The organism is Cryptosporangium aurantiacum (assembly GCF_900143005.1).
Taxonomy (GTDB): domain Bacteria; phylum Actinomycetota; class Actinomycetes; order Mycobacteriales; family Cryptosporangiaceae; genus Cryptosporangium; species Cryptosporangium aurantiacum.
Map to the genome: position 1 here is coordinate 115,343 of NZ_FRCS01000015.1, position 53,749 is coordinate 169,091.

55 protein-coding genes and 2 tRNA genes are annotated in these 53,749 nt (G+C 71.0%); 18 read left to right on the plus strand and 39 right to left on the minus strand.

The window, feature by feature from the left end; translation table 11 throughout:
- Positions 1–188: 188 nt before the first annotated feature.
- Complete coding sequence (locus BUB75_RS34810; RefSeq protein WP_073263474.1) at positions 189–737, plus strand: P-loop NTPase family protein; 549 nt, start codon at positions 189–191, stop codon at positions 735–737.
- Between the two features lie 12 nt (positions 738–749).
- On the opposite strand, the gene BUB75_RS34815 is transcribed toward BUB75_RS34810, so the two are convergent.
- The 6 genes from BUB75_RS34815 to BUB75_RS34840 form a co-directional block, all read right to left on the minus strand.
- A tRNA-Ala gene (locus tag BUB75_RS34815) sits at positions 750–826 on the minus strand.
- 88 nt (positions 827–914) lie between these two features.
- Positions 915–2,087 carry a hypothetical protein gene (locus BUB75_RS34820; RefSeq protein WP_073263369.1) on the minus strand — a complete coding sequence of 391 codons (1,173 nt, stop codon included), beginning with the start codon at positions 2,085–2,087 and terminating at the stop codon, positions 915–917.
- A 252-nt stretch (positions 2,088–2,339) separates the two neighbouring features.
- Complete coding sequence (locus BUB75_RS34825) at positions 2,340–2,972, minus strand: GNAT family N-acetyltransferase (protein WP_073263371.1); 633 nt, start codon at positions 2,970–2,972, stop codon at positions 2,340–2,342.
- Positions 2,973–3,041: 69 nt separating this feature from the next.
- A complete protein-coding gene (locus tag BUB75_RS34830; RefSeq protein ID WP_073263476.1) occupies positions 3,042–4,319 on the minus strand; it encodes a molybdopterin molybdotransferase MoeA in 1,278 nt (425 codons plus the stop codon).
- A gap of 14 nt (positions 4,320–4,333) precedes the next feature.
- A complete protein-coding gene (locus BUB75_RS34835; protein ID WP_073263373.1) occupies positions 4,334–5,266 on the minus strand; it encodes a UTP--glucose-1-phosphate uridylyltransferase in 933 nt (310 codons plus the stop codon).
- 60 nt (positions 5,267–5,326) lie between these two features.
- A complete protein-coding gene (locus tag BUB75_RS34840) occupies positions 5,327–6,859 on the minus strand; it encodes a HAMP domain-containing protein (protein ID WP_073263375.1) in 1,533 nt (510 codons plus the stop codon).
- Between the two features lie 60 nt (positions 6,860–6,919).
- Between BUB75_RS34840 and BUB75_RS34845 the strand changes: the two genes are divergently transcribed.
- The 4 genes from BUB75_RS34845 (at position 6,920) to mscL (ending at position 9,424) form a co-directional block, all read left to right on the plus strand.
- A complete protein-coding gene (locus tag BUB75_RS34845; RefSeq protein ID WP_073263377.1) occupies positions 6,920–7,603 on the plus strand; it encodes a 5-formyltetrahydrofolate cyclo-ligase in 684 nt (227 codons plus the stop codon).
- A 104-nt stretch (positions 7,604–7,707) separates the two neighbouring features.
- Positions 7,708–8,019, plus strand: coding sequence for an FmdB family zinc ribbon protein (locus BUB75_RS34850; protein ID WP_073263379.1), 312 nt, complete (start codon positions 7,708–7,710; stop codon positions 8,017–8,019).
- 162 nt (positions 8,020–8,181) lie between these two features.
- On the plus strand, positions 8,182–8,913 hold the full coding sequence (locus tag BUB75_RS45735; protein WP_143175612.1) for a hypothetical protein: 732 nt from the start codon (positions 8,182–8,184) through the stop codon (positions 8,911–8,913).
- Positions 8,914–9,028: 115 nt separating this feature from the next.
- Complete coding sequence (gene mscL, locus BUB75_RS34860; RefSeq protein ID WP_073263383.1) at positions 9,029–9,424, plus strand: large conductance mechanosensitive channel protein MscL; 396 nt, start codon at positions 9,029–9,031, stop codon at positions 9,422–9,424.
- Between the two features lie 98 nt (positions 9,425–9,522).
- On the opposite strand, the gene BUB75_RS46685 is transcribed toward mscL, so the two are convergent.
- Both BUB75_RS46685 and BUB75_RS34865 read right to left on the minus strand, forming a co-directional pair.
- Positions 9,523–9,687 carry a hypothetical protein gene (locus BUB75_RS46685; RefSeq protein ID WP_178380060.1) on the minus strand — a complete coding sequence of 55 codons (165 nt, stop codon included), beginning with the start codon at positions 9,685–9,687 and terminating at the stop codon, positions 9,523–9,525.
- A gap of 105 nt (positions 9,688–9,792) precedes the next feature.
- The gene (locus BUB75_RS34865; RefSeq protein ID WP_073263385.1) at positions 9,793–12,444 is read right to left on the minus strand and encodes a penicillin acylase family protein; all 2,652 of its coding nucleotides are present in this window, start codon (positions 12,442–12,444) and stop codon (positions 9,793–9,795) included.
- A gap of 198 nt (positions 12,445–12,642) precedes the next feature.
- Here BUB75_RS34865 and BUB75_RS34870 point away from each other — a divergent pair, with 198 nt between their 5' ends.
- Entirely contained in the window at positions 12,643–13,644 is a 1,002-nt protein-coding gene (locus tag BUB75_RS34870; protein ID WP_084742091.1) for an MBL fold metallo-hydrolase, read from the plus strand.
- 30 nt (positions 13,645–13,674) lie between these two features.
- Here BUB75_RS34870 and BUB75_RS34875 read toward each other — a convergent pair whose 3' ends face one another.
- Positions 13,675–14,481, minus strand: coding sequence for a TetR/AcrR family transcriptional regulator (locus BUB75_RS34875; RefSeq protein WP_218617959.1), 807 nt, complete (start codon positions 14,479–14,481; stop codon positions 13,675–13,677).
- A 1,017-nt stretch (positions 14,482–15,498) separates the two neighbouring features.
- Here BUB75_RS34875 and BUB75_RS34880 point away from each other — a divergent pair.
- The 5 genes from BUB75_RS34880 (at position 15,499) to BUB75_RS34900 (ending at position 20,767) form a co-directional block, all read left to right on the plus strand.
- Positions 15,499–16,698, plus strand: a complete 1,200-nt coding sequence (locus BUB75_RS34880; RefSeq protein WP_073263482.1) for an alanine racemase — start codon at positions 15,499–15,501, stop codon at positions 16,696–16,698.
- A gap of 45 nt (positions 16,699–16,743) precedes the next feature.
- Positions 16,744–18,069, plus strand: a complete 1,326-nt coding sequence (locus tag BUB75_RS34885; protein ID WP_073263387.1) for a D-arabinono-1,4-lactone oxidase — start codon at positions 16,744–16,746, stop codon at positions 18,067–18,069.
- Positions 18,070–18,131: 62 nt separating this feature from the next.
- On the plus strand, positions 18,132–18,407 hold the full coding sequence (locus BUB75_RS34890; protein WP_073263389.1) for a hypothetical protein: 276 nt from the start codon (positions 18,132–18,134) through the stop codon (positions 18,405–18,407).
- 195 nt (positions 18,408–18,602) lie between these two features.
- Complete coding sequence (locus BUB75_RS34895; RefSeq protein WP_084742093.1) at positions 18,603–19,613, plus strand: glycosyltransferase family 2 protein; 1,011 nt, start codon at positions 18,603–18,605, stop codon at positions 19,611–19,613.
- A gap of 89 nt (positions 19,614–19,702) precedes the next feature.
- Positions 19,703–20,767 (plus strand): lysylphosphatidylglycerol synthase domain-containing protein, encoded by a 1,065-nt coding sequence (locus BUB75_RS34900; protein WP_084742094.1) that lies wholly within the window; start codon positions 19,703–19,705, stop codon positions 20,765–20,767.
- A gap of 57 nt (positions 20,768–20,824) precedes the next feature.
- On the opposite strand, the gene BUB75_RS34905 is transcribed toward BUB75_RS34900, so the two are convergent.
- Genes BUB75_RS34905 through BUB75_RS34920 form a run of 4 tightly spaced genes read right to left on the minus strand, consistent with a single transcriptional unit; the run spans position 20,825 to position 24,882 of the window.
- Positions 20,825–21,577, minus strand: coding sequence for a class I SAM-dependent methyltransferase (locus BUB75_RS34905; RefSeq protein WP_073263391.1), 753 nt, complete (start codon positions 21,575–21,577; stop codon positions 20,825–20,827).
- A 5-nt stretch (positions 21,578–21,582) separates the two neighbouring features.
- Complete coding sequence (locus BUB75_RS34910) at positions 21,583–22,713, minus strand: glycosyltransferase (protein ID WP_143175613.1); 1,131 nt, start codon at positions 22,711–22,713, stop codon at positions 21,583–21,585.
- A 45-nt stretch (positions 22,714–22,758) separates the two neighbouring features.
- The gene (locus tag BUB75_RS34915) at positions 22,759–24,360 is read right to left on the minus strand and encodes a phospholipase D family protein (RefSeq protein WP_073263393.1); all 1,602 of its coding nucleotides are present in this window, start codon (positions 24,358–24,360) and stop codon (positions 22,759–22,761) included.
- Between the two features lie 45 nt (positions 24,361–24,405).
- Complete coding sequence (locus BUB75_RS34920; RefSeq protein WP_073263396.1) at positions 24,406–24,882, minus strand: MarR family winged helix-turn-helix transcriptional regulator; 477 nt, start codon at positions 24,880–24,882, stop codon at positions 24,406–24,408.
- 259 nt (positions 24,883–25,141) lie between these two features.
- Between BUB75_RS34920 and BUB75_RS34925 the strand changes: the two genes are divergently transcribed.
- Complete coding sequence (locus BUB75_RS34925) at positions 25,142–25,798, plus strand: hypothetical protein (RefSeq protein ID WP_073263398.1); 657 nt, start codon at positions 25,142–25,144, stop codon at positions 25,796–25,798.
- A gap of 119 nt (positions 25,799–25,917) precedes the next feature.
- Here the strand turns inward: BUB75_RS34925 and BUB75_RS34930 are convergent, their stop codons facing one another.
- The gene (locus BUB75_RS34930; RefSeq protein WP_178380061.1) at positions 25,918–26,385 is read right to left on the minus strand and encodes a MarR family winged helix-turn-helix transcriptional regulator; all 468 of its coding nucleotides are present in this window, start codon (positions 26,383–26,385) and stop codon (positions 25,918–25,920) included.
- Between the two features lie 50 nt (positions 26,386–26,435).
- On the opposite strand from BUB75_RS34930, the gene BUB75_RS34935 reads away from it, so the two are divergent.
- Both BUB75_RS34935 and BUB75_RS34940 read left to right on the plus strand, forming a co-directional pair.
- Complete coding sequence (locus BUB75_RS34935) at positions 26,436–27,668, plus strand: multidrug effflux MFS transporter (RefSeq protein ID WP_084742096.1); 1,233 nt, start codon at positions 26,436–26,438, stop codon at positions 27,666–27,668.
- Positions 27,669–27,771: 103 nt separating this feature from the next.
- Positions 27,772–27,844 (plus strand) — tRNA-Arg (locus tag BUB75_RS34940).
- A gap of 129 nt (positions 27,845–27,973) precedes the next feature.
- Here the strand turns inward: BUB75_RS34940 and BUB75_RS34945 are convergent.
- The 21 genes from BUB75_RS34945 to BUB75_RS46705 form a co-directional block, all read right to left on the minus strand.
- Positions 27,974–29,359 carry a tyrosine-type recombinase/integrase gene (locus BUB75_RS34945; protein WP_073263402.1) on the minus strand — a complete coding sequence of 462 codons (1,386 nt, stop codon included), beginning with the start codon at positions 29,357–29,359 and terminating at the stop codon, positions 27,974–27,976.
- Positions 29,360–29,566 (minus strand): helix-turn-helix transcriptional regulator, encoded by a 207-nt coding sequence (locus tag BUB75_RS47340; RefSeq protein WP_073263404.1) that lies wholly within the window; start codon positions 29,564–29,566, stop codon positions 29,360–29,362.
- A gap of 197 nt (positions 29,567–29,763) precedes the next feature.
- Positions 29,764–31,116, minus strand: coding sequence for a DUF3631 domain-containing protein (locus tag BUB75_RS34955; RefSeq protein ID WP_073263406.1), 1,353 nt, complete (start codon positions 31,114–31,116; stop codon positions 29,764–29,766).
- Complete coding sequence (locus BUB75_RS34960) at positions 31,113–31,967, minus strand: deazapurine DNA modification protein DpdA family protein (RefSeq protein ID WP_073263408.1); 855 nt, start codon at positions 31,965–31,967, stop codon at positions 31,113–31,115. The genes BUB75_RS34955 and BUB75_RS34960 overlap by 4 nt, the downstream gene beginning before the upstream one ends.
- Positions 31,964–32,827 carry a bifunctional DNA primase/polymerase gene (locus BUB75_RS34965; protein WP_073263409.1) on the minus strand — a complete coding sequence of 288 codons (864 nt, stop codon included), beginning with the start codon at positions 32,825–32,827 and terminating at the stop codon, positions 31,964–31,966. Before BUB75_RS34965 ends, BUB75_RS34960 begins: the two co-directional genes overlap by 4 nt.
- Positions 32,827–33,252 (minus strand): AAA family ATPase, encoded by a 426-nt coding sequence (locus tag BUB75_RS34970; protein WP_073263411.1) that lies wholly within the window; start codon positions 33,250–33,252, stop codon positions 32,827–32,829. The genes BUB75_RS34965 and BUB75_RS34970 overlap by 1 nt, the downstream gene beginning before the upstream one ends.
- On the minus strand, positions 33,249–35,093 hold the full coding sequence (locus BUB75_RS34975) for a DNA polymerase (protein WP_073263413.1): 1,845 nt from the start codon (positions 35,091–35,093) through the stop codon (positions 33,249–33,251). Before BUB75_RS34975 ends, BUB75_RS34970 begins: the two co-directional genes overlap by 4 nt.
- Complete coding sequence (locus tag BUB75_RS46690) at positions 35,090–35,503, minus strand: SLOG family protein (protein ID WP_073263414.1); 414 nt, start codon at positions 35,501–35,503, stop codon at positions 35,090–35,092. The genes BUB75_RS34975 and BUB75_RS46690 overlap by 4 nt, the downstream gene beginning before the upstream one ends.
- Positions 35,500–35,886: a hypothetical protein gene (locus tag BUB75_RS46695; RefSeq protein WP_073263416.1), complete on the minus strand. Its 387-nt coding sequence runs from the start codon at positions 35,884–35,886 to the stop codon at positions 35,500–35,502. The genes BUB75_RS46690 and BUB75_RS46695 overlap by 4 nt, the downstream gene beginning before the upstream one ends.
- Before the next feature lie 99 nt (positions 35,887–35,985).
- A complete protein-coding gene (locus BUB75_RS34990; protein ID WP_073263418.1) occupies positions 35,986–36,447 on the minus strand; it encodes a single-stranded DNA-binding protein in 462 nt (153 codons plus the stop codon).
- Between the two features lie 50 nt (positions 36,448–36,497).
- Entirely contained in the window at positions 36,498–37,166 is a 669-nt protein-coding gene (locus tag BUB75_RS45745) for a MazG-like family protein (RefSeq protein ID WP_143175615.1), read from the minus strand.
- A gap of 45 nt (positions 37,167–37,211) precedes the next feature.
- Positions 37,212–37,430 (minus strand): hypothetical protein, encoded by a 219-nt coding sequence (locus tag BUB75_RS46700; RefSeq protein ID WP_073263422.1) that lies wholly within the window; start codon positions 37,428–37,430, stop codon positions 37,212–37,214.
- 67 nt (positions 37,431–37,497) lie between these two features.
- Positions 37,498–37,779: a hypothetical protein gene (locus tag BUB75_RS35005; RefSeq protein ID WP_073263424.1), complete on the minus strand. Its 282-nt coding sequence runs from the start codon at positions 37,777–37,779 to the stop codon at positions 37,498–37,500.
- 265 nt (positions 37,780–38,044) lie between these two features.
- A complete protein-coding gene (locus tag BUB75_RS35010; RefSeq protein ID WP_073263426.1) occupies positions 38,045–40,048 on the minus strand; it encodes a hypothetical protein in 2,004 nt (667 codons plus the stop codon).
- Positions 40,049–40,135: 87 nt separating this feature from the next.
- The gene (locus BUB75_RS35015; protein ID WP_073263428.1) at positions 40,136–40,927 is read right to left on the minus strand and encodes a hypothetical protein; all 792 of its coding nucleotides are present in this window, start codon (positions 40,925–40,927) and stop codon (positions 40,136–40,138) included.
- A 21-nt stretch (positions 40,928–40,948) separates the two neighbouring features.
- A complete protein-coding gene (locus BUB75_RS35020) occupies positions 40,949–42,688 on the minus strand; it encodes a hypothetical protein (protein WP_073263430.1) in 1,740 nt (579 codons plus the stop codon).
- Positions 42,689–42,774: 86 nt separating this feature from the next.
- Entirely contained in the window at positions 42,775–43,500 is a 726-nt protein-coding gene (locus BUB75_RS35025) for a hypothetical protein (protein ID WP_073263432.1), read from the minus strand.
- 96 nt (positions 43,501–43,596) lie between these two features.
- Positions 43,597–43,818, minus strand: coding sequence for a hypothetical protein (locus BUB75_RS35030; RefSeq protein ID WP_073263434.1), 222 nt, complete (start codon positions 43,816–43,818; stop codon positions 43,597–43,599).
- A 96-nt stretch (positions 43,819–43,914) separates the two neighbouring features.
- On the minus strand, positions 43,915–45,273 hold the full coding sequence (locus BUB75_RS35035) for a hypothetical protein (RefSeq protein WP_073263436.1): 1,359 nt from the start codon (positions 45,271–45,273) through the stop codon (positions 43,915–43,917).
- Complete coding sequence (locus BUB75_RS35040) at positions 45,273–45,470, minus strand: hypothetical protein (RefSeq protein ID WP_143175616.1); 198 nt, start codon at positions 45,468–45,470, stop codon at positions 45,273–45,275. Before BUB75_RS35040 ends, BUB75_RS35035 begins: the two co-directional genes overlap by 1 nt.
- Positions 45,470–45,637: a hypothetical protein gene (locus tag BUB75_RS46705; RefSeq protein WP_178380062.1), complete on the minus strand. Its 168-nt coding sequence runs from the start codon at positions 45,635–45,637 to the stop codon at positions 45,470–45,472. Before BUB75_RS46705 ends, BUB75_RS35040 begins: the two co-directional genes overlap by 1 nt.
- A 177-nt stretch (positions 45,638–45,814) precedes the next feature.
- Here BUB75_RS46705 and BUB75_RS35045 point away from each other — a divergent pair, with 177 nt between their 5' ends.
- From BUB75_RS35045 to BUB75_RS35055, 3 genes are read left to right on the plus strand one after another with little or no spacing between them, the layout of a single operon-like run.
- Entirely contained in the window at positions 45,815–46,609 is a 795-nt protein-coding gene (locus tag BUB75_RS35045; protein WP_073263438.1) for a GntR family transcriptional regulator, read from the plus strand.
- Between the two features lie 2 nt (positions 46,610–46,611).
- Positions 46,612–47,463: a hypothetical protein gene (locus BUB75_RS35050; RefSeq protein ID WP_073263439.1), complete on the plus strand. Its 852-nt coding sequence runs from the start codon at positions 46,612–46,614 to the stop codon at positions 47,461–47,463.
- Positions 47,460–47,891 carry an NUDIX hydrolase gene (locus BUB75_RS35055; protein WP_084742099.1) on the plus strand — a complete coding sequence of 144 codons (432 nt, stop codon included), beginning with the start codon at positions 47,460–47,462 and terminating at the stop codon, positions 47,889–47,891. Before BUB75_RS35050 ends, BUB75_RS35055 begins: the two co-directional genes overlap by 4 nt.
- 93 nt (positions 47,892–47,984) lie before the next feature.
- Here the strand turns inward: BUB75_RS35055 and BUB75_RS45750 are convergent, their stop codons facing one another.
- The 4 genes from BUB75_RS45750 to BUB75_RS45755 all read right to left on the minus strand — a co-directional run bounded on the left by BUB75_RS45750 (position 47,985) and on the right by BUB75_RS45755 (position 52,250).
- Entirely contained in the window at positions 47,985–48,806 is an 822-nt protein-coding gene (locus tag BUB75_RS45750; RefSeq protein WP_143175617.1) for a hypothetical protein, read from the minus strand.
- Positions 48,807–49,351: 545 nt separating this feature from the next.
- Positions 49,352–50,404 carry a DNA cytosine methyltransferase gene (locus tag BUB75_RS48635; protein ID WP_073263442.1) on the minus strand — a complete coding sequence of 351 codons (1,053 nt, stop codon included), beginning with the start codon at positions 50,402–50,404 and terminating at the stop codon, positions 49,352–49,354.
- 20 nt (positions 50,405–50,424) lie between these two features.
- Positions 50,425–51,921 carry an HNH endonuclease gene (locus tag BUB75_RS35065; RefSeq protein ID WP_084742100.1) on the minus strand — a complete coding sequence of 499 codons (1,497 nt, stop codon included), beginning with the start codon at positions 51,919–51,921 and terminating at the stop codon, positions 50,425–50,427.
- Positions 51,922–52,052: 131 nt separating this feature from the next.
- Positions 52,053–52,250, minus strand: coding sequence for a hypothetical protein (locus BUB75_RS45755; RefSeq protein WP_143175618.1), 198 nt, complete (start codon positions 52,248–52,250; stop codon positions 52,053–52,055).
- A gap of 269 nt (positions 52,251–52,519) precedes the next feature.
- On the opposite strand from BUB75_RS45755, the gene BUB75_RS35075 reads away from it, so the two are divergent.
- Entirely contained in the window at positions 52,520–53,650 is a 1,131-nt protein-coding gene (locus BUB75_RS35075; protein ID WP_143175619.1) for a hypothetical protein, read from the plus strand.
- Positions 53,651–53,749: the final 99 nt, after the last annotated feature.

A 53,749-nucleotide genomic window follows, 5' to 3' on the forward strand; every position in this document is an offset into this window, starting at 1 on the left:
GTAGCTTGTCCTCCGGTCAACGGCACGCTCAGCGCGGTGGTGATGATGCTGACGGTCGTGCGGACGTAGCGCTCGTTGTCCACCATGGCCAGCATGCTCACGGCCGGGTCCACCCGCGCGGTGAACCTGCCGTCGGCGTGGCCATCGACGACGGTGCCGGTCGGCGGCGTTCGCTAGCGTCCGAGGGCATGGACAGGATCGCCGTCATCGGCTGCGGTGGCGCCGGCAAAACCGTCCTCGCCCGCCGGCTCGGTGAAGCCCTCGGGCTCGAGGTCGCCCACCTCGACGCGCTCTACTACGACGACGGCTGGAACCCCACCCCGATGGAGAAGTTCGCCGACGTCCAGCGCGAACTCGTCGCCGCCGACCGCTGGCTCATCGAGGGCAACTACGCCTCCACCCTGCCGATCCGGCTCGAACGCGCCGACACCGTCGTCTTCCTCGACCTACCGGCCTGGACCTGCCTCTGGGGCGTCGCTCAGCGCCGCTGGCGCTACCGTGGCGGCCAGCACACCGACGGCGTCCACGACCGGGTCAGCTGGTCGTTCCTCAAGTACGTCCTCGGGTATCGGCGCAGCATGCGGCCCCGGGTCGCCGCTCTCCTGGCCGAGCACGGCGCGCACGCCACCTACCTGCAGCTCACGAGCCGACGCCGCGCCAACCAGTTCCTGGCCTCCCCCGTGCACGGTCGAATAGCAAGAAGGCCGGTTGCCTCCGAGGAGGAAACCGGCCTCTGACCTGCACTGGCTTGGTGGAGCTGAGGGGATTCGAACCCCTGACCCCCTCGATGCGAACGAGGTGCGCTACCGGACTGCGCTACAGCCCCGAGCCGGGATTTACCTTACCAGGCTCCCGGAGGTGGTTTCGCATGCCCACCTCCGGGCGCCCGCCGACTGGCGGCTGGCCGACGGGCGTTAGCCGTTGACGACGCGCGGGAGGGACGTGTCGGCGGTCCGCGTGCGGCGCCGGGCGACGGCGTCCCGGCGGACGGCGTCGCGTCGCGCCGCCGGCGAGGAACCGGCACCCGGCCGCGCGACCGGACGGACCGCCCAGGAGCCGTCGGCGGCCAAGTAGACCTCGCGTCCGGCAGCGGCCAGCACCCGAATCACGTCCCGTGCGGGCCGTTCACGCTCGGCACGCGGCAGCGCGAGCCAGCCTGCGGCCTGACGCACCGCCTCCGGCCCCAGCCACGCCTCGCGCTCGACCCCGGCCGGAGCCTGGCGCAGCGCACGCCGGACGAACGCCTCGGCCCGGTGCTGCCGGGCGCGGGCGACCAGCACCTGCGCGTGCCGCTCCTGGGCCTCCCGGCGCTGACGCTGGGCGGCGATCCGCCGCAGCCGCGCGAGCAGACCCACGGCCGCCAGCCCGGAGATCGCCGCACCGGCCCAGAACGCCGGCCCGGCGAAGAACCCGACGATCGCCTGGCCGGCCACCAGCAGCGCCAGCAGCAGGACGAGACGACGCCGACGAGCCCGCTGGAGTTCCGCGGCACGCCGCACCGCCGCCGCAGGCACCACGGTCGGCGACGACTGCGGAACCGGAGCGACGCTCACCGGCCGAGCAGCCGCCGACCGGTCAGCCGCCCGGTCAGCCGCCGACCGGTCAGCCACTGACCCGCCGGCCTGCCGGACGCCTGCCGACCCGCTCACCTGCCGAGCGGCCCCCGGCCCCCCGGCCTGCCGAGCAGCCACCGGCGAACTGACCGGCGCCGCGCTCACCGGGATCGCGCTGGCCGGCCGGTCGCCCACCGACGGACGACGAACCCGCACCCGGGCGCGCGGCCCGGCCGCGCCGTCCCGGATCACCTCACGGACCAGCGACGCGCGCACCGCGGTCAGGTCCCGGCCATCAGCAGAGATCCCCTGAACCGTCCGCACGGCGGCCGGAACGATCAGCGACGTCGGTGGCCGCACCGGCCCTCCGGACGGCACGGTCCGGCGCCGCCGCTCACGAGGGAGCACCCGCATCGACGAAGCACGAAGCTCCGCCTGACCCCGCAGTGCGGTGTCGTAGCGGTGGGCCAGGGCCGGCATCAGGATCAATACCCCGGCAGCAACGACCAGCGCGAGCAGGACAGACGACGGCATAGCCCCTCCCTCCCCAGTTCCGACTGAATTACACGCTCGTAGTTCGAGGCTACGAGGGGTAGTCCAGGACATTGCGGAACTCAATGGGCGTGTCTGCTTACCGACCTGAGCAACGTCGTAGGCGCTCGGCGGTCACGCCCCCTCACCGAACAGCCTTCAGGAGGAGGTCACCATCCCCATTTCAGGCTCCCGATCGGGACATTTGTCCCTCCAGACCGGGCCGCCACAGGGGTCTCAGAGGCCTTCGGAGCCTTAGCCGTGTGGCGCAGGATCCGAGGAGCGGGCCGCCCGCCACCGGGCAAGCAACCCGGCGGGCGCGACGTCCTCGACGGTCAGCGCGTATCCGACGTGGTCCCGCCAGCCACCGTCGATGTGCAGGTACCGGGGGTGGAAACCTTCCTGCCGGAAACCGAGCTTCTCCACCACCCGCCGGCTCGACGTGTTCTCCGGCCGGATGTTGACCTCGATCCGGTGCAGCGCGGCGTGCGCGAACGAGAAGTCGACCGCCATCGCCAGCGCGGTCGGGATGATGCCCCGCCCGGCGAGCCGACCGTCCACCCAGTAACCGGCGTACGCCGAGCAGAACGCACCCCGGACGATGTTGCCGAGCGTCAGCTGGCCGACCAACTGGTCCTCGTACGTGACCACGAACGGCATGATCTGGCCGAGCCGCACCCCGCGTCGCAGCGAGCGGTACAGCTCGTAGTAGTCGCTCACCCGGTGCCGGTCGGCCCAGGGACGCATCGACGTCGGCTCCCACTGGGCCAGCCATTCCTCGTTCGCCAGTCTGACGTCGGACCAGGCGCGGGCATCACGGATCCGGTGGGGGCGGAGGCCGACCGGGCCTTCCGCCAGGGTGGCCGGCCAGCCGGGCAATGCGGTCATCGGCGTCCTCGCGGCGGTAACTGGTGCCGGAAGCTTAATCCCTGTCTCGCCGATCCGTTCGTGCGAAGTTCACTCCGGACCTCCGTCCAGGAGGAGCGCCGGAAGCTCCGTCCCGGCCGGGACGTCGGACGCTGCCTCGGGCACCGCCAGCAACGCGTTGGCCGTCGCGTACCCGGTGAGAAATGCCTCACCGCCCGCCTGTGGCGTGGCACGGTACCCACCCTCCGCCGAACGATGCACCCGCGCCGGGCAGAACTCCCGCACGTCGGCCCGGGAACGGACCGGTGACGTCAGCGCGGCGCGCACCGCGGGCCGGTACACCGACGGGGCGCCGGCCAGCCGCCGCAGCATCGGGCGCAGCACCAGCTCGAAGCCGAGCAGCGCGCCCGCCGGATCGCCGGGCAGGCACAGCACCGGCATCCGGGACGGCCCCACCCGCCCGTAGCCGACGACGAGCCGCGGTTCCACCGGCAGCGTTTCGAAGTGGACGACATCGTCCAGCCCGAACAGACGACGCAGGACGTCGGTGTGGCCGCCGCCGGTGCCCCCGGTGGTCACCAGCAGGTCCGCGCGATGGGCGTGGTCCTCCACCAGCAGCCGGAGCGCCTCGTCCTCGTCCGGGACGATCCCGACCCGGTGGGCGTGCGCACCCGCCTCTCGAGCGGCTGCGGCCAGCCCCGGCGAGTCCACGTCGATCACCCGGCCCGGCACCGACCCGGAGAAGCCCGGCCGCGACGAATCGACCAGCTCGTCGCCGGTCGCCGCCACCAGCACCCGTGGCGGCGGCGACACCAGCACCGACTCGACGCCCGCGGACGCCAGCAACGCGATCGTCGCCGCGGTCACCCGGGTGCCGGCCGGCGCGAGCACCGCGCCTGCCGCCACCGCGCTGCCGCGCCGCCGGATGCCGTCGCCCGGCTGCGGTGTCCGCGCGATCCGGACGTTGGCCAGCCCGCCGTCGGTGGCCTCGCCGGGCACGACCGCGTCGGCACCCACCGGAACGGGCGTTCCGACGGTCACGGTGTAACTGGCACCGGCCGAAACGGTCGCCGGCTCCCAGGACGCCGCGGTCAGATCCCCGATCACGTGCAGCCTGACGTCCGCAGCGTGTTTGGACGGATCATCGGACCACTGCGCGTCGCCCAACGTGTCGTTCGATCGGACGGCGTAGCCGTCGACCGCGGCGACGTCGAACGCCGGGACGGGTCCCGGCGCGACGACGTCTTCGGCCAGCAGGACGCCGAGCGACTCCAGCAGCGCCATCGGCAGCGGCCGGAGCGGCTCCAGATCGCCCAGCGCCGCGTCCACGAACCGCTGGACCCCCACCCCCAGCAGTTCCGTGGTCATCCCCCCCGAGATGATCACGCCAGTGTGGTCTTCACGTAGTCGACCAGCCATTCCTTGAACGCGGGGCCGAGGTCGTCGTGGTCGACCCCGAGCTGGACGACGGCCTTGAGGTAGTCGCCCCGGTCGCCGGTGTCGTAGCGGCGGCCCTTGAACACGACGCCGTGCACCGGCGTGCCGTCGGCGAGCAGCGCGGCCATCGCGTCGGTCAGCTGGATCTCGCCACCGGCGCCGGGCTTCGTCTCACGAATGGCGTCGAAGATCTCGGCGGGCAGCACGTACCGGCCGATGATCGCGAGGTTGCTCGGCGCCTCGTCCGGGTCGGGCTTCTCGACCATGCTCGTCACGCGCACGATCTCACCCAGGTGGTCGCCGTCGCCGGACTCGCCGGTCTGCTCGACCGCGACGATGCCGTACCGCTTGATGTGCTCACGCGGCACCTCGAGCAGCGCGAGCACGATGCCACCGTGCCGGGCCTGGACGTCGATCATCGTCGGCAGGATCGGGTCACGGGCGTCGATCAGGTCGTCGCCGAGCATCACCGCGAACGGCTCGTTGCCGACGTGCGAGGCGCCGCAGAGCACAGCGTGGCCGAGGCCCTTCGGCTCGCCCTGCCTGCAGGTGTTGATCGCGGCCAGTTCGGACGACCGGCGCACGGCCTCGAGCTTCTTGGTGTCGCCCTTGGCCTCGAGCGACTTCTCCAGGTCGGGACGCCGGTCGAAGTGGTCGACCATCGCGCTCTTGCCCCGGCCGGTCACCAGGAGGACGTCGTCCAGGCCCGCAGCCGCCGACTCCTCGACGATGTACTCCAGCGCGGGTTTGTCGACGACCGGCAGCAGCTCCTTCGGCACCGCCTTTGTCGCCGGTAGGAAGCGAGTTCCCAACCCGGCGGCGGGGATGACGGCTTTACGCGTGGTGCGGGGCTTAGCAGCAGCGGAAGACTCGACCATGTCGGGAGACTAGCCAACAAACTCGGGCGCGTCTCCGCCGCCCACAGGTGTCGGCCGGGGTTAACCTCGCGACGATCTGCTGGTAACCAGGCGTGGAATTTCCCATCGATCGGGCGCAGGCGCAGCCCGCAGCACCCGTCCGGCCGTCCGTACGGCCCGGTGCGGCACCGATAGCTCGGTGGCCCGGTGCAGGAGCGCGTTCTCCAGCGCCACCGCGGCCTGCCCCGCGAACGACCGGACGGTCAGCAGGTCGCCGTCGTCAAAATCGTCGCCACCGAGCCGGTCGTAGAGCGCCAGCACACCGAGCAGGCGGCCGCCGGGCAGCGCGGGCGGGTGCGGCGGGCCGACGATCGGCACCGCGATGAACGTCCGGCAGTCGGGCTCGTCGGCGGAGAGCATTCCGTCCTCGACCCTCCCGTGGCGACCCTCGCTGGTCGCGGCGACCCCGCCGAGGAGTCCGTCACCGATCCGCACCCGCACGTCACCCGGACGGCCCCCGCGACCCAACGCGGCCCGCCCGACCAGCTCGGACTCGTCGGCCAGTAGCACGATCCCGCCGTCGGCGGCGGTGGTCGCCACGACGCTCTCCAGGACCACCTCGAGGATCCGGTCGACGTCGTTGGTGCTGGACATCGTGTCGCCAAGCAGCGCCAGCGTCCGGCGCAGCTGGTCGCGTCCGGCGGTCAGCGCGGCCACGTACGCCTGCATGCTGCGCGTCATCCGGTTGAACGTCGCGGCCAGCTGCCCGATCTCGTCCAGTGCCCGGACCGGAACCCGGGTCGCCAGGTCGCCGTCGGCCACGAGCTGGGCCGCGGTGGCGACCTCCTGCAACGGCTTGGTGAGCGTCCGCGCCAGCAGGTTCGCGACGACCAGCGCGGCACCGGCCGCAGTGAACACGACGAGGCTCAGCGCCCCGTAGAGCGCGGTCGCGTCCGGTGCCGGCGTGCTGAGCACCGTCCGCAGTGGTCGCCCGGGAGCCGGTTCCAGAACCCGCAGCCGGACCGTCGCGCTCCGCACGTCGGCCCGGTCGGGCTCGCCCGCGGTCGGCCCGTCGACCAGCGCCGTCACGTCGACGCCCGGCACCCGCACCAGCGCGTCGAGATCGCCCGCGGTCACCGGGAGCGCGGCCCGGACCCACCCGGCCGGGCGTCCGTTCGCGTCGTGCAGGTCGACGCCAGCCGCGACCATCGCGGGCCGGTCCCCCACGGTGTTGCCCGGCGCTACCTCGGGCGGCAGTCCTCGGGAGCAGTCGGCCCACCGCGCGCTCGCGGTCCCGGCACTACCGATCACGGCCCCGGACGCGTTCTCGACCCGCGCCGCCGCCGCCAACCCCCGCGCCACGACGAGCGCGGCCGCCGCGGCCGGGCGCTCACCCCTGGCGGTGGCCGCGGCGAGCGCCTCGGCCGCTGCGCGGGCCCGCTGGCAGACCGTGTTCAGCGCGGTGTCGACGACGGTGGCCGCGGCGCCCAGCCGCTCGGTGGCACGCTCCTCGGCCAGCCGGGTCGCGGTGACCCCCATGGCCACCGCGCCGAGCACCAACGGCCCCAGGACAACCGCGAGCAGCGCCGCGGCCAGTCGTCTGCGTAGGGTCATGGCTACCTCCCTGGTCCGTCCGCCCGGCCCGACGTGACCGCCGCCCGACAGGAGCCTCCGATGAGCGCGACGTACGCCTCCGCGAGCCCGGACGGGCCCGTGCGGTCGGCGAAGGCGTCCCTGCGCGCCGCGCGGCGTAGTGCTCGCGCGGCACGGTTCGGAAGCCTTTCCCCGGCCGAGGTGGCGGTCGAGAGCCGACGTCTGGTGGCCCACCTTCTCGCCGGTCTCAACGAGCGCGGGGTGTGGTCGGTGGCGGCATACCTGCCGGTCGGTTCGGAGCCGGGCGTCGTCCCCGGGCCGCCGACGCTGTCCGGTGCGCCGCGGGTCGGTCTGCCGGACGCGCTCCGCGAGGCGGGGATCGGCGTCCTGTTGCCGCTGATGCGACCGGACCGGGATCTCGACTGGGCGCCCTACGAGGGCCGGGAATCACTCGTGCGCGGTCCCCACGACCTGTGGGAACCCGACCCCGCCTCGACGCTGGGCGTGGACGCGGTGCGCTCGGCCGACGTCGTCGTGGTGCCCGCGCTGGCGGTCGGCCGGGACGGCTCGCGCCTCGGCCGCGGCGCCGGCTGTTACGACCGCGCGCTGGCCCGGGTGGCCCCGGCCACCCCGCTGGTCGCGCTGGTCTACGACGACGAGCTGCTCGACGCGGTGCCCACCGAGCCGCACGACCGACCGGTCACCGACGTGGTCACGCCGACCGGCGGATGGCTGCCGCTTTCGTCCCGTGGGCACCATCTGTGAGCAGATAGACAGTCTCGTTTCGCTGGCGCGCCGGGCCGGAATACCGCACACTTAGCACTCGTTCGATCTGAGTGCCAAACGAAGTTCACGCGGAGGAGGCGGCCGTGCCGACCTACCAGTACCAGTGCACGGCCTGCGGCCACCGGCTCGACGCGGTTCAGTCGTTCACCGACGCCCCGCTCACCGTCTGCCCGGACTGCGAGGGCTCGCTGCGCAAGCTGTTCTCGTCGGTGGGCGTCGTGTTCAAGGGCTCTGGCTTCTACCGCACCGACTCGCGGTCGGGCTCCACCAGCTCGGAGCCGGCGAAGACCTCGTCGTCGTCCGAGTCGAGCAAGCCGAAGACCGACAGCACGTCCTCGTCGAGCTCCTCTTCGAGCTCGTCGTCGTCGGGCTCCACGTCCAAGGCCGCGGTCTAACTTCTTTCTCGCACTAGCCGGTCCTTACCAGGTGAGGGCCGGCTAGTGGCGTTTCTCCACCGGGGACGCCGTCGTCCACAGCCGGGGCCGTAGCTTCGGCGAGGCGCCGACGGGAGCGCTTAGCCTCGCCGCGGGCGGCTCGGTCTCGGTGGAGGAGGGCACGTGCGGCGAGCGGAGCGGCTGGAGGCCCCGCGGGTCTGGCTGCCGCGCGGTGGCTGGCGTGGTGGGGTTCGTGCGGCGTGCGTGTGCGCGCTGGTGGTGACCGCAGCGGCCATCCTCACGTACAACCACAATTCGGACGCTAGACAGCAGGCGAATCCCGGCGCTCCGCCGTCCGCCGAGCCCGCACCAGCGGGCGGACCGGTGGCCGGCACGTCGCCGGGGGCCTCACCAGGCGTGGGCACGCCGCCGGGCGCGGTGCCGGGCGGGCCGCCGGGCGCGGTGCCGGGCGGGCCGCCAGGCGCGGGCACGTCACCAGGCGTGGGCGGGCCGCCGGGCGTGGGCGGGTCACCAGGCGTGGGCGGGTCACCAGGCGTGGGTGCGCCGCCGGGCACCACGCCGGGGGTGGGCGCGGCGCCGGGGGCGTCACCGTCGTCGGGGTGCGAGCCGTCCGGCGCGGCGCCACCCGCCGGGACCGTGGGGTTCCCGCTCCGGCTGGCCGACCCGGCCGTGCTCGCGGTCGTCCGGGCCGGCGAGCGGGTCGACGTCCTGGTCCGCGCGGGCGGTAACCGCGCGGACGTCGTCGCCGCCGATCTGCCCGTGCTGCGCAGCGTCGGCGCCGCCGGGGCGCCGGACGGCGTCCTGTACCTGGCCGCTTCCCCCGCGCAAGCCACCGCCCTGGCGGCGATCGGTCCGGACGCTCAGGTCTCCGTTACAGTGCGGGCGCCCAACTGACGGCTGCGATTCCGGATGCTTCGACGCGGTCCCGGCGAGGCACATAGCAGTGGGCGTCGTTCCCCCGGCACGGCGCCGACAGCCCCCTCCGTACGAGAAGCTAGAGGACAGCGCGATGCTCAAGGGATTCCGCGAATTCATCCGCCGCGGCAACGTGGTCGACCTCGCCGTCGGTGTCGTGATCGGTGCCGCCTTCACCGGTCTCGTCACCCAGTTCGGCAACTCGTTCCTCAAGCCGCTGATCCAGGTGCTCACCGGCGGCGAGAAGGTCGGCGGAAGGTTCGAGATCCGGGGGGCGATCTTCGACTACGGGGCGTTCATCACCGCGCTCATCGTGTTCGCGCTGACCGCCGCGGCGCTGTACTTCGTCGTGGTCGCGCCGATGAACCGGCTCAACGAACTGCGCCGCCGCGGCCAGGAGCCGGAGCCCGCGGCCCCGAGCGAGGAAGTGGTGCTGCTCACCGAGATCCGCGACGCGCTCCGCGACAAGGCCGGCCACCGCCGCTTCTGAGCGCGCGGCGTCGACCCGCGTGGAAGCGCTGCACACTTTGTGCCCCTCTGACGGCACAAAGTGTGCAGCGCTTCCCGCACTTTCCCTACAGCGGGCCGCTAGTCCCAGTGGGGTGGGCGGTTTTCTAGGAGTTCCAGGTCTCGCAGCTTCCGCGCGGCCGCGTCCCGCCAGTCGGAGTCGATGTCGTCAGCGGTCTGGTCGGGAAGCACAACGATGTCGGTGTCGTCGATCATCGGGACCTCGCGCTCGTCGTCCGACGCCATGCTCGTCGTTCCCCTCTCTTGCATGATCCGGCCCGCGCGCCGCGGTCGCGGCATCGATGTGGCCGCCGACCACCCTACGCGGCTCGCGGCGGAGCCGGTTCCCGCTCAGGGCACCAGTTTCTGGGCATAACGAGCCTCCCGCCGGATCGTCTCCGGCCGCCATCGCATGGCTGTTGTTTCGCCGTTACGCCAAAGTTCAACCTGGTCGGTGTAGTGGTCGGAGAACGGGTGACCGGACTGGCCAGTCAGGTTCACCCACCGTGATCGATCGAGGTCGGCCAGGTCCACGACCATCCGCATCGACGGCACCCACACCACCTCGTAGCCCTCGGACGGGGTCCACCCGGTCGCGTCGACCAGGCTGCTCCCACCGGCCACCGGATACGGCCCCCGGTTGAACATCGCCTCCACCATGCCGACGCCCGACTCCCCCAGCGACTGGTTCCGGATCGTGAGCGTGTGCAGGTCGCCCCACCGCCACTCGGAGGGGTCGTCGCCGAGCCGCTCGGTCAGCTCGTCCGCCGCGTCCCGCAGCGCGGCGCGCACGATGTCGTCCCGCTGCTCGACAGTGCTCGTACTCTTCTCGTCCCACCAGGGGGAATCCGAGTTCCGCAGGAGCGCGGTCACGACCTCGAACCAGCGGCTCCCGCCGTCCGGCGGAGCGTCGTCCGGCAGCTCGTCGAACGTCCGCAGCAGCAGGTGCCGCCAGACCGCGTTGAAGTACGCCGCGGCCGCCGAACTCTCCGACTGGTGGAAGTCCCACTCGGCCAGCAGGTCACGAGCCGCGCGCACCCGCGGCGGGACCCCTCCGACGAAGTCGACGCCGGTCAGCACCGGCACCAGCTCGGGTGCGAGCCCGCTCCAGGTGTCGATCTGGATCGCGCTCATGTCCTCGACGCCGACCTTGCCGGTGCTGAACTTCGCCTGCAGCAGCGCGTCGATGCGCGCGCTGCGGTAGCCGTAGTCCCAGTCGTACCCGAGCATCGGTCCCGCGCCCTCGCGCACCGGCGCTTGGTTCGCCGTGACGATGTACCCGGACGGCGGGTTGTACGCGTACGGCATCTGCGCGAACGGCACCGCACCCACCCAGTCGTAGCTGGGGTTCCAGCCGGGCGCCGGGAAGAGGCCGTCTCCGCTGCCCCGGATCGGGATCGTGCCCGGCGCCTGATAACCGATGTTGCCGTCGACGTCGGCGTAGATCATGTTCTGCGCCGGTACGGCGAACTGCGTGGCGGCGGCGCGGAAATCATCGAACGTGGCCGCGCGGTTCAGCGCGAACATCGCGTCCATCGTGCGGCTGGGCTGCAGCGCCGTCCAGCTCAGCGCGACCGCGTACGCCGGATCGGCCGGGCGGGCCTGCTGGGTGGGGATGCCGCCCTCGTCGACGCCCGGTTTCGCGCCGACCTCGCGCAGGTCGGCGTCCTGGTCGGACAGCAGCGGGCCGTGGATCGTGCTGCGCACGGTCAGCGTGACGTCGTCCCCGCCGGCGACCTTGATCCGCTCGGTGCGGCGGACCAGCGGCACCTGCTCGCCGTCACGCTCGTAGGTGTTGCCCTGCACGCGCTCCAGGAACAGGTCAGCGACGTCCGGCCCCAGGTTCGTGAAGCCCCAGGCGACCTTCGCGTTGTGGCCGATCACCACCCCCGGCACACCGGAGAAGCTGAAACCGCTCACGTCGAACGGGCAGGCCGCGCTCCGCTTCGTGCAGTGCAGGCCGACCTGGTACCAGATCGACGGCATAACCGGCCCGAGGTGCGGGTCGTTGGCCAGCAGCGGCTTCCCGGTCGTCGTCCGGCTGCCGCCGACCACCCAGGAGTTCGACCCGATGCCCTCGCCGCTCGTCCCCAGCAGCTCGGGTAGCCGGTCGAGGCCGGCGCCGAGCGTGTCGAGCCGACCGCCCAGCTCGGTGAGCGCGGTGCGGACCGCGGCCTGGTCCGCGGTCTCGGTGCCGCCTCCACTGCCCCGTGCGGTGCGGCCCTCCGTGCTCGACGCCGACCGGCTCCCGCTCGGCGGCACGGTGGCGGTGGGCCGGAACGTGCCGTCCACGACCGCACCGGACGTGAGGATCGGCGGGTGCTCGTCGTACGGGTACTGCGGGTAGAGCTGGTTGATCCGCTCCCAGTCGAACCCGGCGGCGAGGAGCCGCGCCCGGTCCAGCTCCTCGCTCATGTTGCTGCGCAGGTCCCACGCCATCGCCTTCAACCACGACAGGCTGTCGACCGGCGTCCACGGCTCGATCTCGTAGCCGGAGTTCTGCAGCTTCAGCACCGCGTACTCGAGGCCCGCGGAGTTGCCCGAATGCTCGTCGATCCACGCGTTGACGCCGTCGGCGTACGACTGGAGCCAGCGACGGGTGTCGGCGGAGAGCAGCGGCAGTTCCTCCTCGGCGACGCGTCGCCAGCCCATCGTCCGGATGTACCGGTCGGTCTCCACCTGCGAGGGCCCGAACAACTCGGCGAGGCGGCCGGACGTGATGTGGCGGCGGAAGTCCATCTCCCAGAAACGGTCGACCGCGTGCAGGTATCCCTCGGCCCGGAACAGGTCGTCGGCGTTGTCCGCGTAGACCTGCGGGATGCCCTGGGCGTCGCGATAGACCTGGACCGACGAGTCGAGGCCGGGCACCCGCACGGTGCCTGTGTAGTCGGGCAGCGACGCACGGATCGTGAAGAACACGGTGGTCCCTACGACGCAGGCCAGGACGACCAGGACGACGAGGAGGGACAGACCGATTCGGCGCACAATCCGTACGGCGTTCACAGTCGGCGACCTTAGGGCCTCCGACCGACAGCGTCTCCGGCGCGACCGCCACCTGGTGATAACTCGGTGGCCTGTGGATGACCGCAGACGGCTCGCCACCCGTGGTTAGCCTGGAAGTTACTCAGGAGCTCAGCGCCGACAGTGTCGCCGGCGCGCGCCCGGCACCTCGCCCGGTGCGCTCGCGGAGAGGGGTGGCTCATGTTGGACGCCGACCGGCTCGCCCGGGCCCGTCGTACCCGGATCAACGCCGAACGTCGCCGTCGCGGCGAGCGGATCTGGCCGGAAACGTTCGCCGACCGGCTGACCAGCCCGCTGCCCGGGCCCCGTGAGCAGTGGCAACTGTTCCGGCACGGCCGGCCACCGGTCGATCGCACCGACGTTGTGCGCATCCCGGTCGACCGGTCCGGGCTGCTTCGGGCCACCGGTCAGGAGCAGACCGTCGTCACCTGGGTCGGGCACGCCACGTTCGTCCTGCAGATCGGGGGGCTCACCGTGCTCACCGACCCGATCTGGTCGGACGCGATGCCCGGCGTGACCCGCCGGCTGACTCCGCCCGGCATCGCCTGGGCCGAGCTGCCGCCGATCGACGCGGTGGTGATCAGCCACAACCACTACGACCACCTGGACGCTCCGACGATCCGCCGGTTGCCGCGCGACACCCCGGTGTTCGTCCCGGCCGCACTCGGCGAGTGGTTCGAGCGCCGTGGGTTCACCCAGGTCACCGAGTTCGACTGGTGGGAGTCCACGACGCTGGCCGGGGTCAGCTTCGACTTCGTGCCCGCGCACCACTGGAGCAGGCGGTCGCTCACCGACACCTGCAAGACGCTCTGGGGCGGGTGGGTGATGACCGACGACAGCGGCCGGCGCGTCTACTTCGCCGGCGACACCGGCTACGGGCACTGGTTCGGCGAGATCGGTCGCCGGTACCCGGGCATCGACGTGGCGCTGCTGCCGATCGGGGCGTACCACCCGCGCTGGTTCATGCAGCCGGTGCACCTCGACCCGGAGGAGGCGGTCCGGGCCTGCGGCGACCTCGGCGCGAGCCGGATGGCGACGATGCACTGGGGCACGTTCGTGCTCACCAGCGAGCCGCTCACCGAACCGCGCGAGCGGGCACAGCGCGCGTGGGCCGCGGCGGGCCGCCCCCGCGACGATCTCTGGGACCTCGCGGTCGGCGAATCCCGTCCCCTCCCCCACTGACCCCGCCCCGGCGGTCGCGCCGCCGGAAAGCTACTCCTCGGGCGTCAGAGCCGCGCCGCCGAGTTGGACGTATCCCTCCAGGTGAATACGCAGCATCCGGCGCGCCTGCAGGAGCACCTCCTCGTCCCCGTGCGGATCGCGGCTGAACGCGAACTTGATCAGCGCATCGGCGACCTTCGTCGTGGTCAGCAGCGCGAGCCGCAACGCAGCCGTGTCGAGGACACCGAACCGCGCGTGCAGCAGGCTCGCGACCCGCCCGGCCACGACCGAGTCGTTGTCCTGCGTCGGGTCCAGCAGGTGCGTGTCGACGATGTCGCCGAACCGCACCGCCCGGAACCCCGGGTGGTGCCTGCACAGGTCGACGTAGATGTCGAAGGCCGCGTCGACGGTGTCGTACCAGTGCTCGAAGTGCGCCTCGACCACGGCGGCGTCCAGCCGCTCCGCGAACACCGCCAGGTTCCGTGCCGACAGCGCCTTGACGGCAGCGCGCTTGTCCGCGAAGAACTGGTAGAACGACCCCGGCGACACCCGCGCCCTCCGCGCGATGAGGCTCGTCGTCGTGGCCTCGTAGCCGCGCTCGGCCACCAGCTCACCGGCCGCGTCGAGGATCCGTTCGACCCGCAGACGGCTGCGCTGCTGGCTGGGCAGCCGGCGGAGCGGCTCCGCTGCGGAGTGCTCCGTGAGCCAGACGTCGGGCGCCGACTGGCCCTCCCGAGTTCCGTCACGACCCGGGCCGTTGCCGGGTCCACGTCTCGTCCCCGGGCGGGCACCCGCGCGGGCTCCGAGTGGCCGTGACGGCTTTCCGGGGATCTGCGACGTCTGTCGGACTGTGGTCACGGATCGAGTATCTCCTGGGAAGTCGCTTCGGAGGTGCATGGCCGGTCTTAGGCTGTCCACCGGCCCGATCCGGACCCCTGCGACGACAACTGGAGGCGCCGGATGGAACGGCCCGGCAACTCGGCCGACGATTCGCCTGGTCACGCGGGTATTTCCGACGCGCAGGGGGGCGCCGACGACGCGGCGACACTCCCGCGAGAGGTGACGCGAACCGCCGGGGAAGAGCCGCCGACGCCAACTCCACGGCAACGCCCGAGCACGGCGCGCCGCGATCTCGGCGCGCCGGAGCCGCCCACCCAGCCGATCGAACCGGGCACCCGCCCGATTCCTCCGGACGCCGCTGCCCGCCCCGCCCGGGCCGCCTCGCGCCCGGACTCCACGAACGGCCCGACCACGCCCGGCCCGGCCGGTCCGGTGCCGTCGGAGGCACCCACGCGACCGCTGCCTGCCGCGCGGCCGGCCCCGCCCGGAAGCGATCTGCCTTCCGGGACACAACCCGGACAACCCGCGAGACGCCCCGGCCCGCGGCTCCCGCACGGCCCCCACGGCGAACCGACCGAGCCACACCCGGCCAACCCGCCGCACGGCCCGCACGGCGAACCGACCGAGCCACGCCCGGCCCGCACCCCCTCGCCCGCACCCGGCCCGTCCCCAACCCCACCGGCCCGCGATGCCGGATCGGCCCGCGAGACCGGATCAGCCCGCGAAACCCGCGATGCCGGATCAGCCCGCGAGGCCAGGGCCCGCGAGACCGCGTCCCGGAATGCCGCAGCGGCCCGCGAGGCCGGATCGGCCCGCGAGTCCGCGGCACCCCGCGAGGCCCCGCCCCGCGATGCCGCCTCGGCTCGCGGTGGCGCCGCGCGTGGCGTCCGCGAAGAAGGAACGGGAACCGGACGGCGGCGTTGGTTCGGGCTCCGCGCAGCGGAGCGCACGGCTGAACCTGAACCGGACGTCGAGCCCGACCGCAGCGGGACGCGTTCACCGAACCACCTCGCGCCGGAAGCCGTCTTCGCCCGCCTGGAGGCGGCCACCGCCCACCTCGAGCCACCGTTCGCGGTGCTCGACCGCACCGCGTTCCGGGCGAACGCGGTGGCGCTGACCCGGCGGGCGGCCGGGACGCCGATCCGGCTGGCCAGCAAGTCGCTGCGGTGCCGCACGGCGCTGATCGAGGCGCTGTCACTGGACGGGTTCGCCGGAGTGCTGGCCTACACGCTGCCCGAAGCGCTCTGGCTGGCCGAGGGCGAGGGCGCCAGCGCGTTCAGCGACGTCGTCGTGGGCTACCCGACCGCGAACCGGGCGGCGCTGGCCCAGTTGGCCGGGTCCGAGCGGCTCGCCGAGCGGGTCACGCTGATGATCGACTCCGTCGACCAGCTCGATCTGATCGACGACGTCGCGCCGCCCGGCCAGCGCGCCGAGATCCAGGTGTGCCTCGACCTCGATTCCTCGCTCAAGCTCGCCGGTGATCGCTTGCACATCGGCGTCCGGCGGTCGCCGATCCACACCGCAGCCGACGCCGCGGTGCTGGCCCGCCGGGTCGCGCTCCGGCCGGGGTTCCGGATCGTCGGGCTGATGTCGTACGAGGCGCAGATCGCCGGTGTCGGCGACGCGCCGCCCGGCCGTTTCCTGCGTGGGCTCGCGGTGCGCTGGATGCAGCGTCGGTCCTGGGGTGAGCTGCTCGAACGGCGGGCCAAGGTGGTCGACGCCGTGCAGTACTCGCTGCAGCAGGTCGGCGCCGGGCCGCTGCGGTTCGTCAACGCCGGTGGCACCGGCAGCGTCGAGAAGACCGCGGCCGATCCGGTGGTCACCGAGGTCGCCGCCGGTTCCGGCCTCTACGGCCCGACGCTGTTCGACGCCTACCGCACGTTCACGCCCCGACCGGCGGCGATGTTCGCGGTCCAGGTCGTGCGCCGACCGGCGCGCGGCTGGGTCACCGCGGCGGGCGGCGGCTGGGTCGCCTCCGGGCCGCCCGGACCGGACCGCCTCCCGACGCCGGTCTACCCGCCCGGGCTGACGATGGCGCCGACCGAGATGGCCGGCGAGGTCCAGACGCCGCTGCGTGGGGACGCCGCCGACACGCTGAAGCTCGGCGACCGCGTCTGGTTCCGGCACGCGAAGGCCGGCGAGCTGTGCGAGCACGTCGACGTGCTGCACGTGGTCGACGGCGACCGGGTGGTGGACGTCGTTCCCACCTACCGGGGCGAAGGCCGAGCATTCTGATGGGGCAATTCTGACCGTGATCGCGACGAGACTGCGGAGCTGCCGATGACAATGGTGTCCCCGGCCACGACCAGCTGTGCCAACTGGGGCCGCAACGCCACCTGGACCCCCGCCGACGTGGCGTCACCGGCCGGCGTCGACGACCTCGCCGCGACCGTGCGGGACGCGCGGGAACGTGGTCTGCGGGTCAAGCCGATCGGCGCCGGCCACTCGTTCACGCCGATCGCGGCGACCGACGGCGTCCAGATCAGCCTGGATGCGCTGGCCGGCGTCGTGCGCGTGGATCCCGCGACCGGCTCGGTGACGCTCCGCGGCGGGACACGGTTGCGGGACATCCCCCGGTTGCTGGCTCCGTACGGGCTCGCGATGACGAACCTCGGCGACATCGACGCGCAGTCGATCTCGGGCGCGATCTCGACCGGGACGCACGGCACCGGTGCCAAGTTCGGCGGCATCGCCACCCAGGTCCGCGGGCTGACGCTGGTGCTGGCCGACGGTTCGGTGGTCGACTGCGACGCGACGCGGGAACCCGAGCTGTTCGAGGCCGCGCGGCTCGGTCTGGGGGCGATCGGGGTGATCGCCGCGGTCACCCTGCAGTGCGAGCCGGCGTTCCTGCTGCACGCGGTCGAGCGTCCGGTGCCGCTGCCGGAGATGCTGGCCACGTTCGACGAGCGGGCCGATGCCCACGACCACGTCGAGTTCTACTGGTTCCCGCACACGACCGGCACGCTCTACAAGCAGAACACCCGCCTGCCCGGGGACGCCCGGCGACAGCCGCTGTCGCGCGGGCGCGCGTGGTGGGACGACGAGTTCCTCTCCAACACGGTGTTCGCGTGGGCCTGCGAACTCGGGCGGGCGGCACCGGCCGCGATCCGGCCGTTGGCGGTGGTGTCGGCGCGGGCGCTCAGTGCCCGCGAGTACGTCGACCTGTCGCCGGTCGTGTTCACCAGCCAGCGGCGGGTGCGATTCCGCGAAGCGGAGTGGTCGATCCCGCGGCCGGCGCTGGCGCAGGCGATCACCGAGATCCAGCGGCTGATCGACCGGCGCGGGTGGCGGATCTCGTTCCCGATCGAGGTGCGGGTGGCCGCGGCCGACGACCTGTGGCTCTCGACCGCGCACGGACGCGACTCCGTGTACATCGCGGTGCACCAGTATCACCGGACGCCGTACGAGGAGTACTTCCGTGCGGTGCAGGACATCATGCTCGATTTTGAGGGGCGTCCGCACTGGGGCAAGCTCCACTCCCTGGACGCCGAGGCGCTGCGCGGCCGCTATCCGCGGTTCGGCGACTTCCTCACTGTCCGGGACCGCGTCGACCCCGAACGCCGCTTCACCAACCCGCACCTCGATCGAATTCTCGGCGGGCCGTGAAAGGTTTTGTCGGGGGGTAGTGCTTACATGCGTGTAAGTAACTGACGACCCCGGAGGTGGAGATGCGAGCCGCCAGCTACCAGGACGAACGCTGCCCCGACTGCCGGGACGGCCTGGTCGGCGCCGACGAATGGGAGGCGTGGCTCTCCCGGCGCGACGACGCCGAGCTCGGCTGGATCGCCGAGCACGGGTCGCTCGACGCGTTCGACACGTCCGCCGAGCTGGCCGAACTCCTCGACGAGCGGCCCGCCGGCGAGGAGGAGGTCGACTGCGCGGGGTGCAGCGGCACCGGCCTGCGGGTTCGCCACGGAGAGTACCGCCGCCACCACGCGGCTTGAGCCGGCGGGACAGGTCCACCGAGTAGCCTGTTTTCAGCTCGTTGACCTCGTATTTTCTTGGCGACCTATGGTGACCGGTTAAGCTGTCGCACGCTCCGACTAACCTGACGCTCGTCCGACCCGGACCAGTCGCATCGCAGCGCCGGACCAGCCGTGTGACGCCCGGCAGCCGCATCGAAACCCCCGCGAGAGGCCATGAACGCCGACCCGACGACCACTCTCACCGAGGCCGCCGCTCCGCACGCCCGTCACGCCAGCGTCACCGGTGGTGATCCGACCGACCCGCAGGGCGCGCTCAACGAGCTCGACCACGGGCCGAACACGCTCGACGCGACGATCGTGCTGCCCTGCTACAACGAGGGCCCGCACGTCCTGCAAGAGCTGGACCGGATCACCAAGGCGATGGACGCCAGCGGGTTCCGCTACGAACTGCTCGTCATCGACGACAAGTCGACCGACAACACGCTGCAGGTGCTGCAGGAGGCGCTGCCGCGCTTCCCGCGCATGCGGCTGATGCCGTTCCAGCGCAACGGCGGCTCGGGCACCGCGCGGCGGATCGGTAGCGCCGAGGCGTACGGGCGGATCGTCGTCTGGACCGACGCCGACATGACCTACCCGAACGATCGCATCCCGGAGTTCATCCAGTACCTGGTGGACCACCCGGAGACCGACCAGGTCGTCGGCGCTCGCACCACCGAGCAGGGCACGCACAAGTTCCTGCGGGTGCCGGCGAAGTGGGTCATCCGTAAGGTCGCCGAGACGCTCGCCGGAACGAAGATCCCCGACCTCAACTCGGGTCTTCGCGCGTTCCGCCGCGACGTCTCGCTGCCGTACCTGCGGCTGCTGCCTCCCGGCTTCAGCTGCGTCACGACGATCACGCTGTCGTTCCTGTCGAACCAGCACACGGTCGACTACCTGCCGATCGACTACGCGAAGCGCGCGGGCACCTCGAAGTTCCACTTCGTCCGGGATGCGTACCGCTACATCCTGCAGGTGCTGCGGATGGTGATGTACTTCAACCCGATCAAGGTGCTGATGCCGCTGGCGTTGGTGCTCCTCGGGGTCGGCGTGGTGAAGGCGGTCGTCGACGTCGTCATCTACTTCTTCCGCATCACGACGAACTCGCTGCTGCTGATCGTGACCGGTCTGCTGATCGCCTCGGTGGCACTGCTCGCAGACTTGATCGTCCGGTCTCGGGCTGATTGACCGGCGCTGTGCCCACACAGGGTGGTTCCACTGCCCCTCCAGGTGAAGAAACACTGCCTGATGCCGCGAAGGTCCCCGACGGTGCGTCGGTGACCGACGCGGCGTCGGGTATCCCCGCTGAGTCGGACGACGTCGAGCGCGCCGCCGACGGGCACGCCGCTGTCGAGTCGGCGGAGATCGCATCCGGCGGGCACCACCTGGACCACGAGGCACCAGCGCCGCCCCGCGGTAAGAGCGGGCGCAAGACGCTCCTCACCGTCGCCAAGGTGGTGCTACTGCTGGCGATGGTCGGATTCGCCGGCTACGCGCTCGTGGCGAACTGGGACAAGGTCTCGGACGCCCTGCGTCAGCTCGAACCGTGGGTGGCCGTCGTCTCGGTGCCGCCGGTGGTGCTCGCGATGGCCTGTGCCATGCAGGTCTGGCGGTCGCTGCTGTCCGATCTCGGTTCGCCGATACCGGCGCTGGCGGCGGCGCGGATCTTCTTCATCAGCCAGCTGGGTAAGTACGTGCCGGGCTCGGTCTGGTCGATCGCCACACAGATGGAGCTCGGCCGGGAGTACAAGGTTCCGAGGCGGGTCGGGTTCGCGGTCGGTGTGCTGGCGCTCGTCCTGACCGCCGCCGTCGGGCTGCCGCTGGCGGCCGTCACGTTGCCGTTCGCGGCACCGGACGTCCTGGGGCGGTACTGGTGGGTCATGCTGACGGCGCCCGTCCTGCTGGCCGTGCTGCATCCCGCGGTACTCGGCCCGCTGCTGAACTTCGGGTTCCGCCTGATCCGCCAGCCTGCGCTGCCGAAGCTGCCGAGCGTCCGGGGCATGGTGCGGGCCGCCGGCTGGCAGGCGCTGGTGTCCGTGTGCTTCGGGCTGCACGCATGGATCCTGCTGATCGGTCTCGGTGCACCGGCCGGACGGGCGCTGCTCGCGGCCATCGGCGGGTATGCGTTGGGCTACGCCATCGGCTTGCTCGCGATCCCGGTCCCGGCGGGTGCCGTGGTCCGGGAGGCAGCGCTCACCGCGGCGTTCGCGGCAGTCGTCACGGTTCCGCAAGCCGCGGTCGTCGCGGTGCTCTCGCGAGTCGCGCTCACGGTCGTCGACCTGGGGCTGGCGTTCACGTTCCTCGCAGTCGCCCGCCGCAAGGCCAAGCCCACCACCCACTGACACGAAACCGGTCTCTAAGCAGCGCTTAGAGACCGGTTTCGCGTGCAGAAGTTGGGTTCAGCCCTTGGGACCCGTAGCGACGGCGATCAGGCCGATGCCGCGCTTCGGGGCCAGCTCCTGGATCAACGTGAACGGCGCCATGCCCAGCTTCAGCGCCTGGCCGGCGACCTTCTTCGGCTGGAGGAATCGTCCGGAGGTCGCGCCGCGCTCCTCGATCACGTCCGACACCGGCGCAGCCGGCTCCGCGAGCTTCTTCGCCGAGACCCGGTTGCTGACCGCCTCCAGCGCGTACCCGACCGGCCACCCGTACCGACGCACCGCGATGTCCGTGCAGCCCACCGACTCCAGCAGCGACGTGAGCTGCTCGACGCTGTACCGGCGGTAGTGCCCCACCAGCTCGTCCGACGGGCCGAAGCGGTGCTGGTCGGCGGGCACCGACACCATCAGCTTGCCGCCCGCGCGAATGAACTGGACCCAGTCGGCCAGGTTGCCCCGGTCGTCCGCGATGTGCTCCAGCACCTCGAACGCGCACACCAGGTCGAACTCGGCGCCCTCGGGCACCTTGTGGTGATCACCGTGCAGCACCGTGCCACCGTTCGGCGTCACCCGCGACGACGCGACGTTCCACGACGCCTCGTCCGGCTCGACGCCGGTGTACGACGCGAGCTGCGCGAGCCGGGCGCCCACCGCGCCCTGGCCGCAGCCGAGCTCGAGGATGTCCTTCGGAGCGAGACGCTCCAGCGTCGGCCGGACCACGGCCCAGCGCAGGTTCGCCCGCGCGGTCAGCGGAGGGGTGATCGGTGCAGACATATCGGTCAACCTCGCGTGGGAACGGTTTCTGCTGGAGCGGTGATCCGGTCGCGCAGCGCCGCCACGACCCGGGCCGGATAGAAGTGCTCGTCGGCGCGCTTCCGCGCGGTGGCCTTGGCGTTCTTCAACGCCTCCCGGTCGGACGCCAGGCCGCGCAGCGCCTCCGCGAGCGCGGCGGCGTCACCGGGCGGCACGAACAGCGCGGCGTCGCCGACCATCTCCCGCTGGGGCGGGGTGTCCGACGTGAGGATCGCGCAGCCTGCGGCAGCGCCCTGATAGACCTTGGTCGGGACGACGTTCTGCGCCTTTGCGGTGGTTCCGAAAATGCCCAGGCTGACGTCGTGGGACGCGACGAAGGCGGGCAGTTCCGGCCCGGCGACCCAGTCGACCCACTCGACTCGCGTGTTCGCCGCTGCCCGTCGCTGACAGTCGGCGTGGTCCTGGCCCTTGCCGACCATCGTCACCGCGATACCCGGCTCGTCGGCGAGCAGCGCCAACGCGTCACCGAGGTACGCCGTGCCGTGCAGCGGCGTGAACAGTCCGACGAACACGACCCGCAGCGGATCGGTGTCGGGCCGGTCGGATGTCTTCGCCGCGAACCACGTGCGGGTGGCGCCGACCGGCGTGACAACCGCCCGAGGCTGAACGTCGGCGGGCAGCGCGTCCCGGTGCTCGGGCGTGTCGACGACCACGACGTCGGCGCTGTCCAGCGCCTTACGGTCGATCCAGCGCAGCAGCTTCTGCTTGGCGCCACCGGAGCCGGCGAGGCCCCGGTCGGTCGCGGTGCCCGCGGCGGACACCAGGTGGTCGAGGACGATCGGCGTCTTCCGGAACAGGAAGCGCGCCAGCCGGACGTCAAAATGGCCCAGATAGCCGACCAGCACGGCGTCCACCTGGCCGTTCTTACGCGCGCGTCGGGCACCGGCGATCAGACGGGACCAGCAGCGGCCGAGCTGCCAGGCGAGGACCGGCAGCCGCCAGGGCTGCCGGAGCATCTGGACGCGTCCGGCAGTGTCGAGCGGCAGCGGATCGTTGACCTCGACGACCTCGTCGCCGGACTCGCGCAGCCCGTCGATCAGGACGGCGACCCGAGGGTGCCGTTGCACGTCGTAAGTGCCGAAAGCCAGCCAGCGCACCGCGCCAGGCTACCGGGCCTGGTCCACGAACCAAGAATGCGCCGGTCAGAAGTCGTCTGCGCGCCGGAGCTTCCGCGGACGGCCGTCGGGGTCGAGCAGGTACTGGTAGAGCGGATCCGCCCAGATCCCGGCCAGCGGCTTCAGCTTCGCCGGCGAGTACGGCCGCAGCCGCCCGGACGGCCGCGGGCCCGGCTTCCCGCCGCGGTGCCACGCGTCCAGCGCGTCGGCGGATTCCTTGAACGCACGGAACGCGGTATCCGGGTCGGCCAACGCGTCCACCTCGTCGGGTTTGAGCTCGAGGTGCTCGGCGGCGAGCGCGAGCCGCAGGTCGCGGGCGTAGACCCGCGCGCCGTCGCCGAGCCCGCCGGGGTCGAGCGGCTCCCGCCGGTCGTGTTCCTCGTCGATCACCGCGCAGGACAGCTCGGAGTCGTAGGTCCAGGACCGGCGGTTGAGGTTGTCGGAGCCCACGACGGCCCAGACGTCGTCGATGACGCAGACCTTCGCATGGACGTAGACCGGCGTGCCGTCCCGGTTCTCGGGGGCGTAGACGGCGACGCGGTCGTGAGCGACCGCGCGGAACTTCTCCAGCGCCCGGTTGCGTCCGAGGTTCTCGCCGGTCGTGGAGAGGCCCCCCTGGTCGGGATAGGACGGGACAACCGCGATCAAGTGCAGGTCGGGGTTCTGGTGCAGCGCCTCGGCGAAACACGCCGCCACGTCCGAGGACCAGAGGTACTGGTCCTCCAGGTAGATCAGCTTCCGGGCGCGCTTGAGCGCCTTGAGGTAGGCACGAGCGATGCTGCGCTCGCCGTCGGGCGCGAACGGGTAGCTGTTCCGCCGCCGGTGCGGGTACGTGCGCAAGATCTGGACGGCCTGGGTGCCGCACGGCTCGGGGTCGCCGGGCTGGTCGGGCAGCGCGTCCGGGGTGATGTCCCGGTGCGACAGCAGGTCGCGGACGACCCGGGCGGGGTTGTTCGAGAGCGGGCTCGGGTCCTCCCAGCGTTCCCGGAAGACCGTGTCGACGTCGCCGACCGCGGGCCCCCGCACCGCGACCTGGACGTCGTGCCAGGGCGGCCGGGGCCCGTACACGTCCGGCATCGGTTGGGGCTGCGGGTCACCGTTGTGGTCGGCGTCGTCGCGGCGGCTGTGCCCGAGATCGATGCCGCCGAGATAGGCGATGTCCTGCTCCGGTTTGCCGGGGTGCCGGATCACGACGAACTTCTGGTGGTGGGAGCCCCCGGTGCGGACGCGCATGTCGAGCAGCACCTCGCCGCCCGCTTCCTCGACCTCGACGCCCAGGTGGCGGTTCTCCTCGGCGCTGAACTGCAGCTTGTCAAGGTGGGAGCGCCACATCAGGCCCTTGACGACGACGCCGCGCGCGATGGCCTCGGCGAGCACGGAGTGGACCGTGCGGTCGGGCTCGGCGAGCAGCTGGTCGGGGTCACCGCGCCAGTCGGTGAAGAACAGGATGTCGCCGTCCTGGGCGGCGTCGATCTCTTTCACCAGGTCGGCGAAGTACGTGGCGCCGTGGATCAGCGGCCGAACCTCGTTCCCGGTGGTCCAGGCAGCGCCGTCGGGGTGCCGCGAGTCCAGCCGGGTAGACGGGTTGCCGCGCTCGTCCGCGGTGAGGAACCAGTCGTCGAGGGGCATGCCCTGCCGTTACCCCGTCGGGGTGGGTTGCCACACCCGCCGGGGTCAAACGGCGACCGCAGCCGGGCGTGGCGGCGCCACCGCACCGGCCACCGAGTCGGCGAATCGGCGCAAAAGCTGCGCGAAGACCACGACGTCCTGGTCCGACCAGTCGTCCAGGCCGCGCGAGATCAGTTCGACCATCTGTTCCCGGTGCTGCCGTAGCGTCTGCAGGCCGGAATCGGTGATCGCGAGGTGGTGCACGCGGCGATCGGAGGGGTCGGTCGCCCGCGCGACGAGGCCGGCCTCGATCAACGCCGTGACCTGCCTGCTGATCACCGAGAGGTCCACCCGGAGCCGTTCGGCCAGGTCACTGGCCCGCTGCTCCCCTGCGGTGGCGAGGATCGCGAGCGTCGGGATCGCGCCGACCGCCCCGACGTTCTTGCTCCCTACCGGCGGCACCACGCGTTGGAACTGACGCTTGATCTCACCGATCGCGGGGAGCTGATCGAGCAGTTGGGCGCAGGCCTCCTGTGACGCCATGACCGCCTCCTTAATAGTTGCTCGAACCAACCTTAGCTCGGATCTTGCGCTGCGCAACCAAATCAACACGTGGGTCGTATCACCACAGCGCGCGTTTTCGGCAAATCGCCGACAAGCGTCACATAGTGGAGGACCCTGGCACCGTCATTCGTGCCGCCGCTCCGGGAAGGCAGCGATGAATTCTTTTCGACCGATCCCGGCGGACGGCGCTCAGCCTGCCGGGACAGGCGAGGTCGAAAAGAGTTCATTGGACCCGCGAGTGGAGGCGCGCGCACAGCAGCGCTGGCGGTGGGCGCTCATCATCTCCACGACGGCCACCGCCATCGCGGTCGCCCTGGTCCTCTGCGGCGCCATCGTGACCGCGGACGCCGCCGGCGCCGACACCCTGGCGCTGATCGTTCTCGCGGTGATCGCGCTGGTCGTGGTCGGGCTGCTGCTCGGCATCGTGCTGGGCGTCAGCTGGTGGGTGCTCCACCGTCGGGGCGCGCTCGGCCCGTCGCTGCTCTGGGGCGTCGACCGGGCGACCCGGCGTCGGGTGGTCGCCGGTCTGCGGCGGGGCGAACCGATGACCGGCGAGGACCACGAGCTGGCGACGAGCGAAGCCGACCGGGTCGTCCGGTTCGGACTGCTGCTTCCGGGCGTGCTCTTCGCGAACGTCGCGATCCAGGCCGGGTGGATCGCGGCCGACCGGTCCGAGGTCGACGACAACCCGCTGCTGTTCGGCGCCCGGCTGGTCGCGATCGTGTTCTTCGGGTGGGGCGGCGTGCACGCGTCGGTAGCGCTGCGGCGGGCCCGGCGGTATCTGGGCGGGGCCGGTCGCGGCGGGGCCGACCGCGACGGGGCTGACCGCGGCGGGGTCAGCCGCCGGCCGGAGGGGGTTCGGCGGACCCGTTGGAGCCGCTCCCGTCCCGGTTGAAGAACGACACCGCACAAGAGCGTCACCACCGAGCGGCGGAAGATCAGCTTGCCCGTGGCGCGCTTCCGGTCCGGGGGGACGACGTCGCTCAACAGCCCGTCGTCCATCCGTTCCGCCTGCTAACGCCCCCGGAGCACCTGCACCAGGGCACGCAGAGCGGGCACCGCGCCCTCTAGTTTCTCCCGATCCCCCGGCTCCAATCGGCCGAGCGCGGCGCCCAGGTGGGCGTCCCAGCTGCGCTGGAGGCGTTCGAGGTTGCGATACGCCTGATCGGTGAGCGTGAGGCGGGCGATCCGGCGGTCGCCGGGGTCGGCCTCCCGGATCATCAGGTCCCGCGCGACCAGATTTCGCACCGCCGCACTGACGTTGCTGCTCTTCATGTGCAGCTCCCGGGCGACGACGCCGACGCCACTGCCGGGGTTACGGCCGACGTAACGGAGGACGTCGCGCTCGGAGTCGGGCAGCGGGACGAGGTTCACCTCGGCGTGGGCAGCCGAGCGCAGCTGCCGCGAAACGTCGTGGAGTAGCGCGGCGAGCTCGCCTGAGAGGAGCGCCACAGCCTCGGGCGCTGTCTTCTCGCCGGACACGTGCCGATAGTAACTTATGTATGAACCCATAAGCTTTGGAACGAGCGCTGATGACTTCGCTGGACGCCCGTCGGGACACCACAACCGCCGCTACCGCATCCCTGCCCCTGCTCGCCGTGCTCGTGCTGGCGCTGCTCTCGGCGATCGCGCCGCTCGCGACCGACATGTACCTGCCGGGCTTCCCGACGATGGCGGACGAACTCCGCACCGACGCGTCGAGCATCCAGCTCACGCTCACCACGTTCATGGCCGGGTTGGCGATCGGTCAGCTCGTCATCGGCCCGCTGTCCGACCGCTGGGGCCGGCGGCGGCCACTGCTGATCGGGGCGGCGGTCTGCATCGTCGCGTCCGCATTGTGCGCGGCAGCGCCGAACGTCGGTGCACTGATCGCCTTCCGGTTCCTGCAGGGGTTTGCCGGCGCAGCCGGCGTTGTTCTCGGCCGGGCGATCGTGGCGGACACGGTCCGGGGCGCGGCGGCGGCCCGGATATTTTCGGTGCTGATGACGATCGGCGGGATCGCGCCGGTGGTGGCTCCGCTGCTCGGTGGTGCGTTGCTCGGTCCGGTCGGGTGGCGCGGCGTGTTCGGCGTGTTGACCGTGGCCGCGGTCGTGATGCTGATCGGGTCGTTCTTCGTGCTGCGGGAGACGCTGCCCGCGTCTTCGCGCCAGCGGGGCGGCGTGTCGGCGACGCTGCGTGGGGCCCGGACCGTGCTCGGCAACCGGCGCTACGTCGGCTACACGCTGGCGTTCATCTTCACGTTCGGGACGCTGTTCGGGTACATCTCGGCGTCTCCGTTCGTCCTGCAGACCGTGTTCGGGCTGTCGTCCGGCTGGTACTCGGTGGCGTTCGCCGCGAACGCCGTGGGGCTGACGCTCGGCAGCCTGGTCAACGCCCGGGTCGTCGGCCGATTCGGGGCGCGGCGGATGCTGATCGTCGGGCTAGGGTCGTTGCTGACCTGGACGGTCGTCCTCGCAGTGCTGACGCTGACCGGCCTGCTGACCACGGTCGGGGTACTGGTGCTGCTCTGGCTGTGTGTGACGTCCGTAGGCTTGGTGATGGGCAACGCGACGTCGCTGGCGATCGCCCAGACGCCGTCCGCCGCCGGCACCGGCTCCGCGGTGATCGGCGCGGGGCAGTTCGCGCTGGCGGCGGTGGTGTCGCCGCTGGTGGGGCTCGGTGGGGAGGGCACGGCGGTGCCGATGGCGATCGTGATGGTGGTGTCGGCGGCGGTCGCGGTGGTGGCCCTGGCGACGCTGACGCGCGAGCCCCAGCCAGGCCACTAACCCGATACTCGGAACGCGGACGGGGCGGTTACCGATACGCTGGGGCCGGATCCGGGCGGCGCAGGCCGCGCGGCTCCGCTGTGCCGACGGCGACGTCGGCCAGGCCCTCGTAGCTCAGGGGATAGAGCACCGCTCTCCTAAAGCGGGTGTCGGCAGTTCGAATCTGCCCGAGGGCACAACTATTGACCAGCGCGGACGGCCCGCTGACCAGCGGATAAGCCGCCGGATCACTCATCCGCCTGTCCGGCTGTATCCGGCCGTCACCGACCGTCTACGGCCATTCACGTGCAGGGCGCGTGCGAGTTTCACCGGCCGGGGCGCCGGTGGCCGAGGGCAGCCTCGACGCGTTGGCGGTTGATCGCGTCACTCTGGTCGAGGCATTGCGCGTATATCTTCTGCAGGACGTCGACGGAGTGGCCGGCCCACGCAGCTGCGTCGGTGACCGGCACTCCTCCGTTGACCCACGTCGAGATCGCCGCGTGCCGGAGGTGGTACGGCGTCGCCGCGAGCGGTGAGGCTGCGACTTCGGGGGTGAACGCGTCGAGCCGGGCGCGTTCCCAGGATCGGCCGATAGTGATTTTCGCGAGCACGCCGCCCCGCACGCCGCTGAGCAGCCGGCCATCCGGTCCGAAGCCGAACTCGGCGATGTGCTCGTTCAAGAGGGCGGTCAGCTCTGGTGGGCACGGCACGGGGCGTGTGTCGCCGACGTCGCGGTGTTTGAGCTGCCTGCGGTCGTCTCGTTCGTTGCCGCTGTCGGTCCAGTCCCGCCCGGCGTGCGGCGCGGCCCCGTCGAGGTAGAACATGCCCCACCCGTCGGCCGGGATCGCGAGGTTGGGCTTGGCCAGGGCGACTACCTCTTCCGGTCGCAGTGCCGCGAAGTAGATGCAGCCGAAGAATGCGACCAGCCGCGGGCCGCTCGGTTGCTGCGCTCGGACCGCGGCGAGGAGGGTGCGCGCCTGCACGGGGTTGGGCACGCTGCGGCGGTCGACGGGCCGGATCGACTTTGTCGGCGGTGTCCATTTCAGGGCCGGGATGGGGTTCTCGGTCAGCAACCCCTCCTCGATCGCGTGGTTGATCGCCGCGTTCAGCACGATTCGCTTGCGGTTGGCCACCGACGGCGCGGCGGTTCCCCCGTCGACCTTGTGCGTGATCGCGTCGAGCACGCCGCGGAGCACCTTGGGTTCTGCCAGTGCGGCTACCGGCCGGCTGTGCGTGCTGACCCACCGGAGAGCCGCCTCGATCTCGGCCGGCCGTTCGGCTGTGTCGCGCCGGGCGGTGTTGAAGGCCCACCGGGTCAGCGCCGACCGCAGGACCCGGCCGTCCGGCCGTCCGCGCGAGGTCGTCAGCATCGCCTCGGTGACGGTCGTCAGCGCTTCGGCGTTCGTCCGGCGGGTGGTCCCGGCGCTGCGCTTCCACTTCGTGTCTACGTAGGAGGACGCGAAGTCGTACCAGGCCGCGTCGAGCTTGGTCGCCCGTTCCATCGACACGGGGAGGCCGGTGGCCACGTTGAACGCCTCGCCCTTGCGGGCCGCGGCGAGGAGTTCGGAGCGGAAGCTCTCGGCCAGACCCTTGGTCGTGAACGGTTCCCACCTCTCGCGGCCGGCCACGATCCAGCGAACCCAGTAGGTCGTCTTGCGCTTGCCCTTACGGACGAGGGTCTTCCAGATCCGGACGTCGTAGGTCGTCTCCACTCAGGCCGCCTCGTCGTCGGCGAGGCGGTCGAGCCACGCTTCGAGGTCTGCCCGGCGGATCCGTAGCTCTCCGTTGGGGAGGCGGATGCAGCGGGGCGCCCGTCCCTTGGCTCGCCATTCGTAGAAGGTCGACCGGTTGACGTCGAGTTCTTCGCAGAGCTCGGCGACCGTCAACTTGGTTCGGCCGCCTGCGGGCTTGGTGGTCACGGTGGGCTCCTTCCGGACGGGGATTGGGGTGACGAGATGCGCGGGTGAACCGGGCGGTGGGGCCGCTCTGGCGGGCCGCTGTGCGCGCGTCTGCGGCCCTGTCGATCGGGGGTCGGTGTCTCGGGTACCGCCGAACGCGCACAGAGGGTTTGACCGGGCCGGTTCCGAGTGCCCGCGCCGGCTGGCGGGGCGGCGGGTCATGCGGCATCACCACATTTAGCGGTTACAGCGGTTACGTCGGTTACGTTGCTGGTCAGGGGCGTAACCGATGGAGGGGCTGTAACCGCAACATCGGTTACACCCTCGGCGTTGGGGGTGGTTGTAACCGCTGTTGCGGTTACAGGCTGGTTTGCGGTTACGTCGCTGACCTGCGTTGTAACCGCGGTAACCGCTGTAACCGAGGAATTCGGGTCCGGCCGCCGCAGGTAGCGACTCCAAGCGTCGTTGAGGCCGCTTTGGACGTCGGTGGGGTAGGTGACGTAGCCCTTGAGGACCTCATCGGTGACCGGGTGCCGGAACGGCACCGGTTTGATGTCGTAGCGGGAGAGCTCCCGGGACAGCCTGCGGGCGTCGAGGGCCTTGCCCTTCCCGAGGTCGGGCCAGGGGGCGTCGTCGAGGGCGAGGAGGTGCTTGAGGATCTCGGTGGTGGATAGCCGGTCGGTCAGCCGCTCGGCGAACAGGGCGTCGAGGTCGGTGAGGAGGCGGACACCGAAGCTCAGTTCGCCGGGTCGAGTGGTCAGGACGAAGTACGCGCAGGCGTCGCGGGCACGGCCGGGCCAGGGGCCTCCGGCGGCGTCGGCGACTGCGAGGAGGGCTTCCCAGATTTCGGCGTGCCGGTCGACCACGCCGGCCGGCATGGTCGGGCGCGCAGCTGCGAGAGCGTCGGTGCGTTCGCCGATCCAGCGGGCGAGGGCCTGGCGGATGGGAGCGGCTTCGGGTTCGGCGTCGCGGGTGTAGAAGGACTCGACTTCCTGGTCGTGGCGTCGCTTGCGCATGTGCACGGTGATCGCGCGTGTGGTGATGGTGTCGGGCATGTTCCCGGCCAGTCCGGCGAGCGCGACGGGGGCGAACACCTTGAACCTTTGGACCTGCATCTTTGAGGCGTCGCCGACGCAGCGGGCGATGGCGGCGCCGCGTTTGTAGCCGGCGTTGAGCAGCGCGCGGAGGTCTTCGTAGTTGCCGCCGTTGCGCGGGTTGAAGATCGCGTCGACCTCGTCGAACAGGAGGCTGTAGGGCTTCTCGACGAGCATGCGGAAGATCGCCGGGACGGTCGCGGAGATGGTCATTTCCGGGTCGCGGCAGAGCAGCGCGAGGAGTTCGAGCACCCGGGTTTTGCCCGACTGCGGTTCGGCTGAGTCGAGCACGAGGCGCGGGGTGACGTAGAACGCGTCGATGGCGTGGGTGTGTGCGGCCCATAGCGTGACGGCGGTGAGCGCGTGCGGGCTGGGGAAGGCGACGAACCGGGCGATGAACGCGGCGACCTGATCGAGCACCGCGGCGCCCTCGGCAGGCTCGCCGTCGCGCATCTGCGGTACGGGGTCGGTGGTCATGCTGCCTCCCGGTGGCTCGGTTCGGGGAGCAGTGCGTTGAGGAGGCGGCGTCGCCAGGTCAGGGCGTAGCGCAGGCAGTTGGCGCAGTTCTTGTGCCGGCCCGCGCGGACGCACTCGGGGAGCGCGGGACGGCGGAGCCGGCGGGCGGTGAAGGCCCACGCCATCGAGTCGGTGCTGGCCCACGGGTCGTCGTAGTTGCGCAGTCCGAGGGTTTTGACGCCGAAGCCGTGCAACCGGGTCAGGCCCCGGGCTCGCAGGGCGGTGAAGATCGCGTGTCCTTCGCCGGTCCCTTGGCGGCGGCAGACCGATCCGACCCCGACGAGGGGTTCTTTCCGCAGGTCGATGCCGTGTTGGAGGTAGAGGTCGTCGCAGCGTTCGTAGTCCTCGGGGGTGTCGCCCTGCACGATGCGCAGCCACCGGACGTCCGGCGCGAGCATGCTCAGCTCGACGGCGTTGACCACGGTGCGGAGGTGGTGTTCGGGCACCGAGAGGTGGGTGCCGACGAAGCGCTGCGGCCCGAACTGGCCGCCGTCGATGATGGCTTGTTCGCACATCCAGTCCTGCGGCGCGGCCCACGCCAGTTGCCCGATCTCCTCCTGGTAGCGGCGTGCCCGGGCGGCGTACTCGGCCGGGGTGACGGTCCACGTGCCGAACTCTTTGAGCTCGGAGAAGCCGCCGGAGTCCAGCACCCACGGCACCCGGGCGCGGGGCAGTGTCTTGTAGACCCGCAGTCGCCGGTCGGAGACCATCAGCGGCGCCTGTTCGGCGTTGACCTCGGGTTTGGCCAGCCACCCCGGGGCCGGAGCACCGAGGTAGAAGACGTAGCCAGCGGGGGCGAGCGGCGCGTTCATATCGCCACTCCTTCAGCGCGGAACCCGCCGACGATCGCGGCCCGTGCGTCCCGTTCGGGCTGACCGACCGCATGGCCTACGGCGGTGAGGGCGTCGATGGCCTCGGCGTGGCTGATCGCGTTCGCGGCGACCATCCGGGCGACGCCGCGGGCGGCGCCGTAGAGGGTGGTGCGACGCCGGCCGGGTGGGGCGTTCTCGACCGCCGCCAGATGCGCGGCGAGCAGCGCGGGCGGGGATGAGATGCGCCCCCCGTGCGTCGTCGGGGTCGGGCGCGGATCGGGTGCGGCGGCGACGCCCGCAGCTGCGCGGCAGGACGCCAGCAGCGGGGGGCGCATCTCATTCACCGGCCGGTCCCCAGCCTGCCGGTACGGCTGACCGGTGGCCGGGTGGATCGAGGGCGGGGCCACGACGTATCCGCCGTCGGCCTTGATGTCTACACCGGGCCGGCCGTCGAGTCGCCGGGACGGGATCCGGCCGCCGGGGTGGCGGTAGTACAGGTGCCAGCCGCCTCCCCCGCTGGCCACCGCGTACGTCGGGGTCATCAGGGCCGGGTCGAGCGCGCCGCCGTTACGCGGGTCGATGTCCACGACCACGAGACCGGAGACGGCACCGGTGGCGATGGCGAGTAGACCGCCCGGGATCGTCGTGTGCATGGCCCGGATACGGTCCGGGTCGAGCGTGGCGGCGTAGAAGGAGTGGCAGCACAGGCAGTTGCAGGCCGCGGGGTCGTGGTCGGGGTCGGCGTCGTCGCAGGCTGGGCAGTTGTTCACCGGGCGCTTGGACTGTCCGAGGAAGAACACCGGCCAGCCCCGGGCGGCGTTCGAGAATGCCCCGGTGAGCATCGGATCGGGGGCCGTCATCAGAGTTCCGCCTCGTTCATCAGACGCGTGATCTCGGCTATCCCGACCCGGCTCACACCGCGGGCGAGGTCACGGCGGACGCAGTCGGTCAGCGGGACGTCGAGGAACTCGCGGTGCTCGACCACCTGCGCGTCTACCGACTGTCCGATCTCGGCGAGGGCCTGGCGGTGCTGACGGCGGAGGTTGGTGTTGTCGCACACGACGTCCACACCAAGCGCGAGGAGCGCCCGGACCGCGGCGTGAACCACGGCGGTGACGTGGTCCTCGGGGACGCCGGTGAGCCGCCCGTACATCATCACGCGCAGGTCGTCGCGGTTGATCCGCGCCGCGGGTGCTCCTGTGGCGCGGGCTTGATCGACCCATGCACGTGCCCAGGTGGACTTGCCCGACCCGGGCGGCCCGACCGTCAGGTGTAGCGCCGTCATGCCGCCACCCCCGCGACCTCGGTGTCGAGGCGGCCCCAGTGGGTGCCGAGGATCTCCGCGTCCGCCTCGATCGGCACGCCGCGGTAGGTGCTGGTCATGACCTGCGCGACCAGCCGTCGGACGTCTTCGGCGTCGGCGGTGCGGACGTGCAGGATCACCTCGTCATGGACGAACAGCCACAGCGCGGCGGGGTCGAGGCGGTGGGTGACGACGAGTTCGTAGACCGCGGCGACCAGCAAGTCCCTCGCGGTCGACTGGATCGAGTAGTTGGAATTGGCGTAGGACCGCGCCGGGTCAGCGGGGATCCGGCGGCCGGAGCCGGTGACCACAATCGGGTCGTAGCTGATGCGTTTGCCGTAGGCGATGACCTGCGGGTAGGTGCTCCGCCACCGGTCGATCACGTCCGCGGCCACGTGCTCGGGAACGCCGGTCTGTGCCGCGAGGGCGCGGACGCCGCCGCCGTAGATGGTGCCGAACGTGGCCCGCTTGGACAGGGTGCGCTGTGTCGGGGTGAACGGCGTCCCGAACATGAGGGCGGCGGTGGCGTCGTGGATATCGACGCCGGACTCGATCACCCGCCACAGCGCCCGATCCCGGGAGAGCGCGGCGGCGACCCGGACCTCAACGGCCTTGAAGTCGCAGCTCACGAGGGTGTGTCCGGGGTCGGCTCGGAATGAGTGCCGAAGGCGCGTGTCTGTCTTTTTCAGCGTCTGCAGCGCCGGGCCGGTGATGCTCATGCGCCCGGTGCGGGCGCGGAGCGTATTCACCGCCGGATGCACCCGGCCGGCCGCGTCGGCGTGGGTGAGGAACGACCGCAGGTTGGCCATCGCGTTCGACGTCGCGGACACCCGCTGGCGGGCGCGCAGCAACGCCGTCGCCTCGGGGTCGAGGCGCAGCGTGCCCGCGTCGACCGCGGTCACGAGGGCCTTGAGGGTCTCTTTGGTGACCTGCAGGCGGCCGGTGTCGGTCCGCGGCCCGTCCACTCCTTGGCCTTCGAGCCACTCGGCGAACCGCGGAGAGCCGGCCGGAAAGCCGAGACCGTCGCGGATCGCGGCGCTCGCTGTGGCGTGTTCGGTCGCGATCTCGCCGAGGAGGGCGCGGGTGTAGTCGGCGTCGAGGGCCAGACCGCGGATGGTGATGCCGACCGCCTGCGCGGCCAGCCACTGTTCGACGGCCACGAGGTGGGCGAACGGCGCGCACAGCTGCAGCAGTACCGGGAGGAGGCGGCGGACGTAGATCGCGTCCATGCCGGCGTAGACCACGTAGGACGGGTCGTCGGCCGGAAGGTGGTTCCACGCCCACTGCATCGCCGCGTCCGCGGCGCGCTGCCCGACCGGGGCGAGGGTCTGCGCCCGGATCTGCAAAGCCGTCTCGGCCTCGACTAGGCCGCTATCGAGGTATCGGGCGGTGAGTCCCTTCAGCTTGTGTCCGGAGCGTTCGTCCGGCTCGATCAACTTCGACAACAGGTGGGCATCCACCACCCGCTGACCGAGCGCGATTCCGAACGCCGACCACACCGCCAGCACGTCATAGGGGGTGAAGGTGACAAACCGGCGGTCCGGGTTGGACAGTATGTCGGCCACTAGCGCGTACTGGTGGTCGTCGGTCGGGTCGAAGACCCACGCCGTCGTGGGCGAGGCGAGTTGCACGAGGCGGACCCCGGCGTCCGGCCCGAAGTGCCCGGGGCCGCCGTCGAGGATCGCGCGGGTCTCGACGTCCAACCCGAGCACCGGATTCGCCAGGTCCGCCCGCACCGCGGACAGATCGAGCGGAGATCCGGCGCGGGGGGCGTAGATGGTCGAGGTGTGGCCGCCGTGTCGGCGGGTGTAGGTGCTGGTCATCGGTCGTCCTTCCGGTGCCGCTCGACGGGGATTCCGGCGTCCTCGGCCAGCGCCGCGCAGCCGGTCGCCCCCGGTGAGCCGTTGCGGATGAACGCCACGCACAGATCGGCGCCCGCGGCGACCATCGCGGCGTTCCGTCGGTGTCCGGCGGTCGGGCAGTACTCACCGCGGGCGTTGGTGCGCCGGTGACCGGGCTGACAGGACTCCGCGCAGCTGCGCCAGTCCGCCGGATACGCCTCGACCAGCCAACCGCGGCGGGTCGCGTGCGCTGCGGCGGCCCGGTCGGCTCCGGCCGCGGCGCCGTGGACCAGCACGTGCCGGCCGGGGTGGTCGACAGTCGCCGCATCGAGCGCGGCGGCGATCCCCACGGGATCGCGCCAGGTCCGGGAGCCGGTGACGAGGATCCTCACGCCGCCACCCCCGCCGAGGAGTCGGGGCGTTCGGCGGTGCACCGGTCGCAGGCGTAGAGCAACCGCGCCGCCCCGACCCGCCGCATCACGGCGCGGTGGGCGGTGCACCACACCGGCGCCGGATCGGGCAGCACCGCGGCCAACCAGTCGTAACGGTCGCCGACCAGCGCGGCCGAGAGCGGCGCCGGATCGGCCGCCCGGTAGGGCAGCGACGGCGGTTCCGGCTCGACCGGCGGCTCGAGCAACGCGCCCTGCTCCCCGTGCTGAACCGGGCGCGGCAGCACGTCCCGGGGACCGGCCGGGAGCCGGGTCGGTGGGGTGAGGGCGGTGAGGGGCTCGGGGTCGAACAGACCGGCCTGAGGTGTCGGGATCGTGCGGGTCACGGCGGTTACCTCCCTGGCAGCCGATCACGGAGTACAGACGCGGGGGTGCGCGGTGGACCGGCCCGGCCGCAGGTGCGCGGACCGGTCCACCGGCAGGGCTCAGAACGGGATCTCGCCGGTGTCCGCGGTCGCGGGGGTCGACCACGGGTCCGCGGCCGGGTCCACCGCCGCGGCCGGCGTCTCGGTGGTGGCGCTGCGGGCGGCCTTGTTGACCCGGGCGGTCGCGAAACGCAGCGACGGGCCGACCTCGTCCACGTCGACCTCGTAGACGGTGCGCTTCTCGCCTTCCTTGGTCTCGTAGGAGCGCTGCTTGAGGCGGCCCTGCACGATCACCCGGGTTCCGCGCTGCAGCGTCTCGGCGGCGTTCTCGCCCATCTGCCGCCAGACGTTGCAGGTCAGGAACAGGCCCTCGCCGTCCTTCCACTCGTTCGTGGTCCGGTCGTAGGTCCGCGGAGTAGATGCGATGCGGAACTTCGCCACCGGTGCCCCGGACGGGGTGAAGCGCAGTTCGGGGTCGTCGACGAGGTTGCCGACCAGGGTGATCACGGTCTCGTTAGCCATGACGGTTTTCCTCCAGGAGTGGTGCCGGTTTGGACAGGCGGTTGGGCGGGTCAGGCGCCGGGCGCGTCGATGCGCGCGGCGACGGCGCGGGCGGTCTCGGCGAGTTGGGTGTTGGGGTCGATGCCGAGAGCGGCGATGCCGAGGCAGGCGCAGGTCACCACTCCGGCGAGGTAGCCGGCGGCGTCGATGAGGCGGTCGGGCTCGGGGTAGAGCAGCGCCGCGGCGGCGTGACCCGCGGTGGCCACCGTGTCGAGCAGCCAGTCGGTGACGTCCGGATCGGGCAGCGGCGTAGCGGTCTCGGTGTGGCCGTTGATCCAGCGCCACGCTTGGTAGGCCTCCGCTAGCGCGTCCACCGGGTCGCACGCGCAGCGCTCCGGCCCGCGCAGGTCCTCGTCGAGGCTGTGCAAGGCGGTCAGCGCGGAGAACGCGACGTCGGACAGCTCACGCGCCACGTCACGGCGGGTGGCGGTGACGCCCTTGCGTGGGTTCTGGCCGGTGACGCCGATCCACGCGGCGACCGCCTCCCCGGTCTCCTCGGCGACCTTGAGGACGCGCAAGGTCTTCCGCTCGATCGGCGGCCGGGTGTCATGCCGGTCGAGCCACGCCGCGACGTCGATCACGGCGGTCGCCACGGCGAACAGTTCGGCTGTCGGGGCGAGCGCGCGGCTGCCCCACATCCATTCGGGAGGAGTGGTGGGAGTGGTGATGTGCTCGGTCATGACGACCGTTCCCTTCACTAAAAGGTGGGGTGGAGGTTTGGCAGGTCAGGCGGCCACGGCGAGCGGCTGGCCGGTGTGTGGGATCGGGAGGCGCAGGACACCGGCGGGCAGCGCGATCACGGTGGCGATCGGCCGGTGGCCGGGGTGGAGGGTGTCGTCGTGGGTGCCGGCGAGGTCGTCCGCGGCCTGCGGTGTGGGCTGGTCGGTGGAGAGCCATTCGCAGGGGCGGCAGTGCACGACGTAGCCGGCGGTGGCGGTAGGCATCGGGGCCTCCAAGCGGGTTCCGGAACGGGAATTTGGGGAGCGGGGGCCGCGGCGGGGCGACCGGGGGTTAGCGGTGGCGGGCGCCGAGGCGCAGGACGTGACCGGAGCCGCTGCACCCGCCGCAGTGGCGCATGGCATGGCGGTAGATCCGGCCGTGCTTCATGCCCTGGCCCTTGCAGGACCGGCAGGCGGTGTAGGGGTTCTTGCGCAGCGAGATCCGCCAGCCGAACCAGGCGACGATCCCGACGACGAACGCCAGCACGATCAAGCGGGCCAGGGCGGCGCCGCCGGTGTCGGTCGAGGTAGCGGCGAGTAACGCGAACGAGGTGGCCAGAGCGGCTTCGGGCATGGCGGTAGCGCCTCTCCGTGCGAAGGAATGATTCGGGTATTTCAGCGAGCTATCTGGTTACGCTTCGTGTCGGCCGGGGGTGTCCGGTTGGGGTGTCCGCCCCGGGTGTCCAGGTGTCCGTCCGCCCCCTGTCCGTCCGGATGTCCGTCCGCCCTGTCCGCCGAGGATCAAGGCCCGGACGGACGCTCTGAGACGGTGATTCGGGGGTGTGCCGACGGGAGCGGACACGAGGCGGACACCCGGCCCCGCGGTCGGTGACGGTGGGTTATGTGTCGGGTCGGAGGGTGTAGCCGGTCGGACCGCTGCGGGCGTTCTTCTGCAGCCACTCGTGCACGACCGTCTTGCCGATCGAGTAGCCCTCGCCATTGAGCGCGGCGACTGCGCCGCGGACGCTCAAGCCCTCCTCTCCGGCAGCGCGGAGGAGCTCAACCAGGCGGGTTCGCCAGTCCGGCCGCGGCGTGGGGTCGGGTGCCTCGGTGGTGTCGAACAGGTCGGCGATCCGGTCGAACGTCTTGCGCTCGGCACGGCGGCGCTGCAGCTCGGCGAGGCGGTCGCCGATGTCCCCGGTCTCCCGCTCTGGCCGGTCGCCACCGGCGGGCCGCTCGGCGGTCGCCGTCGCCGTCCGGCCCGCGGCCGGATCCGGTGCCGCCGCGGTGGCGGCGCTGGGCGGAGTGATGCCGATGCGCTCCCACCGCCCGGCGTAGTTCGGCGACGAGTACGGCTCCGGTCGCCGGTCTGCGGTCGCCACCGTGAGGGCGTCGATGATGGCCGGGGTGATCCGCTCCCCGCGGAACGGGCGGCCCTCGCTGACGCGCTCCCGGGCCAGCCAGCCGCAGCCGACATACGGTGCGTCCTCAGGGAGGTACTTACCACCACCGAACAGCGCGGCACCTTCTTCTTTGGCGTCCGGGCTGGTCATGAGCGCGCGGATCCCGGACAGCTTCTTGACCGCTGCGCCGCCGGTCATGTCCGAAGTCGGCCGTAGCGAGCATTGGATGACGTTGATCCCGGCCGACCGGCCGATCCGGCGCAGTTCGTCGATCAAGGCCTTGGCCTTCTTCGCCGCCGAGGAGTTGGCTTGGCCGCTGACCTCGGCGCCCTCGTCGATCACGACGAAAATCTCCGGTACCTCCGCGGAGACGGCGATCTTGTCGTCATCGATCATCAGGTGCTGCAGGTCACGCTTACGGCGCTTGGACTCCCCCACGGTGTCCTCCATCAGCAACACCGCCTCTTCGGCGGTCGGGGCAATCCAGTCCACGCCGGGCTTGGACGCCCGGCCCTCGACCCACGGGCGGATCCACGGCCAGGCCAGCGATCCGCCGGACAGGTCGATGATCCGGATCAGCGCGTCGCCGCACTTGTTGATCTCGGCGTTGAGTACCTGCAGCTCGTTGGACTTTCCAGCGTCCTGCGGGCCGCACAGGATCACGCGGGCGTAGCGGATGACCGCCTCAGCGCGGGAGCCGTCGCGGTGGAAGCCGAAACGCACCGGATCGTTGATGGTGCGTACCTCGGCGAGGTCGTCGAGCGGGTAGAGCCGCTCTTCGGCCATCGCGTCCCGTGCGCACACCCGCAGGATCGCCGCGCCTCGGTGCGCGCCCGCGGTGACCTCGACCCCGCCGCCATTGTCCAGCCGGGCGTTACCCGCCAGGGCGTCCTCGTGGGGCTTGAGGCCGCGCCAGGTGTAGCGGGTCGAGGACAGGTCGGCGTGGACGTCGTAGCCGTAGCCGTTGGCCCACAGGACCACGCGGATCGCGCCGGGCGGCAGCGCGACCCGGCACACCACCCGGAGCCGCTCGCGCCACTCCTCGACCAGCCCCGAGACGCTGACCGATACGGCGGCGCGGACCTGCGCCCGGTCGGCGGGGCCAGCCGGGCGGCGCCGCTCGAACGCCGACGCGAGCGCGCCGACCACGAGGCCGCCGACGCCGAGGGTCACCCACGGCGCCCACCCGTGCCGCCACGCATCCCCGGTGGCGGCGTAGGCGATCCACGACCCGCTGCACGTCCACTTGGACAGTCGCAGCACGCGGTCCCGGACCGGGTCGCCGTCCATCCACGCGACTCCGGCCGAGACCGCGCCGAGCACGGTTCCGGCGGCGGTCGCCCACCACGGGGCCATGTCGCCGAGCGCGGCGGCGACACCGAACACGCCGGTCGAGACGGTGCCGACCGCGGTGGTCCAGCCCGGTCCGCCGGAGCCGGCCGACCAGTCGAGGTAAGGGCCGTTGCGGGGCGACTGACCGTTGCCGTTGGAGCTGGTCATTGCTCTCTCCTCTCCCCGTGCCGGGGTGACCGGCCCCGGTCCCCGCGCGAGGAGCGCGGGGCCGGTCACCGGATCGGGTGGGATGGATCAGACGTCGAGGTCGGAACGCAGGACGCCGGGCAGCTCGCCGACCGCCTCGGCGGCGAGCTTGCAGGCGGTCTCGGCCTGCTGGATCGCCGTCGTCAACCGCGGGGTCAGCCGCAGATCGGACTCGGCGATCTCCTGCAGCCGGCGGGCGCGCTCGTTGAGCGCCTCGGCCTCCTCGACGCCGGTGTCGAGGTACGCGGCCAGTTCCTGCATGTCCTGCGGCTCGCTTGCGGCAGCGGTCATGGGTGCCTCCTTCGTGAGGGTGGTGCTCGACGGGGACGGGGCGGTGCTGGTCGATGCGGTGGTGCCGGTCGGAGCGGTGTCAGTCGGGTTGGTGCTGGTTGAGGGGGACGGGGGGTCGATGCGGGTGGGTAGGGCCGGCTGGTAGCCGGTGTCGGTGACGACCGGGCAGAGCGGTTCGCCGTCGAGGTGCGACCACTCCTGCCGGGCCGGGTCGCCGCCTGCGAGAGCGCCGGTGCCAGCGCTGTCCGGCGGAATGTGCTCGACCGGTTCGTCGCACTCCGGGCAGACGTGCCGCACGTGACCCGGTGCGCCCGCGGGGTGCTTGGCCATCTCGTCGGTGAGCGTCCAACCGGCTTCGGTCAGCGCGTACCGGTCGGGACCACCGCCGGTGACCAGGGTGAAGACCGATCCCTCGAGTCGCCCGGGAAAGTCCCGGCCGTAGGCCCGCTCGGATTCGAAGTAGCCGACGGTGAGCCATCCGCCCATCGCGGCGGCGTGGGCGATGACGTCCCATTCCTCGCGGGACAGGTCATCGGGGGTGATCGCCATGAGATGCGCCCTCCTTTCTGGTCAGACGTCGAGGTCAGCGCGAAGCGCGGCGGGCAGTGCGTTGACCGCGTCGGCGGCGAGGTGGCAGGCGTCGGAGGCGTCGGCGATCGCGGCCCGCAGCCGAGGGGTCAGCCGCAGGTCGGAGTTGGCGCACGCGTCGAGCCGGGCACCGCGGGCGGCCACCAAGTTGGCGTGCTCGACGCCGGTGTCGAGGTAGGCCGCGAGCTCCGGCAGGTCGGCCGGAACGCCGATCGGGTCGGCCGGTGTCCCGGTCGGCCAAGGGTTCGCGGCCGGCGTCGGTCGGCTCGACGTCGAACCGTCGCCCATCGTGCCGCCGGTCGAGGAGCCACCGGGCCCGCCGCCTGGGTCACCCGCCGATCCGGACGTCGAGCCCGCGTCGGGCCGTGCTGGGCGGCGCAGGATGCGGGTACGGAACCAGTTCCAGAACGATCCGGCCCATCCGGTTACCAGCTGCCGCGCCCACGACGCCGCGCGCCGCAGATGCCGGACAGCCCACGCACGGACCGTGCGGCCGAGGCGGCGTGCCCGGTCCCGGATCGCGGCGCCGAGACGCGTGATCCGGTCCCAGATCGCCCGGCCGGCCCGGACCGCCATCTCGCGGACGAACCGGCCCACCCGGCGAACCCCGGTCATGACCACCGCACCGGCGGCCACCAGGATCGACCGGAACCCCCGCCCGACGTTCGCACGTGCGGCCTGCCACGCCGCCCGCGGACCGTTCCCGCGGCTGGCCCGCCACGACGCGGCCACGCCCCGGCCAAGCCCACGCGCGGCCCGCCCACCGAGGCGAGCCAGCCGCCGCGGCACCGTCCGGCCGCGACGCCACAGCGACCGCCCGGCCCGGCGCAGACCCCGGCCCACAGCCCGCGGCCCGGACATCAGGCCACGCCCCAGACCCCGCAGCGCCCGCCCGGCCCGGCCGCGCCGCGCCGCCCGGCCACCACCGGTCGAACCGCTCCCAGCGCCCGCGCTGCCGCGACCACTCCGGCCCCGACCACCGCCAACGCCCGATCCGCCGCCGCGCGGACCACCACCGCGACGCCGGAGGCCCATCCCACCGGCCCGCGGCGGGAACCCGCCACCGCGCCCGGACGCGCTCCGGCCCCGACCGCCGGAGCTCCGGCCACCAGTCCCGGCACTACGGCGTCCCGCGCCACCGGCGCCGCGACGTCCCAGACCCCGCAGCGCCGCCCCGAGACCACCACCGCGACCGCCGGACCGGCCACCACCGGCGGCGCGCCGCCCGCCGCGACCGGAACTGCGACCCCGGCCCACGCCAAGCGACCCAAACCGGGACGACCGGCCCCCACCGGCACCACCGCGCCGACCACTGCCGCGGCCGGTGAGCCCGCGCAGGCCGGGCAGCTTGCGCAGCAGACCTGCAAGCAGACCGCCGCCGACCAGCGCCCCGACCACCCGCAGGCTGCGCCAGAGCATCCGGGCCAGGAACAGCATCACCGCGACGATGAGCAATGCCGCAGCGCCCTTCACGCCGAACGCCGCATACGCGGCAGCGGTCAGCAGAGCGACGATGCCGCCGAGCAGCGCGAGAGTCTGCCATGCCGGCAGCCCACCCGCCGACGCCTCGACGGGCGCCGACTGAGTGTCGATGCTGGACTCGACCGGCAGATCGGAGACCAGCGGCGGCACCGGCTCCGGCTCGACGACCGGCGGCACAGGTGGCTCCGGTGGCGCGGCGGTGGCCGGATCCACGCCGTTCGGGTCGATGATGTCCGTCATGCTGGACTCCTCTCCCTGGTGAGAGAGCCGGGACGCGGACGGGATTGGGAAGTCGTGGCCGCGTCCCGGCGCACTCGGCGGGCTGGTCAGCGGCGGGCCGACCAGCGGGGCCGGGCCTCGGCGTACCGGGTCGCGGTGATCAGCGCGCCGATCGCCGCCAGCGCCACGGCGGTGAGACCGGCCACGACCGTGAACGAGCCAGGCAGCGCGTCCTGCGGCAGCCACGACCAGCCCGGCCGCGGGCCGCCGAGTGCGGCCCACACCGTCACGGCCAGCGCGGCGAGGGCGTAGAACCCGGCGCGGGACGTCGACGCGGCGTACTCCGCGTCGATCAGCGCCGCCGCCCGGTCCGCGGCGGCCTGCCGGGTCTCCTCGGTGTGCCGGGCGAGCTCGGCCAGGACCGCGCACTGCCGGTCCGCCACATCCGCGAGACGGGTGAAACCGTCGGCAACGTCGACCGAGAGCAGCGCCAGCGTCGACGCCTGCGCATCGGTGGCACTCGCCGTCGCAATCGCGGCGTGCACGCCGGCCAGACGGACCCGCGCGGCGGCCTCGCCGTCGGTGCGCGCGACCCGCGGACTGGTCCATCCGTCGTCGTCGGCGTAGGTCTCCGTGTCGTCGAGCAGCCGGCACGCCTCACCAATCAGCAACTCCTCGTGTCGCGGCTCGTATCGGACCTCGGTGTCGCTGGTGTCGAAGAACGCTGCGGCGTCGGCCGGGTTGTCCATGTCGTAGATGCGGTTGCCGTGGGTGTCGTAGAGCCGGCCGTCCTCGGTGGTCCCGGTGGCCGGCGGGTTGGTGTCGGTGCTCACGCGATGCCTCCACAGGCAGAAGGGGATGGGGTGGTGCCGTGCCCTCGCTCCGTCGTGAGCGGTCGCCCGGCCGGTACCGGGTGCGAGGGCTGCCGGTCAGTGGCCGGTGGGGAACTGCTGCCAGGAGCGGACGACCGCGGTCTGGCCGACCTTGTCGCTGATCAGGTCGGCGATCTCGTGGACGTCAGCGGCGGTGCGGATCGGGGCGCTCCGGCGGAAGTCGCAGGAGCCCTCGCCACCGACGAAGCCGTAATGGACCCAGTAGGCGTAGGGGTGGGTGGTGGTGATCGGGGCGTCGGTGGTGGTGGGCTGTGCCATGACGGGCTCCTCGGTCGAGGGGACAATGGGCGGTGCGTGCTCCCGTTCCGCCGTGAGCGGTCGCCCGGCCGGGCCGGGGACGGGAGCGGATCGCGGTCACGCGGCGGGCTTGAGCTGCCGCAGGAGTTCGGTGGCGCGGTCGGTAGAGATGCCCCGGCCGTACCGGCGGAGGGCGTCGAGGAGGTTGGCGCGGGTCAGCGGCACGTCATCGCGGGCGAACTGCGCGGCGATCCACCGGCCGAGCGCCAGGAGTTCCGGGGAGACGTCGGTGCCCTCCGCGTCGTCCTCGAACGCGTCCTCTTGGTCCTCGACGTCGACCGGGAGCCGGTCGCCGGGGTAGGCGTCTGCGGCGTCGTGAGGACGAAGGTCAGGACCGGCGGGACCGGTGAACAGCGGTGCGGTCACCGGTACCGGTGCGGGGCGTCGCGGCACGTCGTCCCGCTTCGGAGGGACGATGAACAGCGGCTCGGGGATGGGCGCGGTGGGTAGGTCGAGGACCGCCGCGACCGATTTGGGGACCGTCGGCGCCGCCGAGGTGACCGGGTGAGGCTGGTCCTCGGTCCGGTCCTCCGCGGGCGCCTCGACGGGCGCGGGCGGCGTCACGATCGGCTGGTCCTCGGCCGTCTCGGGGACCACCGCGGCCGGGACCCGCGCGGCGGCGGTCAGGGTGTCGACGTCGGTGAGGTCGGCCAGGCGCGGGGCGCCGTCCCACGGGCGGGCGGCGGACACGTAACCGTCGAAGAGGCCGATCAGCCATGCCGTCGCGGCGGCACCGGCGGGGCCGATCGCGTGCGGCAGCGCCGTGGCGAACCCGTCCCATCCGGACCCGGCCGGCCAGCCACCGAGGACGTTCAGCGCCAGCGAGCCGCCAAGGAAGCTGCACTCAGCGAATGCAGCCCGCCAATCGGTGTTCCCACCGGACGAGCGGAGTACCGCGCGGCCGACGATGATCCCGGCGACTACCGCGATCGCGGCCGGCTCGACCAGCCACGCCGCCCACCACGCCGCCGACCCGTGATCGAGGCTGAGCAGCCGGACCACGCCGGCCTGCACGCCGGTGGTCGACCACGCGGCGAACGCGAGGAGCACCGGGATACCGACCGCGAGGGTGACCGTGCGGACCTTCGCCACCCGCAGCGCACGGACCTCGGCCGACCCGAGGATCCGAGCGCGTAGCCGAGCCCGCTCCCCCGAACGGGTCGCCCGCCGGTGCAGCGCGTTGAGCCTCTCCGCTTCACGGGCGTCGGTCGCCCGCTCACGGCGGGCGCGCTTCGCAGCTGCGGCCCGCTCCTCGACGTCGGCGAGCGCGTCGCGGTGCTCAATGGCACCAGCGCGCCGGGCACGGGCGTCTTCGCGCCACATGGCGTCGAGGTCGCGTTCGGCGGCGAGTTTGGTGCGGAGCTCGGCGGCCGAGCGATCCGTGGCGGCGTGCGCGTGGCGCGTCGGGGTGGTCATCAGAACACCGCCGAGAATCCGGCGCCGAGCGCCGTGATCAGCGCCCGCGGAACCATGAGCAAGACCGGACCCATCGGCGTCGGCGCGAGAGCCACACCGGCCGCCATGCAGATCAGTGCGGTGAGGACCGTGGTCCGGCCGAGGAAGTACAGCGCGACCACGGTCAGAACGAGGATCACTGCCAGGGAGAGCGTCATCAGGCCGCCTCCCACCCGTACAGGCCGTCGGCCGCGGCGAACCGCACCCGAGTGGCCGCGATCAGGTTGAGGTCGGCCTCGATCCAGGCCGTCTCGACCGGGATCGATCCGGCATCGCGCGACGCGCGGTCGGATTCGTCGGCGGGCGTGCTGTGCACGAGTTCCATCGGTTCCGCTCCTTGCTCGTCGGAAGGGGATGTAGGGCATCCTCCATCCCCATTGACCGACGCGCAAGAGGGTTGGAGGATGTCCTCCATCCCCTTCCAATATCCCCACTTCAACTCGCTGCCCTCTACGCTGGGCAAACGGTGGAGGATGACCTACATCCAGGGAGTTGAAATCAGTTGGCGGCCATCCAGCCCCCCAAGGCCCAGTACCAGCAGGTTGCAGCGCTGCTACGCGAACGGATCCACGACGGCACCTACACCGCTGACCAGCCACTACCGAGCGAGCCGCAACTCTCCGCCGAACTCGGCGTGTCACGGCAGACGATCAACCGGGCGATGAACCTGCTTCGCAGCGAAGGGCTAGTCCGAGTCCGCCGCGGCTTCGGAACCTTCATCCGCGGCGTACCCCAGGTGACGCGGGACGCGAAGAAGCGCTATGCGGCGCGGAACCAGGGAACCGGTGCCGGCGACGTCGAGATCAAGGCTCTCGGCCTGACGCCGCGAACCGAGTACGTCGAGATCGGACGGGTGCCAGCCCCCGCCGCGGTGGCGACAGTGCTGAGCATCGAGACCGGCGCACCGGTTCTTGTTCGACGTCGCCACCTGTTCGCGAACGATGAGCCGACGCAACTGGCGGACTCCTACATCCCGTGGGACATCGCGGAGGGGACCGAACTCCTCAACCGGAACGTAGGTCGGGGCGGCTCCTACACCCGCCTTGCGGAACTGGGACACGGACCAGTGCGATTCACCGAGGAAGTCACCGTTCGGACGGCCACCGATGACGAAGCAAGCCTCCTGGAATTGGACGGCGGTCAACCTGTCATCGACATCACGCACATCGCATGGGATGCCGCTGACCGGCCGGTTGAGGTCGCACTTCACGTGATGCCGGGCAACCTCTGGCGGCTCCGATACGACTGGGACGACCCGACGGCCGACGAGTACCCGACAGTGGACGGGGAGGTCTGAACATGCAGGTCAGCTTCGCCACAGAGCCCACCCCCGGGGTCGTCAACGAGGACTACGTCCTGGCCCTGCCCGAACTCGTCTGCGTCCTCGACGGCGTCACCGCGCCGGCCGAACTGGAGACGGGCTGTGTGCATGGCACGCCCTGGTACGTCCGCCGCCTGGCCACGCGTCTTGCTCTGGCCCACGCTGCGGGTCCGGCAGACACCCTCTGCGACCTCGTCTCGACTGCGATCGCCGAAATAAGGACAGACCACCAAGGGCTCTGCGACCTAAGCCATCCCGGCACGCCGTCCTCGACCGTGTGCATGCTGCGCACAACCACCGGCCGGGCCGACTGGCTCGTGCTATCCGATAGCCCGCTCGTGCTTGATCGAGCCGGGGTCGTCGAGGTGGTCACCGATCACCGGTTGCGCCAGACCAGCGCACGCGAACGTGAGGCGGTTGCCGCTGGCACCGCTCCCGTCGGAACCGCGGAGCACCGCGCACAGGTACTCGCGCTCGTAGAGGCACAGCGGCCATACCGCAACCAGCCCGGCGGCTACTGGCTCGCCGCAGCGATCCCGGAGGCCGGCCAGCACGCAGTCACGGGCAGCGTGCCCACCATCGGACGGGAGCGACTCACCCGCGCGGCGCTTCTTAGCGACGGAGCATCCCGCGCGGTGGACGTATTCGGCCTCTACGGCTGGTCAGGACTACTCGACCGAGCACAGACCGCCGGACCGGCATCGGTCATCAGTGACGTTCGCACCGCTGAAGCGCTCGACCCGAGAGGAGACCGCCACCCGCGGGGCAAGGCACACGACGACGCCACCGCAGCATTCGCCATCCTCGACACTCAGGGAGGTCGGCCGTGACTACTCCGCGCCACTCGGTCAGCGTGGCCGCCGCGATCGTCGATGACCGGGACCGCGTGCTCGTCATCCAGCGTCGAGACAATGGCAAGTGGCAGCCGCCCGGCGGCATTCTCGAACTCGACGAGTCGATCACGGAAGGGCTCGCACGTGAGGTCCGCGAGGAAACCGGGCTCGAAATCCGGGCGGAACGGCTCTCCGGCGTATACAAGAACCTCAACCTCGGAGTCGTCGCACTGGTCTTCCGCGCCGCCCGAGTATCCGGCACGGAAACGCTAAGCGACGAGACTGCCGCCATCGATTGGTGGGACGCCAAGACAATTAGGGAACGGTCCGATCCGGCGTTTGCGATTCGGCTTCTCGATGCACTCAACAGCGACACCGCTCCCGCCGTCCGAAGCCATGACGGCATGCGCCTGATCGACCGCTGACTAGATCGATCTCTCCGTCTCGGTGACTGCCTACTTGGCGCAGTGATCGTCCCGTCTCAAGTCTCGTTGACTTCCCTCCGCTGCCGACGATCGTTAGTCAGAAGGCTTGGCGGCAGGCCGCGAATCATTTTTGGCCAGCGAGTCCGCCTGCGTCCATGCCCTGCGCATTTCCCATGCCAGGTAGGCGAAGAATAGGACCACACTTGCCATAAACAGACCGGTATATACCCACCGACCTACTGGAGGGAGCGAGTTCGATCCCAGCGCGATCTGAATCAGCGGAACTACGATTCCGAATATCGCAATCGCCCCTAGGAAGGTGAACGCGAGCCGCAAGCCCCGCGGGTGACCAAGCCTTATCAGCGACCGGGAAACTTGTTCAATCTGGAGGCGCGTGCTAGCGAGAGCACTCGCCGCTGCGACTTCAGTTCGCTCTAGATCGCGAAACGCCGCCACCTTAGCCTGCCGATGGAAAATGGTTTGCTTGGCGATATTTACCGGAGGCAGCGAAAACGGAAACATACCCTTCAGGCTTGACTCCCGGTCGCGCCATATCTTCCCGATTTTATTCAGATAGTGGTCGGCGATCTCGCGACTGCGATGGTTCGCTAGCGACGAGATGAACCGATCCCTGCCCCCCGATTCCCAGTCCTCCGGCCTTTCTTCGAGATTGGCCCTCCGAATGGCATCGAGCACGCCAGCATTCTTCTCCTGCAATTCTTCGAAATAGGGTAGCATCTCATCTGCGGCGAATGGCGGCAGTACCTTCTGGTACGCCTCGGCGAACTCCAATTTTCCGAGGCTATCCAAGAAATCATCGAGTATCTCATCGACAAAGTCTTCCCCAGCCCGATCTATTAAGCCTTTCCTTGCGGCTTGGTGATCGCTGAACTGACGTTCCTCCAGTTCCTTCAACTCGTCAAGCCTTCTTTGCAAGCTGGCTTGCTCACTCGTTATAGCTACCAGGCGCGCTACCAGTAGGCCTGCAATGATCGCGACAAGGGCCGCCGCGGACTGAACAATCGTAGACAATAGGGGTGTGGCATCGAACGTCGACGGTACCGGGACAATGGTGCCAGCGGGGGTCGGCGAGAGTTGGGGATGAGTGACGGACGCCGAGACCGAAGGAGTGGGCGACGGCGATGCGGTCGGAACAGCAAGAATAACGGCCAGTCGCAAGATGGGTGCTGTCCTTCCTCGCGGACTATGTCAAAACCGTGTCGCGCGCCTACAGAATAGCGCCACGAAGACGCGGTCCCCCGAGAATATGAGGTGATACATTTGTACCGTGCCGTTTCCGCCGGACTGTGCGGCGACTAGCCATCGGAGGAGGGGGACGGGAAGGCAGGCATGGAGCTAACCCTCCGCAGCGCGGACCGCCTCGCTCGACGCCCGATACCGGCCCTACCATATGCCCATTGATCCCGCAGAGGCAATCTCGGGAGTACGTGCCCGCGGGCCTACAGTTGAGCGGCTACAAACCGCCCTATGGCTGCGCCAAGGCAGGGCGGAACAGCATTCCCGATCTGTCGGGCAACCTGGATCTTAGTTCCCTCGAACTCGAAGTCGGACGGGAACGACTGCAAAAGCGCGGCCTCACGATGCGTGATTGGTCTGTTCGCCTCCGGGTGAAGATAGCGGCCCTTCTCGGGCTTGAAGAATTCCGTCCGAATGGTTGACGAGGGACGATCCCACCAGAGCCTGCCCATCGCATCCGCCGACCCGGCAGGACGTCCTCGCCAGCACCGCGGTAGCAAATCGGGTTGATTGCGAGCCAGGTCAAACCTGTTACCACCGGGAGGGATAGCGCGATACCTCTCTACGGCAACACTTGTCAGATTTCGACCGAAGTGCAGATTCTGCTTCCGGTCGGGGTCGACACTAATGTCGCTGCGCTCGGGATACTCAGGGAGTCCCCCGATTGCGTCCCGCACAGTCACGTACGGCGCGCCGGTCGGCGAGTTGACTCCGTGAGTGGGCGGCGGAGGCCACGGCACTTCGTCGGCGTCCCGTACAGCAACGATAATTCCGCATCGCCGGTGCTGGGGCACTCCATAATCAGCAGCATCCAGTACACCCGATGCAAAAGCGTAGGACTTAAGAACGTCGTCCGCTGCCATTCGCTGCCGAAACTCGCCAAACTCCTCCGAACGCAGAAAGGGAGGCGCGATCTCGAAAACGAACGCTTGAGGTTTTACCTGTCGAACGGCTCGCAGATAGTGACGCCAGAGGGAGTTGGTATATGACCGGCTCGGATTTTCTCGGCCGCGGCCCAGCGACTCGAACCCTCGAAATGGCGGTCCTCCGACAATGATGTCAACGTCGCCGAATTCTTTAATCTCCTCGATTGGTCCCCTGTGAACAGGACAATGTAGGTTGCGCTCGACGGTTCGTGCAGCCGCCCACTCGATCTCTACTGCGAATGCGGGTGCGAAACCAACCTCAGCTTGCTGGAAGCCCAGCGTCAGCCCGCCAGGGCCAGCGAACAGGTCAAGAGTTCTCCACCGCGCCAAGGCAGATCCTCCTTTCGAACTTACTGGGCGTCTTCAAGCGCTGCCGCGTGGGCTCGTCGCGCGACTACTCGCAGCCGTGAGCGGAGCGCTGCTCGGTTGGCGCCTCGCGTCTTCGCCGCGTGGCAGTTCGGGCAGAGGGCAATCATGTTGACGGGCTCGTCGGGGCCACCTCTGGCCAGGTCCTCGACGTGGTCAACCTCGAGTAGTGCGGTTCCGTCCGGACGAACGTCGCAGGGCATCCCGGTACACGCGGGGTTTTCGCACGAGCCGGACGCCCGCAGGATCACGGCCTCCCGGGCCGCGGCGGAACGGGCGTACTCGGTGGCGGTCCGTACGCCGGCCGGGCGTCCACTGCGAGCGGTCGCTCGCGCCGTGAGATTGCGATAGAGGTCACCGCGCGTCGGTGCGTCGAGGGCGGTCGTGTCGGGAGGTGCAGCCGGCACCGTGTCGTCGATGCTGCGGCTTGCAACTTCAGCGGCTACGTCGATCGGCCATTCCTCGGGATGGGGCGAACCGACCGGCGCGAGGTCGTACACGTAGACGATGCGCCATTGGTTGTTGCGGTCGCGCTGCCACTCGCGGTGCCGCCCAACGATGGTCACCCAGTGCTCGAAGGTGAAGGGTCCGTCGACCGGGCGGTGCCAGTACCGCGCCGCCTTGCCTTCCGCCCGGGTCCACTCCATGAGCGCGTTGCCCTGCGCAGAGAGTTTCTGAGGTCCTTCTTGGCCTTGCCCGACGTACTCGATGCGCCCCGAGCCAGGGACTCGGCGATCCGGGTACGGGCCGTTGTCGTCGCTGAAGATGTTGACGACCCGTTCGGCCTCTCGAGGAAAGGTGGCCATGCCGCCTTGGAAGTTGCCTCCCCAGACGGCGGCAATCGCCCGCCGACCGGGAAAGGCTTGCCCGACGACAGGGGGCGGCGGCAACGAGTCCGCTGGCCTCGCGACGGTGATGCCGAACGCGTTGAGGACCTGCTGGGCGCGGGTGCCGTCGAGCTTGTCGACGGCTGCCAGGGCGAATCGGTCGAGCGCGTCGGCGTCGGTCGCCAGCAGGGCGTAAGTCGACGCGGAGAGTCCGAACTGCGGGTTGTGGTCGTTGAGCCAGCGAGCAGCGCCGGAGCCGTGCGCGGGCGGCGCCTGGTGTGCAGCCTCGAGATCCCACAAGGGCGATGCTTTGAGCGCTAGGACGGGGTATGCCGCGCTTGCCTCGCGACTGTCGCCGTCGAGTTGGGCCACGATGGCCTTACTGAGGTCCGTGCGGACCGAGTCCCATCGCACGAGTCTCGGCTCGCCCGCAGCCGCGCGCACCGCGGCCCAAAGCAACACGATCGGTTGGTGGACGGATGCACTACCTCCGGCTCGGCGAAGGCGCAGCCGGGCCAGGTAATGTACGGCGTCTTCGACGGTCATGGGCCTGTCGCCGACTCCGGGCGCAACTGACTGGCTCTGGTCAGTTGCGCCGACCGAAGAGCCGAGCTCCTCGAGTACGTCGGGACGGTTGACCCCTGCGAGACTCATGCGCGGCACTGTACGGAGCGTGTGTGACAGTTCGGCCGCGCAGCTGCGCGTCGCGCGTTCCGCATCGCCGAGCCCCGGTTCACTCGGACGGCGGGCCCTCGTCCTGAAGGTGGACGAGGGCCGCACGCCGCTTAGTCGAGGATCCGGTGCGCCGCAGCGAGCACTGCGGTGCCGACCGAAATTGCGGCCACCGATCCACCGGCGACGTAGGTCACGGTCACGGCCGCGGCCGTGACCATCGCGATGATGGCCCACCGCAGCGGCAGCCGCCGCGGCTCCTCGGGCGGCGTTGCCGCGGTCTGCTGATCTGCTCGCCGTACTGTAGACATGCGGAACTCTCCCTGCTGTAAGGCGTAGGTGAATCCGCACCGCGGCTCCCGGGGTGAACGCCCGGGGGCCGCACCGATGCTGCGTGAGCCTGCGCCGCGGTGCGGGAATGACGTCGCCCAAGCTGGCTGCCGGGACTCTGGCCGTCGCGGGTATCCGCTCGGCCGTGATCCCATGAAACCGACGGCGAAGGCCACCGCCAAACTGTCGTGTACCGTGGAAACCACGTTTTGATCCGACTGTCGTCGCAAGCTGAGAAGAAGACGCGAAGATGGCCGCTCAGACGGGTCAAAACGTGCTGAACGAAACCACACAACTCACCGGCGAGAGCCCGTTCGAGGTAGGTCCCCGGTTGACCGAGAGCGTCATCGACATGATCATGATCGACCTCAGCAGGCCGCCGTCGCCGAGGGAACGCGCCCGCCTCGATACCCGGCTTCGCCGGCTGTACGACGCGGAGGAGTCGCACAGCCGGGCCACGACGAGCCTCATGAAGGTGGGCCAAGCGAGCAGCACCAACAGCGTGGTGGCCAAGTCTGGATCAGTCCGCGTCCGCGACACGTTCGTCGCTCGATCCAGCCCAGCACCCGGGGAGTGGTCCGACCGGAAACTCCCTGCCAAGGAAGATCGACCGCCATCCGCCCAATTGGTGACCCCACGCGGTGCCGGCCTTCGGCTGGAGTTGATCGCGCTGTTCGAGGCGCAGACGCATACCAAGACAGGTGCCCGGCCGGAAAACCGGCGTCCACTCAAAGCCTCCGGCGACGAGATCGGCTGGGCCGACTTCCTCGCCACGGACGCGACAGACCACAACGGCAACAGGTTCATGACCGTGGCGAACAAGAAGGCCCGGCAGCTCTACAACGCGATCGACCTGATGCACAGGCTCGATCTCGTCTCGCTTCCCAACGGCACCGCGCCACGGAACAAGCACGCTGGCTTTCTACTGAACAACGAGAGCGGTAAGCGCGCCGTAGGACCCAACGACCTCTACGAGGTTCCCGGCGAACGAGAAGGTCACTTCCTTCTCCCGGTCGAGTTGTTCACCCACGGCTGGATCAACGTCCTTGAAGACCGCGAGCTCCAATACCTGCTGATGCTCAGCTACTTCCACTCGCACTCAAAGACCCCAGAGGGGTTCCGGGTGCCGTCAGACTTCCGCGTGGGCCATATGGGCCTCGGACCCGACACCTATGAGACGCACAAGTGGTTCAGCCGCTACGAGCTCAACCACGTGACCATGGACATCGCCCGGCACGCCAACGGCACAGTCGATGACTACGGCGACGGCGGCGCCGCGATCCCGCACACTCTGCAGCTACTTCCGGAAGGGCTCCGGCAGGATGCCTTCCGGGTCGTAGCCACCGCGATCGAGAAACAACTCGAGCGGCCGTCGAACTGACCAGTGAGCCCTTTTCAGTTGGGTTCAGCCGGCGAGGATGAGGGTCTGGACGGCGTTGACCAGTCGGGTCGCGTGGTTGGGGCTTGAGCGGATCTTCCG

Excerpts from the sequence above, each read along its gene's own strand:
- BUB75_RS34840 (WP_073263375.1), bottom strand. The coding sequence starts at position 6,859 with ATGACCCTACGCAGACGACTGGCCGCGGCGCTGCTCGCGGTTGTCCTG.
- BUB75_RS34965 (WP_073263409.1), bottom strand. The coding sequence starts at position 32,827 with ATGACGGCCCCCGATCCGATGCTCACCGGGGCATTCTCGAACGCCGCC.
- BUB75_RS34920 (WP_073263396.1), bottom strand. The coding sequence starts at position 24,882 with ATGGCGTCACAGGAGGCCTGCGCCCAACTGCTCGATCAGCTCCCCGCG.
- BUB75_RS34820 (WP_073263369.1), bottom strand. The coding sequence starts at position 2,087 with ATGCCGTCGTCTGTCCTGCTCGCGCTGGTCGTTGCTGCCGGGGTATTG.
- BUB75_RS34905 (WP_073263391.1), bottom strand. The coding sequence starts at position 21,577 with ATGTCTGCACCGATCACCCCTCCGCTGACCGCGCGGGCGAACCTGCGC.
- BUB75_RS34895 (WP_084742093.1), top strand. The coding sequence starts at position 18,603 with ATGAACGCCGACCCGACGACCACTCTCACCGAGGCCGCCGCTCCGCAC.
- BUB75_RS34810 (WP_073263474.1), top strand. The coding sequence starts at position 189 with ATGGACAGGATCGCCGTCATCGGCTGCGGTGGCGCCGGCAAAACCGTC.
- BUB75_RS34835 (WP_073263373.1), bottom strand. The coding sequence starts at position 5,266 with ATGGTCGAGTCTTCCGCTGCTGCTAAGCCCCGCACCACGCGTAAAGCC.
- BUB75_RS35015 (WP_073263428.1), bottom strand. The coding sequence starts at position 40,927 with ATGGCGATCACCCCCGATGACCTGTCCCGCGAGGAATGGGACGTCATC.
- BUB75_RS35020 (WP_073263430.1), bottom strand. The coding sequence starts at position 42,688 with ATGACGGACATCATCGACCCGAACGGCGTGGATCCGGCCACCGCCGCG.
- BUB75_RS46705 (WP_178380062.1), bottom strand. The coding sequence starts at position 45,637 with ATGGAACTCGTGCACAGCACGCCCGCCGACGAATCCGACCGCGCGTCG.
- BUB75_RS45755 (WP_143175618.1), bottom strand. The coding sequence starts at position 52,250 with ATGTCTACAGTACGGCGAGCAGATCAGCAGACCGCGGCAACGCCGCCC.
- BUB75_RS34915 (WP_073263393.1), bottom strand. The coding sequence starts at position 24,360 with ATGCCCCTCGACGACTGGTTCCTCACCGCGGACGAGCGCGGCAACCCG.
- BUB75_RS35005 (WP_073263424.1), bottom strand. The coding sequence starts at position 37,779 with ATGCCCGAAGCCGCTCTGGCCACCTCGTTCGCGTTACTCGCCGCTACC.
- BUB75_RS46685 (WP_178380060.1), bottom strand. The coding sequence starts at position 9,687 with ATGGCGTCGGACGACGAGCGCGAGGTCCCGATGATCGACGACACCGAC.
- BUB75_RS34845 (WP_073263377.1), top strand. The coding sequence starts at position 6,920 with ATGAGCGCGACGTACGCCTCCGCGAGCCCGGACGGGCCCGTGCGGTCG.
- BUB75_RS35075 (WP_143175619.1), top strand. The coding sequence starts at position 52,520 with ATGGCCGCTCAGACGGGTCAAAACGTGCTGAACGAAACCACACAACTC.
- BUB75_RS35065 (WP_084742100.1), bottom strand. The coding sequence starts at position 51,921 with ATGAGTCTCGCAGGGGTCAACCGTCCCGACGTACTCGAGGAGCTCGGC.
- BUB75_RS45745 (WP_143175615.1), bottom strand. The coding sequence starts at position 37,166 with ATGACCGAGCACATCACCACTCCCACCACTCCTCCCGAATGGATGTGG.
- BUB75_RS46700 (WP_073263422.1), bottom strand. The coding sequence starts at position 37,430 with ATGCCTACCGCCACCGCCGGCTACGTCGTGCACTGCCGCCCCTGCGAA.
- BUB75_RS34960 (WP_073263408.1), bottom strand. The coding sequence starts at position 31,967 with ATGAACGCGCCGCTCGCCCCCGCTGGCTACGTCTTCTACCTCGGTGCT.
- BUB75_RS34955 (WP_073263406.1), bottom strand. The coding sequence starts at position 31,116 with ATGACCACCGACCCCGTACCGCAGATGCGCGACGGCGAGCCTGCCGAG.
- BUB75_RS34990 (WP_073263418.1), bottom strand. The coding sequence starts at position 36,447 with ATGGCTAACGAGACCGTGATCACCCTGGTCGGCAACCTCGTCGACGAC.
- BUB75_RS34935 (WP_084742096.1), top strand. The coding sequence starts at position 26,436 with ATGACTTCGCTGGACGCCCGTCGGGACACCACAACCGCCGCTACCGCA.
- BUB75_RS34890 (WP_073263389.1), top strand. The coding sequence starts at position 18,132 with ATGCGAGCCGCCAGCTACCAGGACGAACGCTGCCCCGACTGCCGGGAC.
- BUB75_RS35035 (WP_073263436.1), bottom strand. The coding sequence starts at position 45,273 with ATGACCACCCCGACGCGCCACGCGCACGCCGCCACGGATCGCTCGGCC.
- BUB75_RS34885 (WP_073263387.1), top strand. The coding sequence starts at position 16,744 with ATGACAATGGTGTCCCCGGCCACGACCAGCTGTGCCAACTGGGGCCGC.
- BUB75_RS35030 (WP_073263434.1), bottom strand. The coding sequence starts at position 43,818 with ATGGCACAGCCCACCACCACCGACGCCCCGATCACCACCACCCACCCC.
- BUB75_RS35010 (WP_073263426.1), bottom strand. The coding sequence starts at position 40,048 with ATGACCAGCTCCAACGGCAACGGTCAGTCGCCCCGCAACGGCCCTTAC.
- BUB75_RS34870 (WP_084742091.1), top strand. The coding sequence starts at position 12,643 with ATGTTGGACGCCGACCGGCTCGCCCGGGCCCGTCGTACCCGGATCAAC.
- mscL (WP_073263383.1), top strand. The coding sequence starts at position 9,029 with ATGCTCAAGGGATTCCGCGAATTCATCCGCCGCGGCAACGTGGTCGAC.
- BUB75_RS34825 (WP_073263371.1), bottom strand. The coding sequence starts at position 2,972 with ATGACCGCATTGCCCGGCTGGCCGGCCACCCTGGCGGAAGGCCCGGTC.
- BUB75_RS35050 (WP_073263439.1), top strand. The coding sequence starts at position 46,612 with ATGCAGGTCAGCTTCGCCACAGAGCCCACCCCCGGGGTCGTCAACGAG.
- BUB75_RS35040 (WP_143175616.1), bottom strand. The coding sequence starts at position 45,470 with ATGACGCTCTCCCTGGCAGTGATCCTCGTTCTGACCGTGGTCGCGCTG.
- BUB75_RS34975 (WP_073263413.1), bottom strand. The coding sequence starts at position 35,093 with ATGACCAGCACCTACACCCGCCGACACGGCGGCCACACCTCGACCATC.
- BUB75_RS34970 (WP_073263411.1), bottom strand. The coding sequence starts at position 33,252 with ATGACGGCGCTACACCTGACGGTCGGGCCGCCCGGGTCGGGCAAGTCC.
- BUB75_RS34830 (WP_073263476.1), bottom strand. The coding sequence starts at position 4,319 with ATGACCACGGAACTGCTGGGGGTGGGGGTCCAGCGGTTCGTGGACGCG.